Below are 56019 nucleotides of genomic sequence, written 5' to 3' on the forward strand. Positions count from 1 at the left end.
TCAAACCTTCCTCAATTACTTCTGTGTGAGACTCGATTACTTTCGCTATTCCGGCAGTTCGAAAACCACCGTGCGTCGCCATCGAGCACCCACACTTATCGGCTGTTGATTTTTAAAGAACATTCGCGGGAAGCGCCTTGCTTTCACCACGTTGCTGCGTCAGCAGCAGAGAAACGAGATTATGAAGAACCTTTTTCGTTTCGTCAACCGGTTTTTTTAACTTCCTAACCTGCCGACTGAACGGGAAAGCCTGTCAATACTGGCTTTCCGGCCTCCCTCGTTTCTTTCGCACCGCGTTGGCCGCAGCGCGAAAGAGCGGAATTCTAGCTACATGCAGCACCGCATGCAAGCACATTTTGAACAATATCGTTAGCGGTGTTTGAAGGCGGGTTTGCGCTTCTCGACGAACGCGGCCATCCCTTCCTTCTGGTCTTCCGTCGCGAACAACGAATGGAACAATCGCCGCTCGAAATGCACGCCTTCGGCCAACGTGGTCTCGTACGCGCGATTGACCGACTCCTTCACCATCATCACAGCCGGCAACGGAAATTCGGCGATGGTCGCAGCCGCGGCGATTGCCTCATCGATCAGATTGGCGGCCGGAATCACGCGCGACACCAATCCGGACCGTTCCGCCTCAACTGCGTCCATGAATCGTCCTGTCAAACACATGTCCATCGCCTTGGCCTTCGAGACCGCACGCGGCAACCGCTGCGTGCCGCCAGCGCCAGGCATGATGCCAAGCTTGATTTCCGGCTGACCGAACTTCGCGGTGTCCGCAGCCAGGATGATGTCGCACATCATCGCAAGTTCACAGCCGCCGCCCAACGCAAAGCCCGCAACGGCCGCAATGATTGGCTTACGAATTGATCGGACAGCTTCCCAATTCCGGGTGATGTAGTCGCCCTTATAGACGTCCATATAGGAATACGTCGCCATCATTCCGATGTCCGCGCCGGCCGCAAACGCTTTTTCACTCCCGGTAATAACGATGGCACCGATGCCTTCGTCCGAATCGAAAGCACGCAATGCTTCGCCCAGTTCGTCCATTAGCACGTCGTTCAGTGCGTTAAGCGCCTTCGGGCGATTCAACGTAATCAGACCGACGCGGCCCCGCGTCTCGACCAGAATGTTCTCGAAAGCCATCCACTCCTCCTAAGTGTTTACCAGCAGGCGCAAAGGACTCGCGCCGCATCCCAACAATGCTAACATTCACCAACCAACCGGTCGGTCAATAAATCGACAAGGTTTCCTCTAACGTTCAGTCAGCATCTTGCCCGCCATGACCCACCCACTCTTTACGAAGCACGAAGACACGCTGCAGAAAGCTCTTACCGCCATCGAAACCCGTGGCTACTGGAGCCCGTTCTCCGAAATGCCGAGTCCCAAAGTGTACGGGGAAACCGCGAACGCGGACGGCGAATCGGCTTTCAAAGCTCTTCTGAACAATCAGTTCGAACTCGACCAGCCGAGCACAGGCGAAACCGTCGGCACGGAACATTCGCCCTTCGGTTTTCCGCTTGGCGTCCGCTATCCCAAATCCAATCCGGACGCACTGATTGCGGCGGCAGTGCTGGCCCAACGCGAATGGCGCGAAGCCGGTCCCAAAGCCTGGATCGGCGTAAGCCTCGAAATTCTTGCCCGTCTTAACCGTCTGAGCTTCGAAATCGCCTACAGCGTGATGCATACCACCGGTCAGGCGTTCATGATGGCCTTCCAGGCGGGCGGTCCGCACGCCCAGGATCGCGCACTTGAAGCCGTCGCCTACGCATGGGACCAACTGCGACGAATTCCCGCCGACGCCCACTGGGAGAAGCCGCAGGGTAAGAATCCTCCGCTGGCGATGCAGAAACGCTTTAACATCGTGCCGCGCGGAACAGGGCTCGTGCTTGGTTGCTGCACGTTCCCGACGTGGAATGGCTACCCTGGCCTCTTCGCCGATCTGGCCACCGGCAACACGGTCATCGTCAAACCCCATCCGGGCGCGATCCTGCCCCTCGCGATCACCGTCCGCGTCGCCCGTGAGGTACTGCGCGAAGCCGGTTTCGACCCGAACGTCGTGACCTTGCTCGCGACCGAACCGAACGACGGCGAACTCGTTCAGAACCTCGCACAACGACCGGAAATCAAACTCATCGATTTCACGGGCAGCACGCAGAACGGCACCTGGCTTGAACGCAACGCGCATCAGGCGCAAGTGTTCACCGAGAAAGCCGGCGTGAACCAGATCGTGATCGATTCGGTCGACGACATTAAAGCTGCCGCGCGCAATATTGCTTTCTCGCTGGCCCTGTACTCGGGCCAGATGTGCACGGCGCCGCAAAACATTTACGTGCCGCGCGACGGCATTCGCACCGCCGAAGGCACGATCCCGTTCCAGGCGGTCGCCGACGCGATTGCCAGCTCCGTCCAGAAACTTGGCTCAGACGCCGCCCGCGCCGTTGAACTGCTAGGCGCGATCCAGAATCAAGGTGTCGAGCAACGTATCGACGAAGCCCGCAAGCTCGGACGCGTGCTCGCGGACAGCCAGTCGCTCGAACATCCCGCGTTCGCAGGCGCCCGCGTGCGCACCCCGCTCGTGCTGCAACTCGATGCCGCGACGGATGAGGCAAAGTTCACGAAGGAGTGGTTCGGCCCGATCTCCTTCGTGATCGCAACGGACTCGACCGAACAGTCGCTCGACCTTGCCGGCCGCATCGCCGCAGAACATGGCGCGCTGACCTTTTCCGTCTATAGCACCGACGACAAGGTCATCGACGCGGCCACCGAAGCCTCGATTCGTGGCGGCGTTGCACTCTCCATCAATTTGACGGGCGCCGTTTTCGTCAATCAGTCGGCTGCGTTCTCGGACTTCCACGGAACAGGTGCCAACCCGGCGGCGAATGCTGCGCTCGCCGATGCAGCCTTCGTCGCGAACCGCTTCCGCGTTGTTCAAAGCCGGGTCCATGTTGAACCGAAGGCCGTTACTGCGTAAGTCGGCCAACCGGTATAGGACGTTCGACCGACGTTTTGGCCTATAACTTCTGGCCGACTCAATATGCGCCGGACGTCGAACTAACATGCAGTCCAAGGGCCGGCACGCTTGCCGGTCCCTCTTCGCAGGAACATCGACATGACCGACGCTTTTATCTGTGACGCAATCCGCACCCCCTTTGGCCGCTACGGCGGCGCATTGAAAGACGTCCGCGCCGACGACCTCGGCGCCGTCCCCATCAAGGCGTTGATCGAACGCAATCCCGGTGTGGACTGGCGCACACTCGATGACGTGATCTACGGCTGCGCCAACCAGGCAGGCGAAGACAACCGCAACGTTGCGCGCATGTCCGCCCTGCTCGCCGGCCTGCCGACCGATGCGCCCGGCGCGACCATCAATCGGCTGTGTGGATCAGGCATGGATGCGGTCGGCACCGCAGCCCGCGCGATCAAGGCGGGCGAGGCGAACCTGATGATCGCGGGTGGCGTGGAAAGCATGACGCGAGCGCCCTTCGTGATGGGCAAAGCGACTTCGGCCTTTTCCCGCCAGTCTGACATCTACGACACGACCATCGGCTGGCGCTTCGTCAACGCGCAGATGAAGCACCTGTATGGCGTCGATTCGATGCCAGAAACAGCAGAGAACGTCGCAGTCGACTTCAACATCAGCCGCGCCGACCAGGACGCGTTCGCAATGCGCAGCCAGGAGAAGGCCGCTCGCGCACAACGCGACGGTACGCTCGCCCAAGAAATCGTGGCCGTCGAAATCCCACAGAAAAAGGGCGCACCGGTCAGCGTGACGCTAGACGAGCATCCGCGCGAAACATCGCTCGAAGCGCTCGGCAAACTGAAGGGCGTCGTGCGTCCCGACGGTTCGGTGACGGCAGGCAACGCGTCCGGCGTGAACGACGGCGCGTGCGCGCTTCTCATCGCCAGTCGTGAAGCTGCGGAGCAATACGGCCTGAAGCGCCGCGCGCGCGTGATCGGCATGGCGACGGCAGGGGTTGAGCCGCGCATCATGGGCATTGGACCGGCGCCCGCCACGCAGAAGCTGCTGAAGCAACTCAATATGTCGCTCGACCAGTTCGACGTGATCGAACTCAATGAAGCGTTCGCGTCGCAGGGCCTCGCCGTTCTGCGTCAACTCGGTTTGCGCGATGACGACCCGCGCGTCAATCCCAACGGCGGCGCAATTGCGCTCGGTCACCCGCTCGGCGCGTCCGGTGCCCGCCTGATTACGACGGCGCTATATCAGCTCGAACGCACGAATGGCCGGTACGCGCTGTGCACGATGTGCATCGGCGTCGGACAAGGCATCGCGCTCGCCATCGAGCGCGTCTGATCGACCCGATTTCGGAAACCGTAGGAGACGAGGAGACAATCGATGCCCTATGAAGCAATCCGCGTAGACATCGACGCCGCGACGCGCGTCGCCACCGTGACGCTAAACCGCCCCGACAAGCTGAACAGCTTCACGCGCGCCATGCATCAGGAACTGGGCGCGGCGCTCGACGAAGTTGAAGCTGCCGGCGCGCGCGCGCTCGTGCTCACTGGCGCTGGCCGCGGTTTCTGCGCGGGCCAGGATCTGGCCGACCTGGATTTCACGCCGGGCGCCATGACGGATCTCGGCGATCTGATCGATCAGTACTTCAATCCGCTGATCCGTCGTTTGCAAGCCCTCAAGTTGCCCGTCATCGCTGCTGTGAACGGCACGGCGGCTGGCGCCGGCGCGAACCTGGCGCTGGCCTGCGACCTCGTGCTGGCCGCGCGTTCGGCAAGTTTCATTCAGGCTTTCGTGAAGATTGGCCTGGTGCCGGATTCGGGCGGCACGTGGCTCCTGCCGCAACGCGTCGGCATGGCTCGCGCATTGGGACTGGCGATCACGGGCGACAAACTCAGCGCGGAAAAAGCGGAAAGCTGGGGCCTCATCTGGCAAGCCGTCGACGACACCGAGTTGCAAGGCACAGCAGCCCAGCTCGCCGCGCAACTTGCGCAGCAGCCCACGCGTGCGATCGCGGCCATCAAGCAGGCAATGCGCTTAAGCGCCACGCAAACACTCGACCAGCAACTCGACCTCGAACGTGATCTGCAGCGCGAACTCGGCGCATCGCACGACTACGCGGAAGGTGTTCGTGCATTCATCGAAAAGCGCGCCCCGCGCTTCGAGGGCCGTTGATATGTCCACGCAACCCAACCTGACCGACGCGATGACACCCGACGAACTCGCCCGAGCCACCGCTGAAGCCATGTACGCGAACGACGCCTGCAGCAAGGCCCTTGGCATCGAAGTGGTCGAAGTGCGCGCAGGCTACGCGCGCCTTCGCATGAACGTGCGGCCCGATTTCCTGAATGGCCATCAGATCTGTCACGGTGGACTGATGTTCACGCTGGCCGATTCGGCATTCGCATTTGCCTGCAACTCATACAACATCAACACCGTCGCAGCGGGCTGCTCGATTGAGTTCCTGCGCCCCGTGCAAGGCGGTGACGTGCTGACTGCGGAAGCGGTCGAGCAGACTTTGAGCGGTCGCAACGGCATCTACGACATTCGCGTCACGAACCGCGCGAACGAAACCGTTGCAATGTTTCGCGGCAAGTCCGCGCAGATCAAAGGCACGGTGATCCCCGTCAATAGCTGACAGGGAATCTCACCACATCAAGTAATTGCGTCGCCTTTCGCGCGGCATCCTATTCTGAAAGCAAGGAGACATCCGATGACAACCCCGCTTCCGCTCGATCCTATTGAAAAAGCGAGCCGCGACGAGCTCGCTGCGTTGCAGCTTGAACGGCTGAAATGGTCGCTGACTCACGCGTATGAAAACTCGCCCGTCTATCGACGCAAGTTCGACGAAGCGGGTGTGCATCCGTCCGAGTTGAAGACGCTTTCGGACCTGTCGCGCTTCCCGTTCACCACGAAGAAGGATTTGCGCGACAACTATCCGTTCGGCCTGTTCGCTGTGCCGCAGGACCAGATTTCGCGGATTCATGCGTCATCGGGCACGACGGGCAAACCGACCGTCGTCGGCTATACGGCACGCGACATCGACAACTGGGCGAATCTCGTCGCGCGGTCGATCCGTGCGGCAGGCGCGCGGCGCGGCGACAAGGTGCACATCAGCTATGGCTATGGCCTCTTTACGGGCGGCCTCGGCGCGCACTATGGCGCGGAACGCGCGGGTCTCACGGTAATTCCGTTCGGTGGCGGCCAGACTGAGAAGCAGGTTCAGCTGATCCAGGACTTCCGTCCAGACATCATCATGGTGACGCCGAGCTACATGCTGTCGATCGCCGACGAACTTGAGCGTCAAGGTGTCGACCCGAAGACATGCTCGCTGCGCATCGGCATCTTTGGCGCGGAACCCTGGACCAACGACATGCGCCGTGCGATCGAAGAACGCATGGGCATCGACGCCGTCGACATTTACGGCTTGTCCGAAGTCATGGGTCCGGGCGTCGCGTCGGAATGCGTCGAGACCAAAGACGGCCCGACAATCTGGGAGGATCACTTCTATCCCGAGATCATCGATCCCGAAACGGGCGAAGTACTCCCCGACGGCGAACTCGGCGAACTCGTGTTCACGTCGCTGACGAAAGAAGCGCTGCCCATCATCCGCTATCGCACGCGCGATCTGACGCGTCTGTTGCCCGGCACGGCGCGCACGATGCGCCGGATGGAAAAGATCACCGGCCGCTCGGACGACATGATGATCATCCGCGGCGTCAACGTCTTTCCGACGCAGATTGAGGAGCTGCTGCTGAAGCAGCGCGCGCTCGCGCCGCACTATCAGATCGTGCTGACCAAGGAAGGTCCGCTCGACGTGATGACGCTGAATGTCGAACCGTGCCCGGAGACGGCGCCTGACAAAACCGCGCTCGACGCTGCAAAACAGGCGCTCGCCTACGACATCAAGGCGTTGATCGGTGTCACGGCGAACGTGGTGCTGCAGGGCGTGAATGGCATCGAGCGCTCGGTGGGCAAGGCGCGACGTGTGATCGACAAGCGTAAAGCTGGCGCGTAAAAGCAAACAGCCCGACGGCTGTCATATAAACCGTCGGGCTGTTCAGCTAACGCTGCCCGTTCGAGGCAGCGCTGAAAATCAGGAATTAGGCAGCAGCAGCCACATCCGTCCGCCCTGCTTCATCTTGCCGGCCAGGTCACCTGCCTCGTCGCCGAGTCCCCAGAAATAGTCGGCGCGCACACCACCCTTGATCGCCGAACCCGTGTCCTGAGCAAACACGAGGCGATTCATCGGGGAATTGGTCAACGGGCGCGTCGTCTGCAGGAAAACCGGCGTGCCAAGCGGAATTGACGACGGATCGACCGCAATCGACCGTTCCGGCGTGAGCGGCACACCCAGTGCACCGATCGGGCCATCGGCACCGCCCGACGGCGCTGCCTCGTTCGAGGGCATCTCGCGGAAAAATACGAAGCGCGGATTCGTGTCCAGCAGCCCATCGACACGCGTCGGATTCGCGCGCGCCCACGCCTTGATGCCTTGCATCGTCGCCTGAGCGGGCGTCAGTTCGCCGCGATCGAGCAGCCATCGGCCGATCGATTTATACGGCTGGTTGTTCGTCCCGCCGAAGCCGACGCGCATCACGCTGCCGTCTTCCATCACGATGCGTCCCGAGCCTTGCACCTGCAGAAAGAAAGCCTCGATAGGATCGTCGACCCAGACAAGCTCATTGCCGGTCAAAGCGCCCGAGCGCTCCAGCTGCGCGCGCGCCGGCAACGCAGAACCGGGACGGTATGACGAAGGCCAACGGTACAAAGCTGTCTGATACACGCCATGACGCACGCGCGAACCCCTCAGCAGCGGCTCGTAGTAGCCTGTCACGAGTCCGTCGAGCGTACCGTCGGTGTTCGCGAACTGGAACGGTGTGAAGTAGGTTTCGAAGAAGGTGCGCGCGCTCGACACGTCCAGGTCATCGAGCATCAACGCAGCCGCGCACGCGCGCCGCCACGTCGGTTGAGCCGCGAGACGCACGCAGTTCTGGCGCAGCGCTGCCGCCGCTCCGATCAGCGAATCGTCCTGCCAGCCCGGCACCTGTTGCCACGCCACGGCGGTCAGCCGCTGTGCAGCTATCTGACCGGGGATGATCGCTGCGCCCGTCGGCGGCGAAACGGACGGCCGCACAACGCCGCCACCGCCGCACGACGCAAGCAGTACAGCAATCGACAGGGCTCCCGCCCAGGCCGCGGCCCGGCGGGCAAAACGCATACAATGATTGTTCTCGATGGAAACTGCCATGTCTGATCTGTTCGACGAATACCCGATGCTCATCTTCGCGCTCGAATCGCTCGTAGCGCTTTTCCTGCTGATTTTCATCGTTGTGTGGACAGCGTCCGGCAAGAAAAAGAATGCCGCACGCCAGAAGCAGGACGCAAAACAGGTCCCGCCGCAGCAGCAACCGCGCCGCTAACTGACCGCCTGCGGTGCGTCGAGTTCAACGCGTGTTCAGTGCAGCGTACGCGGCATGCGTAAAACGAACTCCGGCACGGGCGCGTCCCAGCGCTCGCCGTCCTCCGCCACGCAGAAATATTCGCCGCGCATTGTGCCGACGGGCGTCGCGATCACCGCATAGCTGGTGTACTCGAACTGTTCGCCCGGCTTCAGCAACGGCTGATGCCCGACCACGCCGAGCCCTTTCACTTCCTGAACGCGATTTTCGCTATCCGTAATCACCCAGTGCCGTGCGATCAGCTGCGCGGTGACCTGGCCGGTATTGCGGATGGTGAGCGTGTAGGCGAAAGCGTATTTCCGATGCTCCGGGTCCGACTCTTCGGCGATGTAGCGAACCTGGGAAGACACGCTGAATTCGTACTGACTCATGCTGATTCCGATGGTGAGCGAAGCGCGTGACCGATTGGCGCGAGGCCGCATGGAGGCGGTTCGGCGCGAATGGCTGCACGCCGCGGCACAAGCGTTGACATGGTTTGGCATTCTGCTTGATGCAGCGCGCCCCCGCAACCGCATTGGCCTGCCGGACGAGGCCCGCGAATCTCGCGCGGACCTGGCAACGCGGACGCGGCGCCAAAGGCCGCGCCCCGTCCACCAGCGCTAAAATAGCGCTTTTCTGTCTCCTGCCCCACCCCACGCCATGACTCAATTCCGCATCGCTCCCAGCATCCTGTCCGCCGACTTCGCGCGGCTCGGCGAAGAAGTCCGCAACGTCGTCGCCGCGGGTGCCGACTGGATCCACTTCGACGTGATGGACAACCACTACGTGCCGAACCTGACGATCGGCCCGCTCGTGTGCGAAGCGATTCGCCCGCACGTGCAGGTGCCCATCGACGTGCATCTGATGGTGCGCCCGGTCGACCGCATCGTCCCCGACTTTGCGAAGGCCGGCGCGAACCTGATCAGCTTCCATCCGGAAGGCTCGGATCACATCGACCGCACGCTGTCGCTGATCCGCGATCACGGCTGCAAGGCAGGCCTCGTGTTCAACCCCGCCACGCCGCTGAACTACCTCGATCACGTGATGGACAAGGTGGATCTGGTGCTGATCATGTCGGTGAATCCGGGTTTCGGCGGCCAGTCGTTCATTCCTGAAGCGCTGAACAAGCTGCGCGAAGCTCGCGCGAAGATCGACGCCTACAAGGAAAAGACCGGACGCGAGATTCATCTCGAAGTGGACGGCGGCGTGAAAGTCGACAACATCGCGGAAATCGCGGCGGCTGGCGCGGATACCTTCGTAGCCGGCTCGGCGATCTTCGGCCACCCGGACTACAAGACGATCATCGATCAGATGCGTGACAAGCTGGCATCGGTTGGGCGTTGAGATGGAAACGACGCCTCGTTACCCCGCTCCCGCGTTCACGGCCGGGAAGATTCGCGCGGCCATCGTCGATCTCGACGGCACGATGGTCGATACCGCCGACGACTTCACCGCATCGCTGAACGGCATGCTCGCGCAGCTCGACGCGGACGAAACCACGCGCGAAGAAGTGATGGACTACGTCGGCAAAGGCTCCGAGCATCTGATCCGCAGCGTGCTCGCGCCGCGTTTCGAGGCGCAGCTCGCGCAGTCGCGCTTCGACGAGGCGCTCGCGATCTATCAGGAGGAATACTCGAAGATCAACGGTCTGCACACGCGGCTCTATCCCGATGTGGAAGCAGGCCTGATCGCGTTGCGCGACGCCGGATTGAAACTCGCGTGCGTGACCAACAAGCCGCATCGATTCGCGACGCAACTGCTCAAGCATCACGGGCTGCTGCAGTACTTCGGCGTCGTGCTCGGCGGCGACAGCGTCGCGGCGAAAAAGCCCGATCCGCTGCCGATGCTCACCGCGTGCGAAGCGCTCGGCGTGTCGCCGCAGGAAGCTGTCGCGATCGGCGATTCGCAGAACGATGCGTTCGCGGGCCGCGCGGCCGGCATGGCGACGCTGACCGTCCCGTATGGCTACAATCACGGCGAATCTGTGCAAACCATAAAATCGGATGGTATAGTTGTGTCGCTGTTGGGCGCCGCCAAGGCGATCGCAGCGCACAATGCACTGCAATGAGCAGTAGAATGAGCGCCGACCCAAGCAGCAACCAATCAACGACTTAACAAAGTCTTCTCTCATGTTTCTGAATAAAAAACGGAGTCTGAGCACGATCGACCGGGGAGCCTGGCCCTGGCGTCGCTGGTCGCGCTGATACCTCGCCCGAGGTACGCTGAAGCTCGTCTTTGGCACCCGTTTTTTACTTCGCTGCGCTCACGCGCTTTTCCGAAACGCCGGTTTGACCGGCACGCTAACGCTGCACTCAGTTTCAGCTAGCCGTCGTGTACCTTGCGTACTATCGTCGTGCTGTGAAGCCGTGCATGCGTTCGGGAAAGCGCGCGCCGGTCTCCCAACCTGTGACGAGCACATTCGACCGGTAACGCAGCCCCCGCTTTGTCCGGCGCACCACGGCGCCAGGACGCACGAACAGGATCGGAACATGACCGAACTCGAATTTCAGTCCCTCGCGAACGAGGGCTTCAATCGCATCCCGCTGATCGCCGAAGCGCTGGCCGACCTCGAAACGCCGCTGTCGCTGTACCTGAAGCTCGCGCAAACCGAGCGCAACGGCGCGAACTCGTTTCTGCTCGAATCGGTGGTGGGCGGCGAACGCTTTGGCCGCTACTCGTTCATCGGCCTGCCGGCGCGCACGCTGATCCGCACGAGCAACGGCGTGACGGAAGTCGTCAAGGACGGCAAGGTCACGGAAACGCACGAAGGCGATCCGCTCGAATTCATCCAGCAATACCAGAACCGCTTCAAGGTCGCGCTGCGTCCGGGACTGCCGCGTTTCGCGGGCGGTCTGGCCGGCTACTTCGGCTATGACGCGGTGCGCTACATCGAGAAGAAGCTCGCGCATACCGCTCCGCCGGACGATCTGAACCTGCCCGACATCCAGCTTCTGCTGACGGAAGAAGTCGCCGTCATCGACAATCTCGCGGGCAAGCTGTACCTCGTGATCTACGCCGATCCGACGGCGCCCGAAGCGTACACGCGCGCCAAGCAGCGTCTGCGCGAACTGAAGCAGCGTCTGCGCACCACCGTTCAGCCGCCCGTCACGTCGGCGAGCGTGCGCACGGAAATCTTCCGCGAGTTCAAGAAAGACGATTACCTCGCCGCCGTGCGCAAGGCGAAGGAATACATCGCTGCCGGCGAACTGATGCAGGTGCAGGTCGGCCAACGTCTGACCAAACCGTATCGCGACAATCCGCTGTCGCTGTATCGCGCGCTGCGCTCGCTGAATCCATCGCCGTATATGTATTACTACAACTTCGGCGATTTCCATGTGGTGGGCGCGTCGCCGGAAATTCTGGTGCGTCAGGAAAAGCGCAACGAAGACCGCATCGTCACGATCCGTCCGCTCGCCGGTACGCGTCCGCGCGGCAACACGCCCGAGCGCGACACCGAACTCGCGACCGAACTGCTGAACGATCCGAAGGAAATCGCCGAACACGTGATGCTGATCGACCTCGCGCGCAACGACGTGGGCCGCATCGCGCAGATCGGTTCGGTGTCCGTGACCGACAAGATGGTGATCGAGAAGTACTCGCACGTGCAGCACATCGTCAGCTCCGTCGAAGGCACGCTGAAGCCGGACATGACCAACTTCGACGTGCTGCGCGCAACGTTCCCGGCGGGCACGCTGTCGGGCGCACCGAAAGTCCGGGCGATGGAACTGATCGACGAACTCGAACCGGTGAAGCGCGGCCTGTACGGCGGCGCCGTCGGCTATCTGTCGTTCACGGGTGAAATGGACCTCGCGATCACGATCCGCACGGGCGTGATCTGCAACGGCAATCTGTATGTGCAGGCGGCAGCGGGCGTGGTCGCCGACTCGGTGCCCGAATCCGAATGGCAAGAGACCGAGAACAAGGCGCGCGCCGTGATGCGCGCCGCAGAGCAAGTGCAAGACGGCCTCGATAGCGACTTCTGACGGGAGACTGACCATGCTGCTGATGATCGACAACTACGACTCGTTCACCTATAACCTGGTCCAGTACTTCGGCGAACTCGGCGAAGACGTGCGGACCTATCGCAACGACGAAATCACCCTCGACGAGATCGCGAAGCTCAACCCTGAGCGCATTTGCCTCTCGCCGGGACCGAGCAATCCGCAACACGCGGGAATCACGCTCGACGTGCTGCGCGAGTTTTCCGGCAAGTATCCGATTCTCGGCGTGTGCCTCGGCCATCAGGCAATCGGCGAAGCATTCGGCGGCCGTGTGGTGCGCGCGCAGACCATCATGCACGGCAAGGTGAGCCAGATCGAAACCGACTGCAAAGGCGTATTCGCCGACCTGCCGAAGCACTTCACCGTCACGCGCTATCACTCGCTGGCCATCGAGCGCGAGTCGCTGCCCGATTGCCTCGAAGTGTCCGCATGGACCGATGACGGCGAAATCATGGGCGTGCGTCACAAGACGCTGCCCGTGGAAGGCGTGCAGTTCCACCCGGAATCGATCCTGTCGGAACACGGCCACGCATTGCTCGAAAACTTCGTGAAGCAGTCGAAGGCTGCCGCACGCAGCGCTTAACAAGGAGACGTGACCATGATTACGCCGCAAGAAGCGCTGCAACGCACGATCGAGCATCGCGAAATTTTCCACGACGAAATGCTGCACCTGATGCGCCTCATCATGCGCGGCGACATGTCGCCCGTGATGGCGGCCGCGATCATCACAGGCTTGCGCGTCAAAAAAGAGACCATCGGCGAAATCACTGCGGCGGCCACGGTGATGCGCGAGTTCGCACGTCACGTTGAAGTGCAGGACAACTCGAACTTCGTCGATATCGTCGGCACGGGTGGTGATGGATCGCACACGTTCAACATCTCCACAGCGACGATGTTCGTGACGGCAGCAGCCGGCGCGAAAGTCGCGAAGCACGGCAATCGCGGCGTGTCGAGCAAGTCAGGCAGCGCGGACGTGCTCGAAGCGCTTGGCGTGAATATCGACTTGCAGCCGGAACAGGTGGCGGCATCGATCGCCGAAACGGGCATGGGTTTCATGTTCGCGCCGAACCATCACCCGGCGATGAAGAACATTGCGCCCGTGCGTCGCGAACTCGGCGTGCGGACCATCTTCAACATTCTCGGCCCGCTGACGAATCCGGCCGGTGCGCCGAATCAGTTGCAAGGCGTGTTTCACCCTGACCTCGTCGGCATTCAGGTTCGCGTGATGCAGCGTCTCGGCGCCAAGCACGTGCTGGTCGTGTATGGTATGGACGGCATGGATGAAGTGTCGCTCGGCGCGGCCACGCAAGTCGGCGAACTGCGCGACGGCGAAGTGCGCGAGTACGAGATTCATCCTGAAGACTTCGGCATGCAGATGGTGTCGAACCGGACGCTGAAAGTGGCGGACGCGTCGGAATCGAAAGTGCTGCTGCTCGAAGCGCTCGACAACAAACCGGGTGTCGCGCGTGAAATCGTCACGCTGAACGCGGGCACGGCGCTGTACGCGGCGAACGTCGTGGATTCGATCGCGAACGGCATTGAACTCGCGCGCGAAGCCATCGCGAGCGGCAAGGCGCGCGCGAAGGTCGACGAACTCGTCCGCTTCACGCAGCAATTCAAGAAATAACGGAACTCCCATGAGCGATATTCTCGACCGCATCATCGACGTCAAGCGCGAAGAAGTGCGCGTCGCGCAGCAAAGCGCGCCGCTCGAAGAACTGCGCCTGCAGGCGTCGACGCGCGATCTGCGCGATTTCGTCGGCGCGATTCGCGCGAAACACGAGGCGGGCCTCGCCGCCGTGATCGCCGAAGTCAAGAAAGCGAGCCCGTCGAAAGGCGTGCTGCGCGAAAACTTCGTCCCGGCGGAAATCGCGCGTTCGTACGCGAAGCACGGCGCGGCGTGCCTGTCCGTGCTGACCGACGTGCAGTTCTTCAAGGGCAGCGCGGCCTATCTGGAAGAAGCGCGCGCCGCGTGCGAACTGCCCGTTCTGCGCAAGGATTTCATCGTCGATCCGTATCAGATTCTCGAAGCGCGCGCGATGGGCGCCGACGCGATCCTGCTGATCGTCGCGGCACTCGAAACCTCGCAGATGCAGGATCTCGAAGCGTACGCGCACTCGCTGGGCCTCGCGGTGCTCGTCGAAGTGCACGACAAGAACGAACTGGTCGAAGCACTGACGCTGAAAACGCCGCTGATCGGCGTGAACAACCGCAATCTGCGCACGTTCGAAACGTCGATCGATACGACGCTCGGCCTGCTGGACATGATGCCGGACGACCGCATCGTCGTGACGGAATCGGGCATTCTGTCGCGCGTCGACGTCGAGCGGATGCGCGCGATGGACGTGAACACGTTCCTGGTGGGCGAAGCGTTCATGCGCGCGGAAGAGCCGGGTGCAGAACTCGCGCGCATGTTCTTCTGATCCTTTCGACGAAAGCAAGCGAGCAGCACGATGGGCATGGAGCAGGAAATCAAGCTGGCGTTGCCGCCCGGTCAGGTCGGCGCGGCGACGCAATGGTTCATCCAGCGCGCGGGCAGCGCCGGCCGCACGATCACGCTGGAGAACAGCTATTACGACACGCCGTCGCTGACGCTCGCGCGCGCGAAAAGCGCGGTGCGCGTGCGCCGTACGCCGGATGGCTGGCTGCAGACCTACAAGACGGTCGGCACGTCGACGGGCGGCTTGCACAGCCGGCACGAGTGGGAAATGCCCGTCAAAGGTAACGCGCTCGAAATCGACGCGCTGCTTGAAGCGTGCGACGACGAGCCGTCAAAAGCGGCGCTCAGCAGCGCGCGTGACGAACTGATTCCGCTCTTCAGTACGAATTTTTCGCGGACGATCTGGCATGTGAGTATCGACGGCGCCGACGTTGAAGCGGCCATCGATCAGGGCGGAATTCTCGCGGTCGTGAACGGCGAAACGCGACGCGCGCCGATCTGCGAAGTCGAACTGGAACTGAAGCATGGCGACGCGGGCGCGCTGCACGCGTTGTCGGCGGAACTGGCGCAAGCGGTGCACGGCTTGCGTCCCGACGACATCAGCAAGGCGCAGCGCGGTTATCGTCTGCGCGAAGGCAGCTCGCACTAGGCGATGTTGGCGGCGAACGGCGAGCGAAAGCGCATCTTGAGCGCGCCCGCGTTTGCTGCCACACTAGCCCGCCATGAATTCCGCAAAACGCTCCCACACTCCGCCGACGCAAACTTCGCTCTTCGCCGAAGAGCAAGCAGCGCCCTCTCCCACCGCCAGCGTCCAGACGCTCGAATCGCAATTCGAAGCGTTGCCGACCACATGGCGCACGCACCTCAAACCGTTCACCGATAGCGACGCGTACGCGCCGCTGTGTCGTTTCGTCGATGGCGAACGCGCGGCGGGCAAAACCGTGTATCCCGCCGATGTCTTCCGCGCGCTGCGGCTCACCAGTCCTGACGACGTCAAGGTCGTGATTCTCGGCCAGGATCCGTATCACGGCGAAGACCGCGGCACGCCCCAGGCGCACGGTCTGGCGTTTTCGGTACCACCTTCGGTGCGTCCGCCGCCGTCGCTGCGCAACATCTTCAAGGAAATCGCGGCGAGCTTGGGCCATGAAGCGCCGCAGCACGGCTGTCTCGACGCGTGGGCGCGACAAGGCGTGTTGCTGCTGAATACGGTGCTGACGGTCGAACGCGACCACGCCGCGAGCCACGCCAAGCGCGGCTGGGAAAAATGCACCGACACGCTGATCCACGAACTCGCGAAGCGTCACGACGGCCTGGTCTTCATGCTGTGGGGCGCGCACGCGCAGGCCAAACGTGCGCTGCTCGAAGGCAAGTCGCATTACGTGCTGGAAGCGCCGCATCCTTCGCCGCTGTCCGCGCATCGCGGCTTTCTCGGTTGCGGGCATTTCGCGCTCGCCAACGAATTTCTCGACAAGCAGGGCCGTCCGACCATCGACTGGCGTTTGCCGGAAACGGGCGAAGTGTTCGCCTGAAGCTCCTCTAGCAACACCGCGCCGCCTGAAAAAGAAAACGCCACGGAATTGTGTTCCGTGGCGTTATGTTTTGCCGTCGCGACACGGCTGATCACCGTATCGGACGCGCGAGCGGTCCGCCGGATGGCGAGCCGCAAAACCGCAAAACAATTCAGAAAACTTACGCTGCCGCGATCGCTTCGCGTGCGCCGGCCAATGCTGCCGTCGCTGCGTCCGGGCCCATGTTCAGGCCTTCCGCGTAGATGAAGTTCACGTCCGTCATGCCGAGGAAGCCGAGGAACGTCTTCAGGTACGGCGTCTGCGAGTCACCCGGCGTGCCGAGGTACACGCCACCGCGTGCCGACACCACGAACACCTTCTTGCCCGTCACCAGACCTTCAGGGCCGTTCGCGCCGTACTTGAACGTGATGCCAGCGCGTGCGATGAAGTCGAAATACGTCTTCAGGTGTGACGAGATGCCGAAGTTGTACAGCGGCGCGCCGATCACGACGATGTCGGCGGCTTGCAGTTCGGCGATCAGCGCTTCGCTGCGCGCTGCTATCGCTTGCTGCTCGGCCGTGCGTTGTTCAGCCGGCGTGAAGAATGCGCCGAGAATCGCGTCGTCGAGGTGCGGCAGTGCGTCTTCGTGCAGATTGCGGACGACGACTTGCGCGCCCGGATTCGATTGTTGCAGCTTTGCCGTCAGTTCGTTGGCCAGCAGCGTCGATTGAGCGCCTTGCGAGCGAGCCGACGAATTGATTTGCAGGATCGTGGTCATTCTGTGACTCCAGTGAGGGGCGCGCTGTGTTGCGCGAGTGGAGCCATTGTGTTTTTTTACCCGGCCGGGAAAAAGTAGCGCGGCGGCGACGGATTGTTGCACCGATAGAACAATCCGCCGCCGGGTTTGGCCGGACAAAAGGTCGCGAAAGCGGTTACTTGCCGCCCAGCCAGCGCTTGCGTGCCGTCACCGCCGATGCGCGCCTGTCGTTCGCGGTGAGCTTGTAGCGCGAGACTTCCGGGCCATCCAGCTTGACCTGCGCGACGCGCAGCTCGTCGCGCCGGAATGCGTGCACTTCGACCTTCGCGCCGGGCTGATAGCGCGACAACAGCGTGTCGAGATTCGAGCCCGTTACGCGCAAACCATCGACGGCGATCAGCACGTCGCCCGCCGAGAGGCCCGCTTTCTGCGCCGCGCTGCCGTCGTGCACAGCCGCCAGCGTGCAGTCCGCGCCGCCGCGCACGCGCGCGCCGAGCGACGGCTTGGCCTTCGGATCGACGTCCGGCTCGAGCGACACGGCAAACGATGCCAGCATCGATTCGAGCGGCAGATCGCGCGTGCCGCGCACGCCTTCCGCGAAAATTTCCGACAGATCCGCGCCGGTGGCTTCGGCAAACAGCGCCTCGACTTCGTCTTCGGCGATGCCCTGCCCCTTGTCCTTGTAGAAATCGCGTCCGTAGCGCTGCCACAGCAGACGCATCACGTCGTCGAGCGATTTGCGGTTCTGCGTTTGCGCGCGAATCGTCAGATCGAATGCGAGCGCGACCAGCGAACCCTTCGTGTAGTAGCTGACGATCGAGTTCGGCGCATTCTCGTCCTGACGGTAATACTTGACCCACGTGTCGAACGAGCTTTCGGCGACCGTCTGTTTCAATCGACCGCTGCCGCGCAGCACGCCGCCAATCGTCTTGCCGAGCAGCGTGAAATACTCGGCTTCCTTGATCAGCCCGCTGCGCACGAGCATCAGATCGTCGTAGTACGACGTGAAGCCCTCGAACAGCCACAGCAGCGTCGTGTAGTTTTCCTGGTTGAGGTCGTATGGGGCGAACACGGCCGGCTTGATGCGCTTCACATTCCACGTGTGGAAATACTCGTGGCTGCACAGGCCGAGATACGTGCGATAGCCGTCCGTCGTCTCGTCGCGGCCCGTGACGGGTAAGTCCGAGCGGTTGCAGATTAGCGCAGTCGACGCGCGGTGCTCCAGCCCGCCGTAGCCATCGGTGACGGCTTGCGCCATGAACACGTAGCGGTCCATCGGCGCTTTCTTCGAGCGCGGCTCGAACAGCGCGATCTGCGCTTCGCACACGCGCTTCAGATCCGCGGACAAACGCTCCATGTCCAGCCCGACCACGCGCCCCGCGATCACGACATCGTGCGGCACACCGTGCGCCTTGAACGTGCCGAGCGAGAATTCACCGAGCGTCACGGGATGATCGATCAGCTCGTCATAGTTCTGCGCGCTGTACTCGCCGAAACCGTAGCGCTTCGTGCCGCGCGCTTCCGTCAGCGACGTGGCGACGCGCCAGTCGCGAAACTGCGGACCGGCCGGCTTCTGGATATCGACAACGCACGGCGCGTCCTCGAAACCGTGCGGCGACAGGAACACGCTCGTGCCGTTGAAGAAACCCGTCGTATCGTCGAGATGCGCGGCGCGCACCGACATGTCCCACGCGTACACCTCGTAGCGCAACGTCAGCGCGCCCTTGACGGGCGCCGCCTGCCACGCGTGCTTGTCGGTCTTTTCGACGCGCACCTTGCGGCCTGCGTCGTTGAACGCGCGCAGCGTGACGATGTTGCGCGCGAACTCGCGGACCATGTAGCTGCCGGGAATCCACACGGGCAGCATGAAGCGCTGGCCGGACGGATCGGGCTCGGCGACGGTCACGGTGACTTCGAAAATATGGGCGGCGGGTTGCTTCGGAACGATGGTGTAGCGGATCGGCTTCATCGGCGCTCGTGTGTGGAATCTCATGAAGAAAAGACAAGAGGCGCCAGGCGCCTCCTTTCAAACAGCTTCAAATAAGGTACGCAGTTCAGCGCACCGAGGACAACGCCTTGTCCAGTTCGTCCGCCGGCACGGCGCCCGGCAGGCGGCGGCCATCGGCGAGGAACACGGTCGGCGTGCCGCTGACGTTCATCGACTGGCCGAGTGCCAGGTTCTTGTCGAGCGCTGCCGTGTCGCAGGTGCCCGGCGCGGTCGGCGCGCGGTGATCCTGCATCCACGCTTCCCACGCCTTCGCGCGGTCGGCGGAACACCAGATCGACTTCGACTTCACCGTCGAATCCGGCGACAGCACCGGGTACAGGAACGTGTAGATGGTGATGTTATCCATCGACTTCAGCGTCGTTTCGAGCTGCTTGCAGTACGGGCAGTTCGGATCGGAGAACACGGCGATCTTGCGGCTGCCGTTGCCCTTCACCACTTTGACCGCGTTCGCGAACGGCAGGCTCGCGAAATCGATGCGGTTGGTTTCGGACAGGCGCGCTTCCGTCAGATTCTTGCGCGTCTTCGCGTCGACCATGTCGCCGAGAATCAGATGGTCGCCCGTTGCATCGCTGTAGATGATCTGCGAGCCGAGGTTCACTTCGTAAAGCCCGTCGATCGGCGACTTCGACACGCTCTTGATCGACGCTTCGCTCAGACGCGATTGCAGCGTGGACTTGAGCTTGTCGGTGGTCTGGTCGGCCTGCGCCGAACAGCCGAGGCCGATGGTCGCGACGGCCAGCGCCAGCGCGGCGATACGGATATGTTTCTTCATGCTGCTGCTCCTGATTCGATTTGGCGCGCGGCGAGCTTGCCGCTCATTTGCGCCGGTGTTCATGTTCCGCGCGGGTTTCCGGGTGCACCGGAATGTTCCCTGTTGCAACGTTCGTGTCGGGCACTGTTGCGACGATGGTATGCCTTGCGTTCAATCCTGTCAGGCGTAGACGCGACGGCCGATTCTTCAGCCCAGCGCCGCCGACACCAGCCAGCGCTTGACCAGCGGCTGCGCGCCGACGAACGCCATGCCCGTATTGCGCACCGCGCGCGCGACATTGCCCGGCAGCGCGAACAGCTTTTGCAGGCCGTCCGTGGCGATGGTCAGCGCACGGATGTCTTCGCTGCGCGAGCGCTCGTAGCGGCGCAACAGCACCGTGTCGCCGATATCGCGAAACGCCTCTTTCTTCGCGATCACGTCCACCAGCGACGCGACGTCGCGCAAGCCGAGATTCATGCCCTGCCCGGCAAGCGGATGAATCAGATGCGCGGCATCGCCAACCAGCGCGACACGCGGCGCGACCAGCTTGTCGACCGTTTGCAGCGCGAGCGGGAAACCTTGCGCGGGCGTCACGCATTCGAGCGTGCCGAGCGCGCCCATCGTCGCGCGTTCGACTTCCGCTGCCAGCTGCGCCGGGTCGAGCTTGATGAGCGTGGTTGCGTGTTCCGTCTTCGCCGACCAGACCAGCGACACGTGACCGTCAGGCAGCGGCAGCAACGCGATGATCTCGCCGTCGCGGAACCACTGGTAGGCCGTCTCGCCGTGCGGACGCTCGGCCTTGAAATTCGCAACGACGCCCGTCTGACGATAATCGCGCCGGTTCACCTTCGAGCCGATCTGCGCGCGAACCCACGAATGCGCGCCATCCGCGCCGACCACGAGATCCGCTTCGAGCACGTTGCCATTCGCAAGACCGATCGTCGCGCCGCCCGGCTTGACGTCGAGCCCCTGCGCGCGCGTGTCGAGCCACGTGAGATTGGGCTGGAAACGCAGCGCGGCGTCGAGCGCCTGCTCGATCAGCGACGATTCCGCGATCCACGCCAGTTGCGGCACGGAAGCCTGAAAAGCCGAGAAATGCAGTTCGGCGTGTGCGTCGCCGTAGACACGCATGTCATAGACGGGCGCAAGCCGCGATGGTTGCAGCGCCTGCCACACGCGCAGACGCTCGAGCAGCGCCTGCGAACTCGCGGACAGCGCATAGACGCGCGAGTCGAACACGGCGTCGGCGGGCAGCGGCTGGCAATGCTGCGCGAGCAACGCGACGCGCAGCCCGCTTTGCGTCAGCGCAAGCGCGGCCGTCTTGCCGACGAGCCCGCCGCCGATCACGGCGACATCGAAGGACTGATGGTGAGCATTCATCCGGCCATTATAGCCGCGAGGGGTGCCGGGGACGGATCGACACGGCCGGGCTTGCGGCGCGGTTTGGGCGTTGTTTGAGCAGAGATTGATGCAGGTCGCGCACAAGTCACGCGGATTGTCGCCCGGCCGCGAAGGCAGTCTGGTGGCAACCGGCGCGCGCCGCTGTTCTTCCATTGCCGCGAGCGCGCCGCCGGACAGGGTTACAATTACGGTTTTCGGTTATCCGGCATCCCCGGCTCGCATCTGCGACGCGGCGGGTGCTTTGCGACAGTCCGCCTGTGCCGCTTGCTTCTGACACGTGCATGGCGCCAGCGGACTTGCGGGCCGCGGCCAGTCTCGCGCCGCGCCATATGCAGCCCGGTAGCCCGCGCTCCGTGCGCCGAAGCCTGTCACCACCTGATTTGTAGAGAACCTCATGAGCCTCAAATGCGGCATCGTCGGCCTGCCTAACGTCGGCAAGTCCACCCTGTTCAACGCGCTGACCAAGGCGGGCATCGCCGCCGAAAATTATCCGTTCTGCACGATCGAGCCGAACGTCGGCGTGGTCGAAGTGCCGGATGCACGTCTGACGGCGCTCGCCGGAATCGTCAAGCCGGAGCGCATCGTGCCCGCCGTCGTCGAATTCGTCGATATCGCGGGTCTGGTCGCCGGCGCGAGCAAGGGCGAAGGTCTCGGCAACCAGTTCCTCGCGAACATCCGCGAAACGGATGCGATCACGCACGTCGTGCGCTGCTTCGAGGACGAGAACGTGATTCACGTCGCGGGCAAGGTCGATCCGGTGTCGGACATCGAGGTGATCAACACGGAACTGGCGCTCGCCGATCTCGCGACGGTCGAAAAGGCGCTCACGCGCTATGCGAAAGCCGCGAAGTCGGGCAACGACAAGGAAGCGGTCAAGCTTGCAGCCGTGCTGGAAAAGGTTCGCGTGCAGCTGGATCAGGCCAAGCCGGTTCGCGGTCTGGGTCTGACGGAAGAAGAAGCGCTGCTGATCAAGCCGTTCTGCCTGATCACGGCCAAACCGGCCATGTACGTGGCGAACGTCAAGGAAGACGGCTTCGAGAACAACCCGCACCTCGACGCGGTGCGCAAGTACGCTGAATCGGAAAATGCGCCGGTAGTCGCCGTGTGCGCAGCAATCGAAGCAGAAATCGCCGATCTCGCCGATGAAGACAAGGAAGTGTTCCTCGCCGACATGGGCATGGACGAGCCAGGCCTGAACCGCGTGATCCGCGCGGGCTTCAAGCTGCTCGGTCTGCAGACGTATTTCACGGCAGGCGTGAAGGAAGTGCGTGCATGGACGATTCATATCGGCGATACGGCGCCGCAGGCAGCGGGCGCGATCCACACGGACTTCGAACGCGGCTTCATTCGTGCGCAGACGATCGGTTTCGACGATTACATCGCGTTCAAGGGTGAACAAGGCGCGAAGGAAGCCGGCAAGATGCGCGCGGAAGGCAAGGAGTACATCGTGCACGATGGCGACGTGATGAACTTTTTGTTCAACGTCTGACGCGAAGGTTTGGTTTTGTAGGGGCATCCGCGGTTTGCTCTTTCGCTGGCATTCGCGTGATGTTTTGCCTGGTTCAGGCGTTGCCCCTGTGCGGGGCGGCACTTACTTTCTTTGCCGCGGCAAAGAAAGTAAGCAAAGAAAGCCGCTCACACCGCAAGCTCTTGACCTTTACCCACGGGCCCCCAACCGCCCCGTCCCGTCCACGGCATCGATCCTCTCGATGCCCGCTGCCAGCGCTTCGAACTGACTCATCACCCGCTTCACTCCCCCGCGTCGCCACTCGCGCGATCAGATTTCCCACGTTCTATAGCGGCAAACTCTGTGTAGGCTGTCGCGGCTTACGCGCATCACTTCGAACTGGAATGCTGACGTGGTCACGGAGCACGATCGGTGTCGTAGGAGCGCTACCGCGTGAGGCACTACGACCTACACACAGTTTGCCACCTGGGCGGCATAAACCATTCGCTATCAATGGATGCGCTACGGGTGCTTGAAGTGGGTGAGGCGCACGGCCGAAGCGCGGGCAACGGGCGGCGACTGAGAAGTTGCCGAGTGAAGGATAAGAACCTGTGGGGGCCCTCAGGCAAAAACTAGAATTTGCGGTGTGAGCCGCTTTCTTTGCTTACTTTCTTTGCGGCGGCAAAGAAAGTAAGTGCCGCCCCGCACAGGGGCAACGCTAGCAAACCGGAAGCGAAACGCGGATGCCAGCGAAGCAAATGCAAAAGCAAAAGCAAAACCAAAAGCGAAACCAAAACCAAACCACTAGTTGCCCCCACATCCATCTTCATCCGGGTAATCGCCCTTTTTCCAGATACCCTCCAGATGTTAAATTGCCCGTTTGGCACAAACTTACACAAAGAAAACTCGCCGACGCTTTCCTGTCATCGATCACAACTAGAATCGCGCGACCATTAATCGCGCATTCCTCAAAGAGGAGACTCTCGATGCATTGCAAGCCGCTGTTCCGTTCGCTGTCCGTCGCTGCCGTTCTGGCCTTCGGCGTCCATCAAAGCGCGCACGCCGCCACTGAAATCCAGTTCTGGCACGCGATGGAAGCCGCCCTCGGCGAACGCCTGAACACAATCGCCAACGACTTCAACGCATCGCAGAGCGACTACAAGATCGTCCCCGTCTTCAAAGGCACCTACGACCAGACGCTCGCAGCCGGCATCGCCGCATACCGCAGCGGCAACGCGCCTGCCATCCTGCAGGTCTACGAAGTCGGCACGGCAACGATGATGCGGGCGAAGAAAGCCGTGATCCCCGTCTCCGACGTGTTCAAGCAAGCCGGCATGACGCTCGATGAAAAGGCCTTCGTGCCGACCATCGCCAGTTATTACAGCGACTCGAAGACGGGCCATCTGATCTCGATGCCGTTCAACAGCTCGACGCCTGTCCTCTACTACAACAAGGAAGCCTTCAAGAAAGCCGGCCTCGATCCGAACTCGCCTCCCAAAACGTGGGCCGAGCTCGAGCAGGACGCACAGAAGCTGAAGGCAGCGGGCATGTCGTGCGGCTACTCGTCGGGCTGGCAAAGCTGGATTCAGCTCGAGAACTACAGCGCGTGGCACGGCGCGCCGTTCGCGACGAAGAACAACGGTTTCGACGGCGCCGACGCACAACTCGAATTCAACAAGCCGCTGCAGATCGCGCACATCACGTTCCTGCAGAAGATGGCGAAGGAAGGCACCTTCACCTATGCGGGCCGCAAGGACGAACCGGTGTCGAAGTTCTATAGCGGCGACTGCGGGATCATTACGAACTCGTCCGGATCGCTCGCGACCATCCGCAAGTATGCGAAGTTCGACTTCGGCACGGGCATGATGCCGTACGACGCAAACGTCAAGGGCGCGCCGCAGAACGCGATCATCGGTGGCGCGAGCCTGTGGGTACTGTCAGGGAAGGACCCGGCCGTTTATAAGGGTGTCGCGAAGTTCCTCGCGTATCTCAGCTCGGCGCCCGTCGCCGCTAAGTGGCATCAGGACACCGGCTATCTGCCCGTTACCACGGCTGCTTACCAGTTGACGCAGCAGCAAGGCTTCTACGAGAAGAACCCCGGCAGCGACACGGCTATCAAGCAGATGCTCAACAAACCGCCTCTTCCGTATACGAAGGGCCTGCGTCTGGGCAACATGCCGCAGATCCGCACGATCATCGATGAAGAACTCGAACAGGTCTGGGCCGAGAAGAAGACACCGAAGGATGCGCTCGATTCGTCGGTGACGCGTGGCGACGAACTGCTGCGCCGCTTCGAGAAAGCCGGTAGCTGATCCACAGGACAGGCGCGCTTTTCACGTCCAGGCGTAAAGCGCGCCCCGCTCCGCTCACTGTTGGTAAGGACGTCGATGGACAAGCGTTCCCGCTTCGGCACCAGCCTCCTGCCGTATCTGCTCGTCGCGCCTCAGCTCGCGATCACGCTGCTGTTCTTTCTGCTGCCCGCGGGCGAAGCCCTCTGGCAATCGACGCAGACACAGGACGCGTTCGGCACGTCGAGCGAATTCGTCGGTCTCGGCAACTTCAAGCAGCTATTCGGCGATCCGCTGTATCTCGCATCGTTCGAAACGACGTTGCTCTTTTGCGCGCTCGTCACCGTGTCGGGCCTCGTGATCTCGCTGCTGTTCGCGGCCTGCGCGGACCGCGTGACGCGTGGCGCAAAGGCATATCAGACGCTGTTGATCTGGCCGTACGCCGTCGCGCCCGCCATCGCTGCCGTGCTGTGGTCGTTCCTCTTCAACCCTAGCATTGGTCTGGTGACCTATTCGCTCGGCAAAGCGGGAATCGTCTGGAATCACGCGCTCAATCCGGGACAGGCGATGTTTCTCGTCGTGCTCGCGTCCGTCTGGAAGCAGGTCAGCTACAACTTTCTGTTCTTCTACGCGGGCTTGCAGGCCATTCCGCGCTCGCTGATCGAAGCGGCCGCGATCGACGGCGCCGGTCCCGTACGCCGCTTCTTCGGCATCGCGCTGCCGCTGCTGTCGCCGACCACGTTCTTTCTGCTCGTCGTCAATCTCGTCTACGCGTTCTTCGATACCTTCCCGATCATCGACGCCGCGACAGGCGGCGGCCCCGGCCAGTCGACGCGCACGCTGATCTACAAGATCTTCGCCGAAGGCTTCCAGGGACTCGATATTGGCAGTTCGGGCGCGCAGTCGGTGGTGCTGATGCTGATCGTCGTCGGGTTGACGGTCGTTCAGTTCCGTTTCATCGAGCGGAGGGTTCAATACTCATGATCGAGAATCGCCGCGGCTTCGATATTTTCTGTCACGTCGTGTTGATTGTCGGCGTGCTGCTGGTCGTGTTTCCCGTCTACGTCGCGTTTTGCGCGGCGACGATGAACGAGCATGAAGTTTTCAACGTGCCGCTGTCGCTCGTGCCGAGCACGCATCTGTTCGAGAACATCGCCAACATCTGGACGCACGGCACGGGCAACGCCGCCAGCCCGTTCGGCACGATGCTGATCAACAGCCTCGTGATGGCGCTGGTGATCGCAATCGGCAAGATTGCCGTGTCGATCATCTCGGCCTTCGCGATCGTGTTCTTCCGCTTTCCGGGCCGCAACGTCGCGTTCTGGCTGATCTTCATCACGCTGATGCTGCCTGTCGAAGTGCGCATCTTTCCGACTGTGCAGGTCGTGTCGTCGATGCATCTGAGCAACACGTATGCGGGGCTCACGTTGCCGCTGATCGCGTCCGCGACTGCGACATTCCTGTTCCGCCAGTTCTTCCTCACGCTGCCTGACGAACTGATGGAAGCGGCGCGCATCGACGGCGCGGGGCCGCTGCGTTTTTTCTGGGATGTCGTGCTGCCGCTATCGAAGACGAATCTTGCGGCGCTGTTCGTGATTACGTTTATCTACGGCTGGAATCAGTATCTGTGGCCGATCCTGATCACGAACGAGCAGTCGCTGACGACGGCCGTGGTCGGCATCAAGAGCATGATCGCTTCGGGCGACACCGCCACCGAATGGCATCTCGTGATGGCGGCGACGCTGCTGGCGATGCTGCCGCCGCTCGTCGTCGTGCTGGCGATGCAGCGCTGGTTCGTGCGCGGTCTGGTGGATGCTGAAAAATAAGGATAAAGAGTCATGTCTGCACTGACCCTCAAGGGTGTGAAGAAATCGTACGACGGCAAGCAGAACGTCTTGCACGGCATCAACGCGGACGTCGTGGATGGCGAATTCGTCGTGATGGTCGGGCCGTCGGGCTGCGGCAAGTCGACGTTGCTGCGGATGGTTGCGGGACTGGAAGCGATCACGGAAGGCGAGATTGCGATCGATGGCAAGGTGGTGAACAACCTGGAGCCGAAGGATCGCAACATCGCGATGGTGTTCCAGAACTACGCGCTGTATCCGCACATGACGGTTGCGGAAAACATGGGTTACGCGTTGAAGATCGCGGGCCTGCCGAAATCGAAGATCGAATCGCGCGTGCTGACGGCGGCGAAGATTCTCGAACTGGAGCCGTTGCTGTCGAGAAAGCCGCGCGAGCTATCGGGTGGCCAGCGACAGCGCGTCGCGATGGGCCGCGCGATCGTGCGTGAGCCGGCTGTGTTTCTGTTCGACGAGCCGCTGTCGAATCTCGATGCGCGATTGCGGGTGCAGATGCGGCTGGAAATCCAGCGGCTGCATGGGCGGCTCAAGACGACGAGTCTTTACGTGACGCACGATCAGATCGAAGCGATGACGCTGGCGCAACGCGTGATCGTGATGAATCGCGGGCACGCGGAGCAGATCGGGCCGCCCACCGAGGTTTATGAGCGTCCGGCGACGACATTTGTGGCGGGATTTATCGGCTCGCCGGGGATGAATCTGCTGAGCGGCTGGGTGACTGAGGATGGTGCTTTTTTTGAAGTCGCCGGAGAGGGGCCGAAGTTGCCGCTAGCGGGTGTGGCTGCTGTCGGCCGCGAAGTGGCGGCTGGGCGTGCGTGTGTGCTTGGAATTCGGCCCGAGCATGTGACGCCCTCTTCTGATGCGGGTGTGGCGACGGCCACGCTTGCCGTCGATTCCTGCGAATTACTCGGTGCGGATAATCTCGCGCATGGGCGCTGGGGTCGACATGATGTCACTGTGAGGTTGCCGCATGGGTATCGGCCGCTGGCCGGCGATCGGATCGAGGTTGCATTGCCTGCGCAGCATTTGCATTTTTTTGACGAGGAAGATGGTCGGAGATTGAACTGAGCGTTTGGTTTTTGTCTGCGACGCTGGGTTGGTTTTTTGGGCTTTTCGCTAGCATCCGCGCTTTGCCTTCGTGCTTCATGCGTTGCCCCTGTGCGGGGCGGCATTTGCTTTGGTTTGTCTTGCGACGCTGGTTTGGTTTTTTGGGCTTTTCGCTGGCATCCGCGCTTTGCCTTCGTGCTTCATGCGTTGCCCCTGTGCGGGGCGGCACTTACTTTCTTTGCCGCCGCAAAGAAAGTAAGCAAAGAAAGCGGGCTAACACCGCCCGTTCTTGACCTCCGCCTGAGGGCCCCCAACGGGTCCTCTCCTTCACACGGCAACTTCTCAGTCCTCTCCCATTGCCAGCGCCCTTAATGGGCGCCTCACCCACTTCAAACACCCGTACAACTGCCAGCGGCAGCGAACGGTCACTGCCGCCCAGGTGGCAAACTGTGTGTCGGTCGTAGTCCTTCACCACGTCAGCGCTCCTACGACACCGATCCCGCTTTTCAGTCCGGAGTGAAGCGCATAAGCCGCAAAAGCCTACACACAGTTTGCCGCTTTAGAACGCGAGCGATTTGATCGCGCATGCGTCAACGCGGGAGCGTGAAGCGGGTGATGCGCCTGGCAAGAGAGTTGGCAGCGGGCATCGAGAAGAGCGCTGCCGCGAACAGGACGGGGCCGTTGGGGGCCCGTGGGCAGGAAGAAGAGTTGGCGGTGTTCAGCGGCTTTCTTTTGCCTACTTTTCTTTGCCGCGGCAAAGAAAAGTAGGTGCCGCCCCGCACAGGGGCGACGCTTGAAGCAGGCAAGACAAAACGCGGATGCCAGCGAAAACAAAAACCACACCACCCCAGCACCACAAGACAAACCAAAGCGACCAAAAGCCCGCGGAACACCAAACAAAAAGCGTCGCAGACACAAGAAGTACAATAGCGTTTCTCGCCCGCGGCGCGCGCCAACAAGTAACCCGCAGCGCCCGGCAACCGCTCAGCAACACACCAAACCCAAACCCATTCACCCGAAGCCGATCGCCATCACGCGGTCCGCGACGAAAACCAAAGCGCAAGCAAATGGCCCAATACGTCTTCACCATGAACCGGGTCGGCAAGATCGTGCCGCCCAAGCGTCAAATCCTGAAAGACATCTCGCTGTCGTTCTTCCCCGGCGCCAAAATCGGCCTGCTCGGCCTGAACGGCTCGGGCAAGTCCACGCTGATCCGCATCATGGCCGGCGTCGACAAGGACATCGAAGGCGAAGCCACGCCGATGCCGAACCTCAACATCGGCTATCTGCCGCAGGAACCGCAGCTCGATCCGCAAAAGACCGTGCGCGAAGCCGTCGAAGAAGGTCTCGGCGACGTGTTCCAGGCGCAAAAGAAGCTCGATGAAATCTACGCCGCCTACGCCGAGCCGGACGCCGACTTCGACGCGCTGGCCGCCGAACAGGCCAAGTACGAAGCCATTCTCGCCACCAGCGATGGCGGCAGCCCCGAGCAGCAGCTCGAAGTCGCCGCCGACGCGCTGCGCCTGCCGCCGTGGGACGCGAAGATCGAACACCTGTCGGGCGGTGAAAAGCGCCGCGTCGCACTGTGCAAGCTGCTGCTCCAGAAACCCGACATGCTGCTGCTCGACGAACCGACCAACCACCTCGACGCTGAATCCGTCGAATGGCTCGAGCAGTTCCTCACACGCTTCCCCGGCACCGTCGTCGCCGTCACCCACGACCGCTACTTCCTCGACAACGCCGCTGAGTGGATTCTCGAACTCGACCGCGGACACGGTATTCCCTGGAAGGGCAACTACAGCAGCTGGCTCGACCAGAAGGAAGACCGCCTGAAGCAGGAAGAAGCGTCGGAATCCGCGCGTCAGAAGGCGATCAAGAAGGAACTGGAGTGGGTGCGCCAGAATCCGAAGGGCCGTCAGGCTAAGTCGAAGGCGCGTATCGCCCGCTTCGAGGAACTGAACAGCCAGGAATACCAGAAGCGCAACGAAACGCAGGAAATCTTCATCCCCGTCGGCGACCGCCTCGGCAATGAAGTGATCGAGTTCAAGAACGTCAGCAAGTCGTATGGCGACCGTCTGCTGATCGACGATCTGAGCTTCAAGATTCCGGCAGGCGCGATCGTCGGCATCATCGGGCCGAACGGCGCCGGTAAGTCGACGCTGTTCCGCATGCTGACGGGCAAGGAGCAGCCGGATTCGGGAGAAATCGTGCAAGGCCCGACCGTCAAGCTCGCGTATGTCGACCAGAGCCGCGACGCGCTCGAAGGCGACAAGACCGTGTTCGAGGCGATCTCCGGCGGTGCGGACGTGCTAACGGTCGGCAAGTACGAAACGCCGTCGCGCGCATACATCGGCCGCTTCAATTTCAAGGGCGGCGACCAGCAGAAGATCGTCGGCAATCTGTCGGGCGGTGAACGCGGCCGTCTGCATCTGGCCAAGACGCTGATCGCCGGCGGCAACATGCTGCTGCTCGACGAACCGTCGAACGACCTCGACGTCGAAACGCTGCGCGCACTCGAAGACGCACTGCTCGAATTCGCCGGCTCGGTGATGGTGATCTCGCACGATCGCTGGTTCCTCGACCGTATCGCGACGCACATCCTCGCGTTCGAAGGCGATTCGCAAGTGACGTTCTTCAACGGCAACTACCAGGAATACGAAGCGGACAAGCGCGCGCGTCTGGGCGAAGAAGCAGCCCGTCCGAAGCGTCTGCGTTACAAGCCGATCAGCCGTTAAATCTCCGTTGTACTGCCGTCCGAATCAGGGCCGCCTCGTGCGGCCGGATGCGGACGGCATAAGAGTTGCTCCCCTCCGTCGCAAGGCTCGCTTGCGTTTCCCCGCAGTTTCCAGCCTCAGGCGCTTGCTGCCTGCGCTGCGCATTTGGTGCATCCCGTGCATCATGCGTGGCAATCCGCAATTCACAAACCGAACCACGGCCATTGCACGGACGAGGAGGTCGCATGGCGATGTCGATGGGCAAGCGCGTCATGTTGACGGTCGCGGGCGCGATCGTGCTGCTCGTCGTGATTGCGATCGGCGGATTGTATTTCGTGCAACACGAAGTGAAAGAGCGCATCGTCGTCGCGCTCGCGCCGCTTGGCACGGCGGAGAGCATCGACGTCGGCTTTTCGGCGATCACGCTGCGCCGCGTTCGGCTCACGGCGCCCAAAGACTGGCCGACACCCGACGCCCTCACCGCCGACGAAATCACCATCACGCCCGACATCCGCGATCTGCTGGCGCAACGCGTGCATCTGCAGAGCGTCGTGATTCGCGGCTTCGATCTCGCGCTGGTGCGAACCGCGAGCGGCCGCCTGGAAATTCTGCCGAAGCTGCGTCAATCGATGAGCAAGCCTGGCCAGCCCGCGAGCGACGCGAGCAGCGCAACGTCGGACCGGCCGCCCCTGCCCGCCGAAAAGCTCATCGACCACGTCGCGTTCGCGGACGGCCAGTTCGTCTTCTACGACGAAATGGTCCGCAAGCCGGCTTACAAGGTGATCGTCAGCAACGCGAGCGCGAGCGTCGACCACATCCATCTGCCCGATCTAACCGAGCCGACCAGCCTGTCCATGCGCGGTTCGATCAAGGGGCCGGCGCACACAGGCACCGTGACTTTCGACGGCTGGATGAAAATCGCCAGCAAGGATTCGCAGACGACCACGACACTGCGCGGCATCGACGTCCTGACGCTCGATCCGTATCTGCTGAAAAAGGCTGGCGCCAAAGCGCAGGTGACGGGCGGCACGCTCGATCTCAACCTGCAGTCGACGGTGACGAACTATCACATTCACGCGCCAGGCACGGTCACGCTGCATCATCTGCAACTGGCCGAAACGGACGATCCGCTCGATACGTTCATGCAGATTCCCACGCGCGCCGCCGTTGCTGCGCTGAAGAAACATGGCGACGACATCACGCTGCACTTCGTGATCGACGGGAATCTGCGCGATCCGAAGTTCAAGCTGAATGAAAGCGTGATGACGGAATTGCGCGCGAACTTCGCGAAGGCGCTGGGTGTCAGCGCCGAAGGCGTCGCGAAGGGAGCGGGGGAAACGGTGAAGGGGCTGGGGAACGCGCTAAAAAACCTGCTGGGCCAATAGCGCGCTTAGACAGGCAAGCCCAGTTCGCGGAGTTTCGCTTCCGTCTTCGTCGCATCCGTGTGATGCACGCCATGCCAGCCAAGCTCGGTCGCAGCGGTCGCGTTCTTCAGGTTGTCGTCGATGAAAACGAGTTCGTGCGGCTGGATATCCGGCATTTGCGCGCGGATCCGACCCAGCATTTCCGCGAAGATCGCCGGATCGGGCTTCACCATTTTCACGCGTCCCGACACGACGATATCCCGGAACCGCCGCAGCACGGGATAACGCTCCCACGCATACGGAAACGTCTCGTCCGACCAGTTCGTCAGGCCGAACAGCGGCACTTCCGCCGCTTCCAGTTTCTCGACGGTCGCGACGCCATCGTCGAGCACGCCTGCCACCATCTCATGCCAGCGCTCGTAGAACGCGCGAATCAGCGCTTCGTGCTCGGGAAACTTCTCGACCAGTTCCGCCGTGCCTTCCGCAATCGACTGGCCGCCGTCCTGACGGATCACCCAGTCCATCGTGCAGACGTTCGACAGAAACCACGCGCGCTCGGCTTCATCGGGAATCAGTTCGCGGTACAGATACTGCGGGCTCCAGTCGATCAGCACGCCGCCGAAATCGAAAACGACCGCCTTGATGGTCATGCGAACTCCGTTTGCAGAATGTCGGTGAGTGGACGCACCTTGACGCGCCGGCCCGTCATCGACGAATTCGCCCAGACGAAGTTCTGGTGCTCGACGATCTTGTCGGCGCTGAGGTGCGGCTTGTCTTGCGTGGTATGCAGATCGGCGACGATCGTTGTGCGCAGGCCGAGCAGTTCGGCGCGGCGGGCCGTTGCGTTCACACAGAACTCGGTTGCAAAACCGCATATCAGCACGCTGTCGATGTCCTTTTGACGAAGCTGATCGGCAAGCGGCGTCTCGTGAAACGAATCGCCGACGGTCTTGTAGATCGACGCGTCCGTTTGCTCGCGGACGAGCGCGGCTGGCAATTGCCAGCCATCGCTGCCGCGTGCGAGCGGGCCGTTCGCGTCGCTTTCATGCTGCACGAAGAACACAGGCGCGTTCGCGTTGCGCGCCGCCGCTGTGAGCCGGTTGATGCCGCCAATCACCTCTTCGCCGCGATACGCGGGCGAAGGTCCGCTGAAGAACATCTGCTGAACGTCGATGACGATGACGGCAACACCGGACATGCGAGCCTCGCTATGTGTTGGGGATGGATTCAGCGAATGGAGCGGCGTTGGATGCAGCAACCGCCCGCTTGAAGCGAGTCGTCAGCATAGCTGCAAAGCACGCGCTATGTGTGACGACGGGTGAAACGCGCTGCGCGATTCGCGTCGAAGCGAATCGCGCAGCGGTATGAAGTGCGTCAGACAGGCTGCGTGCGCGTTTCGAGCCACGCCTTCGCGTCGCCCGACACATGCGGCGACACGCGCGTGCGCACCATCTCGTGATACGCGTTGAGCCACGCGCGCTCGTCGTCGCGCAGCAGGTTCAGCGCGACGCAGCGCGTGTCGATCGGGCACAGCGTCAGCGTTTCGAACTCGAGGAAATCACCGAACTCGGTCTTTTCAGCCGAGCGATTCAGCACCAGATTTTCGATGCGAATGCCCCACTTGCCCGGACGATAAATGCCCGGCTCGATCGACGTGATCATGCCCTCTTCCATCGCCGTCCATGCTTCGGCCGGCGCGTAGTGCGAGATCACCTGCGGGCCTTCGTGCACGTTCAGGAAGTAGCCGACACCGTGGCCCGTGCCGTGGCCGTAATCCGCGCCCGCTTCCCAGATGGGTGCGCGCGCAATCGAATCGAGCATCGGCGAACGGATGCCGCGCGGAAACTTCGCGCGCGACAGCGCCATCGTGCCCTTCAGCACAGTCGTGAAATCGCGACGATGCTCGTCGTTGATCGTGCCGATGGGAATGACGCGCGTGATGTCCGTCGTGCCGCTGAGGTACTGGCCGCCGGAATCGATCAGCAGCAGGCCGTTGCCTTCGATGGTCGAATGCGATGCGGGCGTTGCGCGGTAGTGCGGCATCGCGCCGTTCGCGTTGAAACCTGCGATGGTCGCGAAGCTCAGCGTGACGAAGCCCGGCTGGCGCGCACGCGCCGCCGTCAGCTTTTCGTCGATGGTCATCTCGGAGATCTTCTCGCGGCCGAGCGCGCCTTCGAACCACGCGAAGAATTCGGCGAGCGCCGCGCCGTCCTGCTCCATCGTCGCGCGCACGTGTTCCGCTTCGGCTTCCGTCTTGCGCGACTTGAAGAAGGTCGACGGATTGACGGACTCGACGATCGCCACAGCAGCCGGCACCGATTGCAGCAGACCAAACGTGATGCGGCGCGGGTCGATCAGCAGCGTCTGGCCGTGCGGCAACGCGGCGAGTGCGTCAGCTGCTGTTGCATACGGTTCGACGCGAATGCCGTCGCGTGCAAGCGATTCCGCCAGTTCCGCCGGCACCTTGCCGTCGACCACGAACAGCGACGCGCGCTCCAGACCGATCAGCGCATGCGCGACGAACACCGGGTTGTAGTTCACGTCCGCGCCGCGCAGGTTCAGCAGCCAGGCGAGATCGTCGAGTGTCGAAATGAAGTGCCACTGCGCGCCCTTCTCCTGCATCGCGCGGCGGATCTGGTCGAGCTTTTCCGCGCGCGAGACGCTCGCGTGCGGCGCGACGTGCTCGTAGACAGCGGCTGTCGGCAGCGACGGACGCTGCGGCCAGATGGTGTCGAGCAGATCGAGATCGGTGCGCAGGTTGACGCCGCGTGCTTTCAGCGCATCGCCCAGCGCGCGCGCCGCCGCGAGACCGAGCACCGCGCCGTCGACGCCGACCGTCGCGCCCGCCGGCACGTTCTGCGCAAGCCAGTCGATATGCGGCGCCGTCTGCTGACCGCCGAACATTTTCATCAGCTGAATGCCCGTGCCCGCCAGTTGAGCCTCGGCTTGCACCCAGTAGCGGCTGTCGACCCATAGCCCGGCGAAATCAGCCGTCACGACCAGTGTGCCGACCGAGCCGGTGAAGCCCGACAGCCATTCGCGCCCTTGCCAGCGGCCGGGCAGATATTCGGAAAGATGCGGATCCGCCGATGGCACGAGCCAGGCGGCAAGCCCTGCCTGCGTCATGGCGCTGCGCAACTGCGCGATGCGCTCGGGGATCGAGGCGGTTTCGGGGAGTCGTACGTTCATCGGTTTCACCTGCAAGAATTCATCGACGGGAGAACAGGCCGACCGTCACGGCAACTGCAACGAGAGCAATAGCGGTGCAGACGGGCCACTCGAGCGTGTCACCGTCATGGAAGAGTTGAATGACGTTGCCGGCCATGTGCGCGACCACCGCGCCCACTACGCCGATCAGCATCGCCGCCCACAGCGCGACGCGGCTCGCGCGCCGCAACGGATGCAGCCACCAGCTGGCCGCGCCAACCACGGCGCCAAGCGCGATGAGTCCCGGCCAGCCCATCAGCGCGCTCCGTCCATCGAATTAAGACTGTTCTGATAGGCGACTGTTTTATCGATGGCTAGCATTTTTGCTCTTTCACTAGAAGGTCTGCACGGCTTTCTGCGTAGCGGTTGAGTTTAGGGGCCGGGGTTAGGTTAAGCAAGCTGTAAGCCTTCCGTGCCAGATCGCTGCGTCCCATCCCACTTCCATGCGAATCGCCCTTATTGAGCCGGATCTCCGGCACGCGGAAATCGTCGGCCGGCTGATGCTTGCCGGGGGACATGCCTGTCACCATTTTCCCTCCAGCGCGCCCTTTCTCGCGGGCGCCGAAGACGAGTTCTTCGATCTTCTCGTCACCGACTCATTTTGCGGCGACGCCGCCGCGGAAGACGTGATCGCCAGTGTGCGCCGGGTTTTGCCCGGTCTGCCCGTCGTCGCGATGATGACGACACCGCGCGAAAGCGAAGTGGTCGCGATGCTGCAAGCTGGCGCGGACGACTGCCTGTCAAAGCCCGTGCGAGGCCCTGAAATGCTGGCTCGCATCGAAGCGCTGATGCGCCGTGCCGGCATTCGCCGTCCGCGCAACCGCGCTCGCGAAATGTTCGGCGAGTACGCATTCGACGCCGGTCGGTCGATTGTCACATTCCGGGGCCAGAGCATGACGCTGACGCCCAAGGAGTTGCAGTTCGCACTGCTGTTGTTTACCAATATGGGCAGGCCGGTGTCGCGCGCGCACATCCTCGAAACCGTCTGGTCGCGCCGCCGCGACGTAAAGTCGCGCACGCTGGATACCCACGCGTCGCGCATCCGCACCAAGCTCGAATTGCGCCCGGAAACCGGCTACACCCTTACGCCGCTGTACGGCTATGGCTATCGTCTGGACCAGATTCCAGTTGAAAAACCGGATAGCACGGATAAACCCACGCCGACTGAAAGAATCGCGGAAACGCTATAATATTGGGCCTAACCATAGCCCACATACGTCGCGCCAAAATCGCCGTAGCGTCCCCAGTGCAACTGCTAACGATCGGAATCAACCACCACACCGCGCCTGTCGCCCTGCGCGAGCGCGTGGCGTTTCCGCTCGAACAGATCAAGCCGGCGCTGTCGACGTTCAAGGACATCTTCCTTGGCCGCACCGCCCGTACGGCGCCGGAAGCAGCGATTCTGTCCACCTGCAACCGCACCGAACTCTACTGCGCGACGGACGATCAGGCCGCCCGCGAAGCCGCGATCCACTGGCTGTCCAGATACCACCACATCGCCGTCGACGAACTCGCGCCGCACGTGTACGCGCTGCCGCAGTCGGAAGCCGTGCGCCACGCGTTCCGCGTCGCGTCCGGGCTGGATTCGATGGTGCTGGGCGAGACGCAGATCGTCGGCCAGATGAAGGATGCGGTGCGCACGGCCTCGGAAGCCGGCGCGCTCGGCACGTATCTGAACCAGTTGTTCCAGCGCACCTTCGCCGTCGCGAAGGAAGTCCGCACGACGACTGAAATCGGGGCGCAATCGGTTTCAATGGCCGCCGCTGCCGTGCGCCTCGCGCAGCGTATTTTCGACAAGGTGTCGAATCAGCGCGTGCTGTTCATCGGCGCGGGCGAAATGATCGAACTGTGCGCGACGCACTTTGCCGCGCAACAGCCGCGTGAACTGGTCGTCGCGAACCGTACGGCCGAGCGCGGCCAGCGTCTGGCCGAAAGCTTCAACGGCCGCGCGATCCCGTTGTCCGAACTGCCCACGCGCATGCACGAGTTCGACATCATCGTGTCGTGCACGGCGTCGACGCTGCCTATCATCGGTCTTGGTGCGGTCGAGCGCGCGGTGAAGGCACGTCGTCACCGCCCCATTTTCATGGTCGATCTCGCGGTGCCGCGCGACATCGAACCGGAAGTCGGCCAGCTCGAAGACGTATTTCTTTACACCGTCGACGACCTCGGCGCGATCGTCCGCGAAGGCAATGCGTCGCGGCAAGCCGCTGTCGCGCAGGCCGAAACGATCATCGAAACGCGCGTGCAGAATTTCATGCAGTGGCTCGACGCGCGCAGCATCGTGCCCGTCATCCGCCACATGCATACGCAGGCCGACGCGCTGCGCCGCGCCGAAGTCGAAAAGGCGCAAAAGATGCTCGCGCGCGGCGACGATCCCGCCGCCGTGCTCGAAGCGCTGTCGCAGGCGCTCACCAACAAGCTGATCCACGGTCCGACGCACGCGCTCAATCGCGCCAGCAGCGACGAACGCGATTCGCTCATCGAACTGATGAGCGGTTTCTACAAGCACGCACACTCTTCTTCCGAGCGTTAGCGGCGCTTCATGCCGTAGCGTCGCGCGGGCCACCGACCAGGCCCGCCCGGTGCTTCATCTCATTGTCCGGGGCGTTCGTCCCGGGTTATCGTCCCGATTCCCCGAATCCAGCCGTTTTTTCCGGACCCCGCTCCGACCGACCGCCCCAATGAAAACGAGCATGCAAGCCAAGCTCGACCAGCTCACTACCCGGCTGGCCGAACTGAATGACCTGTTGAGCCGCCAGGACATCACGTCGAACATCGAGCAATACCGCAAGCTCACGCGCGAACACGCGGAATTGCAGCCGGTTGTCGAGCATTACGGCCTGTGGCGTCAGTCGATGAACGACGCGGCGACCGCGCAGGAACTGCTGTCGGATGCGTCGATGAAGGATTTCGCCGAAGAGGAAATCCGCGCGTCGCGCGACCGGATGGAAACGCTCGAAGGCGAGCTGCAAAAAATGCTGCTGCCGAAAGACCCGAACGACGACCGCAACATCTTCCTGGAAATCCGTGCAGGCACGGGCGGCGACGAATCGGCGCTGTTCGCGGGCGATCTGCTGCGCATGTATCTGCGCTACGCGGAGCGCAACCGCTGGCAGGTCGAAATGATGTCGGCGAGCGAATCGGATCTGGGCGGCTACAAGGAAGTGATCGTGCGGATCGCGGGCGATGCGGCGTATTCGAAGCTGAAGTTCGAGTCGGGCGGACACCGCGTGCAGCGCGTGCCGGCGACGGAAACGCAGGGCCGCATCCACACGTCGGCGTGCACGGTGGCGGTGATGCCGGAAGCGGATGAAATCGGCGAAGTCGAAATCAATCCCGCCGATCTGCGCATCGACACGTTTCGCGCGTCCGGCGCGGGCGGTCAGCACATCAACAAGACGGATTCCGCCGTGCGCGTGACGCACTTGCCGACGGGTATCGTCGTTGAGTGCCAGGACGACCGTTCGCAGCACAAGAACAAGGATCGCGCGCTGAAAGTGCTCGCCGCGCGCATCAAGGACAAGCAGTATCACGAGCAGCACGCGAAGGAAGCCGCGACGCGCAAGAGCCTGATCGGCTCGGGCGACCGCTCGGAGCGCATCCGCACGTACAACTTTCCGCAAGGCCGTCTCACCGATCACCGGATCAACCTGACGCTGTATCGCCTCGAATCGATTATGGAAGGCGATCTCGACGAGCTGATCGCGGCGCTCGTGTCGGAGCATCAGGCTGAATTGCTCGCGTCGCTCGGCGACGCGGACTGAGCGGCGCGTATGGATACCGTCGCCACTTTGTTGCGTGCGTCGCCGCTGCCCGCGCTCGAAGCGCGCATTTTGCTCGGACACGCGCTGGGCTGGCGTCGTACCGAGCTGATCACCCGCGCCGATAATCCGCTCGATCCCGTCCAGGCGTCAGCCTTTCGCGATCTGGAAGCGCGGCGCCTAGCGGGCGAGCCGGTCGCGCAACTGATCGGATCGCGTGAATTCTTCGGGCTCGAATTCGAAGTCACGCGCGATGTGCTGATTCCGCGCCCCGAAACCGAATTGCTGGTCGAAACAGCGGTGCAGGCGCTCGAAGGCCGCGCGATGCGCCCGCGCGTGCTCGATCTCGGCACGGGGACGGGCGCGATTGCGGTATCGATCGCGTGGTCGCGGCCGGACGCGCGCGTCTGGGCCGTCGACCGTTCGACCGAAGCACTGGCCGTCGCTCAACGCAATGCCGTGAAGCTGCTCGAACCGAAGCGTCCCGGCGGCGAGCTGCAATTCGCGCAAAGCGACTGGTACGCCGCGCTCGACGCATCGCTCACGTTCGACGTGATCGTCAGCAATCCGCCGTACATCGCGAATGGCGATCCGCATCTGTCGCAAGGCGATCTGCGCTTCGAGCCGCGCGGCGCGCTCACCGACGAAGCCGACGGGCTCTCGGCGATCCGCGCGATCGTCGCGGGCGCGCCGTCGCGGCTCGTGCCGAACGGCGTGCTGTGGATGGAACACGGTTACGATCAGGCCGAAGCCGTCCGCGAAATCCTGACAGCGCAAGGTTTCGCCGATGTCCGTTCCGAGTGCGATCTGGCCGATATCGAGCGCATCAGCGGCGGGCGCTGGCCTGGCTGACACCCTGCGATAGCGCACGCGGCGCGCAAAGCCAGCCGCCGGTCGGTATCAGAGAAATCCGCTATCATTTCACTCTATCCCTTACACACACCGGAACCGCAAGGTCAGTCATGGACACGCAACAACGCATCAAGCAAATCGTCGACGAAAATCCCGTCGTGCTCTTCATGAAAGGCAACGCGCAATTCCCGATGTGCGGCTTCTCGGGCCGCGCAGTGCAGATCCTGAAGGCATGTGGCGTCGACCAGTTCAAGACGGTCAACGTCCTCGAAGACGACGCCGTGCGCCAGGGCATCAAGGAATTCTCGAACTGGCCGACCATTCCGCAGCTGTACGTGAACGGTGAGTTCGTCGGCGGCTCGGACATCATGATGGAGATGTATCAGTCGGGCGAACTGCAGCAGCTCTTCGCTGCTGCCTGAGGCACGTAACGGAGCCGCGCAACACGGCGCCGCACGTCATGGAAACACGCGCTGCGGCGCCTCGCCGTCTCATCATCGCCATCACCGGAGCAACGGGCGCCATCTACGGCGTGCGGTTGCTCCAGACGCTGCGCAAACTCGGCGGCGTCGAAAGCCATCTGCTGATTTCCAGCGCAGGGTGGCTCAATATCCAGCACGAACTCCAATTGTCGCGTGAAGACGTTCATCCGCTCGCGGATGTCGTTCATTCCGTGCGCGACGTCGGCGCGAGCATCGCGTCCGGATCGTTCGCGACGGACGGCATGATCATCGCGCCCTGCTCCATGAAAACGCTCGCGAGCGTCGCACACGGTCTCTCCGATAACCTCATCACGCGCGCCGCCGATGTCACGCTGAAAGAGCGCCGGCGCCTCGTGCTGATGGTTCGCGAAACGCCGTTCAACCTCGCACATCTGCGCAACATGACGGCCGTGACCGAAATGGGCGGTGTGATTTTTCCGCCGCTGCCGGCTTTCTACAACCGGCCGGAAACAATCGATCAGCTAGTCGACGATACCGTCGCGCGCATGCTGGATCTGTTTGCGCTTGGGCCAGCGCTGGCGCCAGCGTGGCAAGGGTTGAACAGTCCGTCGAAGTAAATCGCGCCACTGATTCACAACTGGTGCGAGGCAATCAAATCCCAGTTACGCCGTTTATCAAATGGCAGTGTGGCCTTATATTGGCATCAACGAAACCCTTACGGCCCGCACCGCCATGACCCGCTTGCCCTCCCTCTTCCTGTCGCACGGCGCTCCGACGCTGCCTATCGATCCGTCGATGCCGCGCGCCGAATTCGCTTCGCTGTCGGCTGAAGTGCCGCGTCCGAAGGCGATTCTGATGCTGTCCGCGCACTGGATGACGCTGCAACCCGCCGCCAGCACATCGGAAGCGCCCGAGACGATCCACGACTTTTACGGCTTTCCGCGTCAGTTGTACGAAATCCAGTATCCGGCGCCGGGTGCGCCCGATGTCGCGCGCCGCGCTGCCGCGCTGCTTGGTGAGCACGGCATTCCCACGGCGACGCAACCGCACGGTCTCGACCACGGCGCGTGGGTGCCGATGCTGCTGATGTTCCCGCACGCCGACGTGCCGGTCGCGCAACTGTCGATCCAGCCGAAGCTCGATCCTGCGCATCATTTCCGCGTAGGCCGCGCACTGCGTCCGCTGCAGGACGAAGGCGTGATGATCGTCGGTTCGGGACAGATCACGCACAACCTGCGCGAAGCGGATTTCTCGGCACGGCCGGAAGACGCCGATCCGCGCGTGACCGAATTCACCGACTGGTTCGAGGCGCGTCTCGCGGACCACGATATCGATGCGCTGCTCGATTACCGGCGTCAGGCGCCGCACGCCGCGTTCATGCATCCGACCGACGAACATCTGTTGCCCGTATTCGCCGCGCTCGGCGCTGCGCCGGATAACTACAAGCTCGGCATTCAGTCGCTCGGAACGTTCCAGCGCTCTCTGGCGATGACGAACTACGTGTTCGGCAACGCGTAAGCGCGCTCGGCGCGACGGACGAAAAAAAAGCCCGCCAGAATCTGGCGGGCTTTTTTGTTGATCAAGCGTCGATCGATCAGGCGCCGATACCTTCGAGAATCTCGTCGTGCGATTCACGCTCGTTCAGATACTCGGTGCGATAGCCCGTATGCACGCCCCAGTAATAGAAGATCAGCGAGAACACGATCACGACCACCATGTCCCAGCCATACGGCAACACGCCAAGGCCGCCGAACTGCTTGCTGCCGATCAGCGACAGAATCGCCATGACAGGCAGATACGCAACCAGCCACCACGCCGCCTTCAGATCCTGGTTGAATCCCGCGAAACCCGACTTCGCCTGGAAGTAGAAGAACACCGGCAGCGCCACGATCATCAGCAGGATGATCTCGCCCGTCAGCGGCCATTTCGCCCAGTACAGGATCAGCGACGCGCACACGAACGCGAACGGCGCGATCACGCTCATGCCGCCAATGCGCAGCGGACGCTCGATATCGGTCGCCGCGCGACGCAGCGCCATCAGGCTGATCGGGCCCGTCAGATACGAGATCACCGTCGCCACCGAAATCACCGCCGCCAGCGAACTCCAGCCACGGAAGAAGAACAGGAAGATGAACGACACGAACAGGTTGAACCACATCGCCGGACGCGGCACGCCGTACAGCGGATGCACGCTGCCGAACATCTTCGGCATCGTGTTGTTGCGCTCCATCGCGTAGATCATGCGCGTCGTGGTCGCCATATAAGTCGTGCCCGTGCCGCTCGGGCTCACGAACGCATCGACGTATAGCAGGATCGCCAGCCAGTTCAGGTTCAGCGCGATCGCCAGCTCCGCGAACGGCGACTTGAAGTTGAACTGGCTCCAGCCCTTGACCACATCCGCCGGGTTCACTGCGCCGATGTACGCGATCTGCAGCAGCACGTAGATCACCAGCGCCAGCAGGATCGAACCGATCACCGCAAACGGCACGCTCTTCGCCGGATTGCGCGCTTCACCCGCGAGGTTGATCGGACTCTGGAAGCCGTTGAACGCAAACACGATGCCGCTCGTCGCCACCGCCGTCAGCACCGCCGACCAGCCATACGGCGCGAACACGCCCGTCCCGCCAAAGCTGTCGCCGAGGTTTTCCTTGTGGAAGCCGCTCATCATCAGGCCGAGAATCGTCAGGCCGGGGATGATGAACTTGAAGATCGTGATGGCCGTGTTGGCGCGCGCGAACACCTTCACGCCCCAGTAGTTCAACAGGAAGTAGATCACCACGAGCACCGCGGAGAGCAGCAAGCCGGGTGTGGTCAACTCGCTGTTGATGAACAGGTTATGCGCCCATTCATACGGCCATGTGCTCATGTACTGGATCGACGCTTCGGCCTCGATCGGAATCACCGATACGATCGCAATCCAGTTCGCCCACGCGCTGATGAAGCCCACCAGCGCGCCGTGCGAGTAGCGTGCGTAGCGCACCATGCCGCCCGACTCCGGGAACATCGCGCCGAGTTCGGCATAGGTCAGCGCGATCGCAAGAATCACCACTGCGCCGATCACCCACGCGCACAGCGCCGCAGGACCCGCGATCTTGGCCGCCTTCCAGGCGCCGAACAGCCAGCCCGACCCGATGATCGAGCCGAGGCCCGTCAGCATCAGCGCGAATGGGCCGATATGCCGTTGAATAGAACTTTTCACGTCTTCTCCTATATCTGAAAGCACGCCGCTGCCGCGGCCATGAGACATGGCGGAAGTCATAGGAAAGACTAGGGCATACGGCGGGCGGTCGCGAGCGCGATTGCGGGTTTCCCCAGGTGCAACCGGTCGCGCGCGGGGCGTAGTTTAACGGTTGCACCGACCGATTGCAGTCAAAATACACTTGCGCCCTACAAAAAAATCGAACAAATAGCAAGCTTTGTAAGCCGTTTCACGCATAAATATCCCCCGTCTATATGAGGATTTAAAGATTACGGTTGACCTTCTCTCGAAATCCCCGTATAAAGATCGGGCAGGATTTCAAGCGGCGAGTGAATTGGTCTTTCGTAGTTCGCCCATCAACGGTACTCCGGTTGGTCCCATTACCCTTCCTTGATTTTCATGCACACTCGGGCTTCGGCCTTATTCACCATTTTTAGGAAAAAGTAATATGGAAACCGGTACCGTCAAGTGGTTCAATGACGCAAAGGGCTTTGGCTTCATCACCCCGGACGCTGGCGGCGAAGATCTGTTCGCGCATTTCTCGGAAATCCGCGTTGAAGGCTTCAAGACGCTCCAAGAAAACCAAAAGGTTAGCTACGACGTCAAGACGGGTCCGAAGGGCAAGCAAGCGGCTAACATCAAGCCGGTCTAAGCTTCGCTTCCTCTGGAACGCAAAAACCCCGCTTCGGCGGGGTTTTTTGTTTTTGCGCCAAACGATTTGTCGGCGCGAAATCTGAATTCTTTACCGGAATACGCGTTGCGCGTGAATGCCCAACCCGGTTGCAACGCTTGCGAGCCGGTCGCCGAATACGGGACGCGCATCGGGAAACGCCGCCGCCAGCGCGCCTGACAGGAATGCCAAACCCGTCGACCCGCCCGTGAAGTACAGCGCATCCACCTCGCGCGGCGCGACGCCCGCGCGTTGCACGGTATCGCGTGCGGCCTGAACGATGCGTTGCGTCTCGTCCTTGCCGGCTGCGACCAGTTGCGCCTCATCGAACGCAAGGCGCAAATCTTCCTCGATAAGTTCCAGATCGATCAGCGTCTCGCCGCCTGCCGCCACGCCGATCTTCGCTTCTTCCGCGTGCGCCGCGAGCGCATGGCCAAAACGCTGCTCGACGACGCGCATCAGCCGGTCGTGATGTCGCGTGTCCGAATAGAGGTGCCGCATCAAGCCGAGTTCGGAAACGCGCTTCGGCGTGTAGATCGTGTTGATCAGGTGCCAGGTGGCGAGATCGAAGTAAATACGGTTCGGCACCTCGCGCCCTTCCGGATCGAGCGACTGATAGCCGAGTTCGCGCAGAATCGTCGCAAGTTCGACGCGCCGGTCGAAATCCGTTCCGGCAACGTGCACGCCGTGGTGCGCGAGCACGTCTTCCTTGCGCTCGATGCGCTTCATCCGCTCCGGGCCGACGCGCACCAGCGAGAAGTCCGACGTACCGCCGCCGATGTCCGCCACCAGCACCAGCCCTTCCTGCGTGAGATGCGCTTCGTAATCGAACGCGGCTGCGATCGGCTCGTACTGGAAGTGGATTTCGTTCAGTCCGACCGAGCGCGCCGCCGCTTCGAGCTGGTTCTGAGCCAGTTGATCGGCGCGCGGATCGTCGTCGACGAAAAACACCGGGCGCCCGAGCACCGCGCGATTGATCGCTGTGCCCGCCGTCTGCTCGGCGCAGCGCTTCAGATGCGTGACGAAGATTGCGATCACGTCGGTGTACTTGATCGCCGAGCCGTCGCCGAGATCGGTCGTGTTGTCCGCGAGCGCCGAGCCGAGAATGCTCTTCATCGAGCGCATCAGCCGGCCGTCGAAGCCGTCGACATACGACTCGAGCGCCGCACGCCCGTAGGCGCGCGTGTTTTCGTCGGTGTTGAAGAAGACGGCCGTGGGCAGCGTCGTGTAGGCGCCTTCGACGGGCGCCAGTTTCAGCTGCGCCTGACCGCCCGGCGAGCCGCCGACAGGAACGGCAACCGCCGAATTAGACGTGCCGAAATCGATCGCGCAATAGGTCATGGCAGGTTTCGCCGTTCGCGCTGGCGCGCACAGAAAGAGGACGGGCTTTGTAACATGAAAGCAGTGACACCATCAACCGGCAGCATCCCGCACGCCGCAGCGTCGGGGAATGTAGCTTGCTTTGTCGGAAGATCGCGCCGGATTCGAAATAATCCGACAGGATACGCTGTTCGACGTCCGGCTTACAAAGGCCTCCAAAAACTCGTCCATTCACGGGTTCGTTCGCCTGGGAGACTCGATGCAGGAACCTTCCGCCGCCTCGGTTCGCGCTGAACCGGTTGCCATTGTCGAAACCGATTTGCCGTCGCGGCTCGACCGCTTGCCGTGGGGTCGCTTCCATACGCTGATTGTCGTCGCGCTCGGCGTCACGTGGCTGCTCGACGGGCTGGAGGTGACGCTCGCGGGATCGGTGGCGAGCGCGCTGAAGTCGAGCGGCGTGCTGCGCTTCTCTAATGCGGACGTCGGGCTGGCGGGCAGCGCGTATATCGCCGGCGCGGTGCTGGGTGCGCTCGGTTTCGGCTGGCTCACAGACCGTCTCGGCCGACGCAAGCTGTTCTTCATCACCCTCGCGCTCTATCTCGCCGCGACGGCGGCGACGGCGTTCTCGTGGAATCTCGCGAGCTTTCTGGTGTTCCGCTTCCTGACGGGCGCGGGCATCGGCGGCGAGTACACCGCGATCAACTCGACTATCCAGGAATTCACGCCCGCCCGCGTGCGCGGCCACACCGATCTCGCGATCAACGGCACGTTCTGGGTCGGCGCGGCGCTCGGCGCGATCGGCTCGCTGGTACTGCTCGAACCGCATCTGCTGCCCGGCGACTGGGGCTGGCGCGCGTGCTTCTTCATCGGCGCGGTGCTCGCGCTGGGAATCCTGCCGATGCGCGTCTGGATACCCGAAAGTCCGCGCTGGCTGCTCACGCATGGCGAAGAAAAGGAGGCGCGCGAGATCGTCGAAGGTATCGAGGCACGCTTTCGCGCGGAAAACTATACGCTTCCCGATGACGCACTCAAAGTTCTGCGCCTGCGCGCCCGCGAGCGCACGACCCTGCGCGAGGTCTTCCATACGCTCTTCACGCTGCATCGGCGCCGCGCGCTCGTCGGGCTGTCGCTGATGACCGCGCAGGCGTTCTTCTACAACGCGATTTTCTTCACCTACGCGCTTGTCCTGACCGACTTCTATCACGTGCCGGGCGACCACGTCGGCTGGTACATCCTGCCGTTTGCGCTCGGCAATTTCGCGGGGCCGCTGCTGATCGGCAGACTGTTCGACGTGATCGGCCGGCGCAAGATGATCGCCTCGACCTACGCGATATCCGCGCTTCTGCTGACGGTGAGCGGTTATCTGTTCGAGCAGCAGTTGCTCACCGTGACGACGCAGACGATTGCCTGGATGGTCATTTTCTTCTTTGCGTCAGCGGCGGCGAGTTCGGCCTATCTGACTGTCAGCGAATCGTTCCCGCTCGAAATCCGCGCGCTCGCGATAGCGGTGTTTTACGCGTTCGGGACAGCGCTGGGCGGTATTGCGGGACCGGCGTTCTTCGGCCGGTTGATCGACACGCAGCAGCGCAGCGAAGTGTTTTCCGGCTATCTGGTCGGCTCGGCGCTGATGCTGGCCGCGGCGGTGATCGCGGCGATCTGGGGTGTGGACGCGGAGCGGCGCTCGCTGGAAAGTGTCGCCGCGCCGCTTTCCGCCATCGACGAAGAGTGATCATGCAATGAAAAACGCGGCCCATTGGGCCGCGTCGTCATTTCGTCAATTCAGGCGCTGACGGAACTTCAGAATGCCTTTTTCCACGCGCCCGCGAATGCGATATCGCCGAGCGGCACGCGTGTGCGGACTGCCTTCTCGCGTTCGCGCAGCACCGGGTCGAGCTTGTCGATATCGCCATAGTGGCCGAGCGAAATCATCGCGATCACTTCGACGTCGTCGGGCACTGCGAATGCCTTGCGGAACGCGTTGACGTCGAAACCGCTCATCTGATGCGCGGCGAGTCCAAGCGCATGCGCCTGCAACACCAGCGACAGCGCCGCTGCGCCCGCATCGTACGGTGCGCAACGATTGATTTCGCCCTTCGAGGTCAGCGTATGCGCCGTCACGCAGATCAGCACCGGCGAATTCACATTCCAGCCCTGGTTGAACGGCACGAGCGTGTCGAACGCTTTCTTGAACGAAACTTCGTCCGTCGTGCGGTCGAACACCATGAAGCGCCACGGCTGCAGGTTGTACGACGAAGGTGCCCAGCGCGCCGCCTCGAGCACCGCGTGCAGCTGCTCGCGGCTCACGGGCTGGTTCGAGTACGCACGCGGGCTCCAGCGGCCGGCAATCAGGTCATGAACGGGAACGTCGGTGGGTGCGGGTTTGGTGGTCATGCGCATCTCTCGGTCGAAATCCATGATCGGCGGGCAGTAGAGCCCGAGGGGTGACTAGCATAACCCGAGCCGGTCACATCGCGCGTTGCAGGTCGCGCAGATGTGAATCGGAAAGGCGCATAACAAAAGCGCGTCGGGGCTTTTCAGCCGCGACGCGCTCAGCGTAAGTTGGAACGTTGACGGAATTCAGACGGCTTGCGCCGCGACGCTCCGCTCGCCGCGATTGATCCGCAGCACGATGATCGACGCGATGATGCACAGCCCGCCCGAAATCATCGATGCGATCGTGTAAGTACCGAGGCTCGCGCGCAACATGCCCGCGCCGAGCGCTGCAAACGCGGCGCCAAGCTGGTGGCCCGCCACGACCCAGCCGAACACCACGGGCGCCTTATCCTTGCCATACACATCGGTAGCGAGGCGTACGGTCGGCGGCACCGTCGCGATCCAGTCGAGGCCGTAGAACACGGCAAACAGCGGCAAACCGAAGAAGTCGATGCCGAACGCGTGCGGCAGATACATCAGCGACAGACCGCGCAGCCCGTAGTACCAGAACAGCAGCACCCGCGCGTTGAACCGGTCCGAGAGCCAGCCCGACAGCGTCGTACCGAACAGATCGAAAATACCCATCGCCGCGAGCAGCGACGCGCCCTGCACTTCCGTCATGCCATAGTCGCCGCACATCGCGATCAGGTGCGTGCCGACGTAGCCATTCGTACTCGCGCCGCAGATGAAGAAGCTGAAGAACAGCAGCCAGAAGTCGCGTGTCTTGCTCGCCATCGCCAGCGTGCCGAATGCGATCGCGAGCGGATTCTGCTTGCTCATGTCGGATTTGACGGGTGCGTCGGCAGGTTCGCCGAACGGGCGCAGCGCCATGTCGGCGGGACGCTCCGGCAGCAGGAACGCAACCAGCGGCAGCACGACAGCGGCCGCGACCGCGACCGTCCAGACAACAGGCCGCCAGCCGTGATGCTGCGCGATCGCCGCGAGCAGCGGCAGGAACACCAGTTGGCCCGTCGCCGAACTGGCGGTCAGAATGCCCATCACGAGGCCACGGTGCGTCGTGAACCAGCGGTTCACGACCGTTGCCGACAGCGTCAGCGCCGCCACGCCCGTCGCACCGCCGACCACCACGCCCCACACGAGAATCATCTGCCACGGATGCGTCATCAGCGACGACAGCGCGACGCCCGCCGCCATCGCGCCAAGCGCCGTCAGGATGGTCGGACGCACACCGAAACGCTGCATCGCCGCCGCCGCGAACGGCCCCATCAACCCGTACAGCGCGATGTTCACCGAAATAGCCAGCGAAATCGTCGCGCGGCTCCAGCCGAAGTCGTGCTCGAGCGGCACCATCATCACGCTCGGCGTCGCGCGCGTGCCGGCCGCCGCGAGCAACACCAGAAACACCACCGCCACGGCCAGCCAGCCGTAGTGGAAGCGCCCACCAATCATTCTTGCTGCCCAGTTCATCGGTTCTCCAAGGGGTTGCGTGACGGCTGCCGGGTGTCGCGATGCCAGCCGCATCTGATTTTTACCAACTTCGTAAAGGTGTTGTGACTGACCTGTCACAATCGGTGTTGCGATGTTAGTTACCGATCGGTAACATGTCAAGGCGTCGACTCAAGGACCACACGACCATCATGGCTACTTCCGATACCGCCAAACGCGCGTCGAATCGCCGTTCGCAAACGGCTGGCTCCGACGCGCAGCAGCACCTTTTGCGCGCCGCCGCCGATCTCTTCTACAAGGAAGGGGTGCGAGCGGTGGGCGTGGATGCCGTCGTCGAGCGGGCGGGCGTCAACAAGATGAGCCTGTACCGCCAGTTCTCTTCGAAAGACGATCTGGTCGTTGCGTACCTGGAACAGTCCGACGAGCAGTTCTTCAGGCGCCTCAACGAAAGCCTCGCGAAGCATCCGGGCGACGCGCGCAAGCAGATCGGCCAGTATTTCGAGGACCTGGCCGGGCGGGCGTCGAAGGACGACTATCGCGGCTGCCCGTTCGTCAATGTATCGGCGGAGTTTCCCGACCCGGCGCATCCGGCGCGGGTTTGCGTGCTGAACAACAAGACAAAGCTCATGCAGCGGCTCAACGAGCTCTGCACGGCAGCGGGCGCGCGCGATCCGGGCGAGCTGGCGAACGCGCTCGCGTTGCTGATCGAAGGCATCTATGCGTCGAGCCAGACCTACGGTCCGGGTTGCGGGCCGATCAGGATCGCACCGCGCATCGCGGAACAACTCGTTGCGCAGGCGTGTGGAGATGCGCCGGTAAAATAGCGGTTTTGCTTTCTGCTTCACGCACCGCCATGTCTTCGACGCCTTCCGAATCTCACGATGCCATTCTCGACGCCACGCGCCACTGGCTGACGCGCGCCGTGATCGGGCTGAATCTGTGCCCGTTTGCGAAGGCCGTGCATGTGAAGAACCAGATTCGCTACGTGATCAGCGAAGCAACCGGTATGGAAGGCGTGCTGACCGCTCTGGAAGCCGAACTGCGCACGCTGATGGACGCCGATCCCGCCACGATCGACACGACGCTGTTGATCATCCCCCACGCGCTGGGCGAATTTCTCGACTACAACGACTGCCTGTTCTTCGCGGACCGGATGCTCAAGCAGATGCGTCTGGAAGGCACGCTGCAGATCGCGAGCTTTCACCCGCAGTATCAGTTCGAAGGCAGCGACCCGGACGATATCGAGAACTACACGAACCGCGCGCCCTACCCGATTCTCCATTTGCTGCGCGAAGCGAGTATCGAGCGTGCGGTTGACGCCTTTCCGGACGCCGCCGACATCTACGAGCGCAACGAGGAAACGATGCGCCGTCTCGGCCCGGAAGGCTGGCGCAAATGGATGAGCGAGCCGGCCAAAGACTGACCGGCGCGCTCACCGGCGCTTACGCGTCGGACGCCTCGACGTAAAAACGCTCGCGCAATTCCGCGATACCGAGCGTATCCATCACTTCATTGAGCCGCTCGGCCGGGCGCCGGCGCGGCAAATCCTTAAAGGTCGCGATGATGAGCTCGTTCTTCATCGAATGCTCCCAGCCGACCAGTTCCGTCACGTTCACCTGATAGCCGTGCGCCTCCAGTTGCAGGCAGCGCAGCACATTGGTGATCTGGCTGCCGAATTCGCGCGTATGCAGCGGATGCCGCCAGATCTCCGTCAGCGCGTTGGCCAGCGACTTGCCCTTGTTCCGGCGCAGCACGCCGGCCACTTCCGCCTGACAGCACGGCACGACCACGATGTATTTCGCATGTTTTTCGAGCGCGAAGCGGATCGCGTCGTCGGTGGCCGTGTCGCACGCGTGCAAAGCGGTGACGATGTCCACTTGCGGCGGCAGTTTGTCCGATGTAATCGATTCCGCTACGGAAAGATTAAGAAAAGACATACCCTTGAAGCCGAGGCGCGTGGCGAGCTCCTCAGACTTCGAGACCAGTTCCTCGCGTGTCTCAATGCCGTAGATATGCGAGTTATCGCGCAGTTCCTTGACGAACAGGTCATAGAGAATGAACCCGAGGTAGGACTTGCCGGCGCCATGATCGACGAGGGACAGTTCACCTTTCGTCTCTTTTACGTCTTTGAGCAGCGGCTCGATGAACTGGAACAGGTGGTACACCTGCTTAAGTTTGCGGCGGCTGTCCTGGTTCATCTTGCCGTCGCGCGTCAGGATATGGAGCTCCTGTAGCAGTTCGACGGACTGGTTAGGACGGACTTCGTAGGATTTGCTGGACATCGAATGAGCGTGCCACCGATTGCATCGCGAACGTGCGTCAGGTGACGGAAAAAGGAAAAAGTGTCTGTCAGTTTACCCAAAGCGCGAAGAACGGTCCCGGTTCTTGCGCGTCGACGGCGACACTGCACCCGACTTGGAACGTTTCGTGCAGCAACGAGCGCATGTCGCATGGCAGTCATCCGTGGCGGGTTCGTTAGAGCGTGACGGACTTGCAGGATGCATAAAGAAAGACAAGCTACCGGTCGCTGCGAAGTCGAGAAAGTGCCGGTAAGCGTGGGGGAGGTCGGGCCGGAACAATGGTTCGAACGTTACGTAACCTGAAGCGCGACGGGACTGCAACGGAGCGTGCTCAGATCTGATGAGGCGGCAAATGGATACGACACCCAACGGAAACGCCGAGCAGAAGTTTCAGGAGCTCATGGCGAAGCTGCTGGCCACACCCGAGTGGACGGAAAAGCAGCAACTGGAACTCGAGATGGCACGCGATATTTCGGTCGAGATGCTGCGTTTGGCGGAAGCCATGCGCGACGGCAGCGTCGATATGGAGACGTGCCTGACCCTGCTCAAATACGCGAAAGTGCTGGACTTTGTGATGACTACGCTTGCGTCGCGGCGTGATATTAAGCCTCAAACGCTGCGCGTGATTTTTAAATTAGCTGGGCTTAAGGTTGATGAGGCTTATCCTGGATGAGGTGTGTTGCTGGCGGCGCCTCGTTTGGATTGGTTTGGTTTGGTTTGGTTTGCTTTGGTTTGGTTTGCTTTGGTTTGGTTTGCTTAGGTCTCCCGCTGGCATCCGCGATGTGACTTACCACTTCACGCGTTGCCCCTGTGCGGGGCGGCACCTACTTTTCTTTGCCGCGGCAAAGAAAAGTAGGCAAAAGAAAGCCGCTGAACACCGCCAGCACTTGTTCCTGCCTGAGGGCCCCCAACGGGTCCTCAGCTTCACACGGCAACCTGCTTTTCACTGCCCGTTGCCAACGCTCCTATTGAGCGCCTAACCCGCTCCACACTCCCGCGTCGCCACACGCGCGATCGCATCTCCCACGTTCTATAGCGGCAAACTGTGTGTAGGCTTTCAAGACGTACGCACATCACTCCGGACTGAAAAGCACGATCGGTGTCGTAAGTGCGCTGAGGTGTGGAGTACTACGACCTACACACAGTTTGCCACCTGGGCGGCCGTAACCATTCGCTGCCGGTTGCTGCGCTACGGGTGATTGAAGTGGGTGAGGCGCCAATTCGAAGCGTTGGCAACGGCGCGGTGACTGAGAGATTGCCGTGCGAAGTGGAGGACCCGTTGGGGGCCCTCAGGCAGGAACAAGAACGGGCGGTGTTAGCCCGCTTTCTTTGCTTACTTTCTTTGCGGCGGCAAAGAAAGTAAGTGCCGCCCCGCACAGGGGCAACGCTTGCGCCGCGTAGGCGCTAACGCGGATGCCAGCAACAACACAAGAAAACCAAACAAAGCGTCGCAAGACAAAACCAAACCCTATCTCTTAACTCTAGTCATCAACCGCTCAAACGACTGCCTCAAATGCCGCTGCATCGCCGCATGCGCCTGCACTGAATCACGCGCCTCGAGCGCTTCAAGCACCGCGCGGTGTTCTTCCAGCGCAACAGCCCATGTGTCCTCGGCTTCGAAATGCCCTCGCATCGTGCTCGACAGTGGACTATGCCGTTCGTCGAACAATTCAGCCACCGTGCGCACAAGCACGCTATTACCCGACATCTGCGCGATGCACACATGAAACTCACGATCAGCGGCGGTAGGAATCTGCCCGTTGGCAACCTCATCAGCCATGCGCTCATATAGCGCGCGCAGCGCCTTGAGCGCCTTGGGTTTGGCGAACGGCGCAACACTCGCCGCCAGCGCTCCTTCGATCAACGACCGCGCCTCCATGATCTCGCGCGGGCTTTCGCCGAGTTTGTCGGGATCCGGCGCGGCCACGACGGGCGATACGTTCGTCACGTAGACACCCGAGCCCATCCGGATCTCCACGCGCCCTTCCAGTTCCAGCGCGACCAGCGCCTCGCGCACCGTCGGACGCGACACGCCAAGCGTCTGCGCCAGATCCCGCTCAGGCGGCAAGCGTCCGTTCGATACGAAGCCCGGTTGCGCGATCAGTTCGCGCAGCCGGTCGGCGATCTGCTGATAAAGACGGCGTGTTTCGACGGTTCTGACGGCCACAAAGACTCCTGCATCGACGTCGCGCGAAACCGGCGGGAACCGCTCTGCGCGAGAAAACGAGCATTGTAATCAGCCGGGCGCCGCATCGGCCGACAGGTTCGGACTAAGGGTAAATAGCCAGACAATTGGCTTGACCACTTGCGCTTAGCGCTTCTATTATCGCCAACTGGTCAGGCCGAAATTCAATAAGCGCATAAGACGCAACCGGCCTGTCCGCCCCGACAATGCAGCACCGCAGCCCGCCGCCAGAGCGGGACGCACACATGCAGCATCCGCCACACGCACGCAGCACGACGTAGGAAAGCGGCCACCGGTCCGGCATCGCCGACGGGCGCAAACCATACGACAGATGCCGCCAATGGAGGAGACAACGTCATGAGGAAAATGCGGTGGGTGGTGATCTTGCTCTGCTTTCTCGCTATCGCGGTCAATTACATCGACCGCGCGAATCTCGCCGTCGCCGCGCCTGAAATCCAGAAGGCGCTCGGCATCGGCCCCGCGCAGATGGGCTTCATCCTGAGCGGCTTTTTCTGGACCTATGCGCTGATGCAGATGCCGTTCGGCTGGTTCGTCGATCGCGTCGGCGCGCGCATCGCGCTGCCGCTCGCGGTCGGCTGGTGGTCGCTGTTCACGGCAGCGACGGCGGGCGCGAGCAGCGTCGCCGGCATGTTCGGCTGCCGGCTGATGCTCGGCGTCGGTGAAGCGGGCGCGTATCCGTCGTGCGCAAAGCTCGTCAGCCAATGGTTCAAGCCGTCGCAGCGCGCACTCGCGACCAGCATCTTCGACAGCGGCTCGCGCGTCGGCTCGGCGCTGTCGATTCCCGTCGTCGCGCTGATCATCGGCACGCTCGGCTGGAAGGCGTCGTTCATCATCACGGGTGTGGTGGGCGCTGTGTGGATTCTTGGCTGGCTCGTCATCTATCGCAGCCCCGCGCACGGCGACATGACCGGTGAAACAGACGTCGTGCCCGACACCCGCGCCGCGCGCGCCGCCGACAAGGTCACGTGGGGCTCGCTGTTCCGCCACCGCACGCTGTGGGGCATGATGCTCGGCTTCTTCTGCCTGAACTTCGTGATCTACTTCTTCATCACGTGGTTTCCGAGCTATCTCGTCCAGACGCGCGGCTTTTCGCTGAAATCGCTCGGCACGCTCGGCATGATTCCCGCGCTGATGTCGATTCCCGGCGGCTGGATCGGCGGGCTGGTATCGGACTCGCTGTTCCGGCGCGGCTGGAGTCTGACCGCCGCGCGCAAGACCTGCATGGTCGGCGGGATGCTGCTGTCGTCGACGATCACGCTGTCGGCGTTCACGTCGAACACCTATCTGATGCTCGCGTTCTTCGGCATTTCTTATGGCAGCCTCGCGTTCGCCGCCGCCAGCATCTGGTCGCTGCCCGCCGACGTCGCGCCCACGCCGCGCCACGTCGCGTCGATCAGCGGCATCCAGAACTTCGCGTCGAACCTCGCGGGCATCGTCATCACGACGTTCACGGGCGTCATGCTCGCGCTTTCAAAAGGCTCGTTCACGATTCCGCTCGTCGTCGCGGGCGGCTTCTGCTTTCTCGGCGCATTCAGCTATCTTGTGATCGTCGGCCGCATCGAGCCGCTGCCCACCAATTCCGAGCAGCCGTATCTGCCCGAAGGCGCGCAGCGCTCGCACGTCTGATGATCTAACCCGTCAGCTTTCAGCTTTCAAAAAAGGCCCCGCATCATGTCGACAGCCACCTTGCCCGCGACGCACGCCGCCATCCGTCTGCATCCGAACGACGACGTGATCATCGCGACGCGTCAGCTCGTATCGGGAACGCGCATCGAAGCAGAAGACCTCGTCGTCACGGGGCTAATTCCGCCCGGCCACAAAATCGCGACGCGTGCGATCGCAAAAGGTGAACCGGTGAAGCGCTACAACCAGATCATCGGCGTGGCGCGCGAATCGATTGCGCGCGGACAGCACGTGCACACGCACAATCTCGCGATGGCCGAATTCGCGCGCGAGCATGAATTCGGCGTCGATACGCATCCGACCGCCGCGGCCCGCGATCCGGCGCATTTCATGGGCATCCGCCGCGCGGATGGCCGCGTCGCGACGCGCAACTACATCGGCATTCTGACGAGCGTGAACTGCTCGGCAACCGTCGCACGCGCGATCGCCGATCATTTCCGGCGCGACGTGCATCCCGAAGAACTCGCGGCGTATCCGAACGTCGACGGCGTGATCGCGTTGACGCACGGACTCGGCTGCGGTGTCGATCTGC

Annotated in this window: 54 protein-coding genes (1 of these 54 only partly in view); 36 read left to right on the forward strand and 18 right to left on the reverse strand. The window is 62.3% G+C overall.

The window, feature by feature from the left end; genetic code table 11:
• Positions 1–228: hypothetical protein (locus G3O01_RS26955; protein WP_205809686.1), on the forward strand; the 228-nt coding region annotated here is incomplete at its 5' end.
• A gap of 141 nt (positions 229–369) precedes the next feature.
• On the opposite strand, the gene G3O01_RS26960 is transcribed toward G3O01_RS26955, so the two are convergent.
• Positions 370–1146, reverse strand: a complete 777-nt coding sequence (locus tag G3O01_RS26960) for an enoyl-CoA hydratase (RefSeq protein ID WP_205809687.1) — start codon at positions 1144–1146, stop codon at positions 370–372.
• Between the two features lie 136 nt (positions 1147–1282).
• On the opposite strand from G3O01_RS26960, the gene paaN reads away from it, so the two are divergent.
• The 5 genes from paaN (at position 1283) to paaK (ending at position 6992) form a co-directional block, all read left to right on the forward strand.
• On the forward strand, positions 1283–2974 hold the full coding sequence (gene paaN, locus G3O01_RS26965) for a phenylacetic acid degradation protein PaaN (protein WP_205809688.1): 1692 nt from the start codon (positions 1283–1285) through the stop codon (positions 2972–2974).
• 138 nt (positions 2975–3112) lie between these two features.
• Positions 3113–4315 (forward strand): 3-oxoadipyl-CoA thiolase, encoded by a 1203-nt coding sequence (gene pcaF / locus G3O01_RS26970; protein ID WP_205809689.1) that lies wholly within the window; start codon positions 3113–3115, stop codon positions 4313–4315.
• Positions 4316–4357: 42 nt separating this feature from the next.
• Positions 4358–5149, forward strand: a complete 792-nt coding sequence (paaG, locus tag G3O01_RS26975) for a 2-(1,2-epoxy-1,2-dihydrophenyl)acetyl-CoA isomerase PaaG (RefSeq protein WP_205809690.1) — start codon at positions 4358–4360, stop codon at positions 5147–5149.
• Position 5150: 1 nt separating this feature from the next.
• Positions 5151–5612, forward strand: a complete 462-nt coding sequence (gene paaI, locus G3O01_RS26980; protein WP_205809691.1) for a hydroxyphenylacetyl-CoA thioesterase PaaI — start codon at positions 5151–5153, stop codon at positions 5610–5612.
• A 75-nt stretch (positions 5613–5687) separates the two neighbouring features.
• Positions 5688–6992 carry a phenylacetate--CoA ligase PaaK gene (paaK, locus tag G3O01_RS26985; protein ID WP_205809692.1) on the forward strand — a complete coding sequence of 435 codons (1305 nt, stop codon included), beginning with the start codon at positions 5688–5690 and terminating at the stop codon, positions 6990–6992.
• Between the two features lie 78 nt (positions 6993–7070).
• Here paaK and G3O01_RS26990 read toward each other — a convergent pair whose 3' ends face one another.
• Positions 7071–8303, reverse strand: a complete 1233-nt coding sequence (locus G3O01_RS26990; protein ID WP_205809693.1) for an MltA domain-containing protein — start codon at positions 8301–8303, stop codon at positions 7071–7073.
• Between G3O01_RS26990 and G3O01_RS26995 the strand changes: the two genes are divergently transcribed.
• The gene (locus G3O01_RS26995) at positions 8224–8397 is read left to right on the forward strand and encodes a hypothetical protein (RefSeq protein ID WP_205809694.1); all 174 of its coding nucleotides are present in this window, start codon (positions 8224–8226) and stop codon (positions 8395–8397) included. The two genes, G3O01_RS26990 and G3O01_RS26995, sit on opposite strands and share 80 nt — an antisense overlap.
• Positions 8398–8432: 35 nt before the next feature.
• On the opposite strand, the gene apaG is transcribed toward G3O01_RS26995, so the two are convergent.
• Positions 8433–8807 carry a Co2+/Mg2+ efflux protein ApaG gene (gene apaG / locus G3O01_RS27000; RefSeq protein WP_109481538.1) on the reverse strand — a complete coding sequence of 125 codons (375 nt, stop codon included), beginning with the start codon at positions 8805–8807 and terminating at the stop codon, positions 8433–8435.
• Between the two features lie 268 nt (positions 8808–9075).
• Between apaG and rpe the strand changes: the two genes are divergently transcribed.
• From rpe to G3O01_RS27040, 8 genes are all read left to right on the forward strand, one after another.
• Positions 9076–9759 carry a ribulose-phosphate 3-epimerase gene (rpe, locus tag G3O01_RS27005; RefSeq protein ID WP_205809695.1) on the forward strand — a complete coding sequence of 228 codons (684 nt, stop codon included), beginning with the start codon at positions 9076–9078 and terminating at the stop codon, positions 9757–9759.
• Between the two features lies 1 nt (position 9760).
• The gene (locus G3O01_RS27010) at positions 9761–10483 is read left to right on the forward strand and encodes a phosphoglycolate phosphatase (protein ID WP_205809696.1); all 723 of its coding nucleotides are present in this window, start codon (positions 9761–9763) and stop codon (positions 10481–10483) included.
• Between the two features lie 421 nt (positions 10484–10904).
• Positions 10905–12398: an anthranilate synthase component I gene (trpE, locus tag G3O01_RS27015; protein ID WP_205809697.1), complete on the forward strand. Its 1494-nt coding sequence runs from the start codon at positions 10905–10907 to the stop codon at positions 12396–12398.
• A 13-nt stretch (positions 12399–12411) separates the two neighbouring features.
• Positions 12412–12999, forward strand: a complete 588-nt coding sequence (locus G3O01_RS27020; protein ID WP_054929067.1) for an aminodeoxychorismate/anthranilate synthase component II — start codon at positions 12412–12414, stop codon at positions 12997–12999.
• Positions 13000–13014: 15 nt separating this feature from the next.
• Positions 13015–14043 carry an anthranilate phosphoribosyltransferase gene (gene trpD / locus G3O01_RS27025; RefSeq protein ID WP_205809698.1) on the forward strand — a complete coding sequence of 343 codons (1029 nt, stop codon included), beginning with the start codon at positions 13015–13017 and terminating at the stop codon, positions 14041–14043.
• A 10-nt stretch (positions 14044–14053) separates the two neighbouring features.
• Positions 14054–14839, forward strand: coding sequence for an indole-3-glycerol phosphate synthase TrpC (gene trpC, locus G3O01_RS27030; protein WP_205809699.1), 786 nt, complete (start codon positions 14054–14056; stop codon positions 14837–14839).
• Positions 14840–14869: 30 nt separating this feature from the next.
• Entirely contained in the window at positions 14870–15505 is a 636-nt protein-coding gene (locus G3O01_RS27035; protein ID WP_205809700.1) for a CYTH domain-containing protein, read from the forward strand.
• Between the two features lie 73 nt (positions 15506–15578).
• A complete protein-coding gene (locus G3O01_RS27040) occupies positions 15579–16385 on the forward strand; it encodes a uracil-DNA glycosylase (RefSeq protein WP_205809701.1) in 807 nt (268 codons plus the stop codon).
• A gap of 160 nt (positions 16386–16545) precedes the next feature.
• On the opposite strand, the gene G3O01_RS27045 is transcribed toward G3O01_RS27040, so the two are convergent.
• From G3O01_RS27045 to G3O01_RS27060, 4 genes are all read right to left on the reverse strand, one after another.
• Positions 16546–17142 (reverse strand): NAD(P)H-dependent oxidoreductase, encoded by a 597-nt coding sequence (locus G3O01_RS27045; RefSeq protein ID WP_205809702.1) that lies wholly within the window; start codon positions 17140–17142, stop codon positions 16546–16548.
• Between the two features lie 154 nt (positions 17143–17296).
• Entirely contained in the window at positions 17297–19090 is a 1794-nt protein-coding gene (locus tag G3O01_RS27050; protein WP_205809703.1) for a PDZ domain-containing protein, read from the reverse strand.
• A gap of 85 nt (positions 19091–19175) precedes the next feature.
• Entirely contained in the window at positions 19176–19901 is a 726-nt protein-coding gene (locus G3O01_RS27055; RefSeq protein WP_205809704.1) for a DsbC family protein, read from the reverse strand.
• Between the two features lie 186 nt (positions 19902–20087).
• Complete coding sequence (locus G3O01_RS27060; protein WP_205809705.1) at positions 20088–21260, reverse strand: UbiH/UbiF family hydroxylase; 1173 nt, start codon at positions 21258–21260, stop codon at positions 20088–20090.
• 415 nt (positions 21261–21675) lie between these two features.
• On the opposite strand from G3O01_RS27060, the gene ychF reads away from it, so the two are divergent.
• Positions 21676–22770 (forward strand): redox-regulated ATPase YchF, encoded by a 1095-nt coding sequence (gene ychF / locus G3O01_RS27065; protein WP_205809706.1) that lies wholly within the window; start codon positions 21676–21678, stop codon positions 22768–22770.
• A gap of 590 nt (positions 22771–23360) precedes the next feature.
• On the opposite strand, the gene G3O01_RS27070 is transcribed toward ychF, so the two are convergent.
• On the reverse strand, positions 23361–23558 hold the full coding sequence (locus G3O01_RS27070) for a hypothetical protein (RefSeq protein ID WP_205809707.1): 198 nt from the start codon (positions 23556–23558) through the stop codon (positions 23361–23363).
• Positions 23559–23714: 156 nt separating this feature from the next.
• On the opposite strand from G3O01_RS27070, the gene ugpB reads away from it, so the two are divergent.
• The 6 genes from ugpB to G3O01_RS27100 all read left to right on the forward strand — a co-directional run bounded on the left by ugpB (position 23715) and on the right by G3O01_RS27100 (position 32024).
• Positions 23715–25040: a sn-glycerol-3-phosphate ABC transporter substrate-binding protein UgpB gene (ugpB, locus tag G3O01_RS27075; RefSeq protein WP_205809708.1), complete on the forward strand. Its 1326-nt coding sequence runs from the start codon at positions 23715–23717 to the stop codon at positions 25038–25040.
• A gap of 75 nt (positions 25041–25115) precedes the next feature.
• Entirely contained in the window at positions 25116–26000 is an 885-nt protein-coding gene (ugpA, locus tag G3O01_RS27080) for a sn-glycerol-3-phosphate ABC transporter permease UgpA (protein WP_205809709.1), read from the forward strand.
• Entirely contained in the window at positions 25997–26842 is an 846-nt protein-coding gene (ugpE, locus tag G3O01_RS27085) for a sn-glycerol-3-phosphate ABC transporter permease UgpE (RefSeq protein ID WP_205809710.1), read from the forward strand. Before ugpA ends, ugpE begins: the two co-directional genes overlap by 4 nt.
• Before the next feature lie 12 nt (positions 26843–26854).
• A complete protein-coding gene (locus tag G3O01_RS27090; RefSeq protein WP_205809711.1) occupies positions 26855–27946 on the forward strand; it encodes a sn-glycerol-3-phosphate import ATP-binding protein UgpC in 1092 nt (363 codons plus the stop codon).
• A gap of 1046 nt (positions 27947–28992) precedes the next feature.
• Positions 28993–30660: an energy-dependent translational throttle protein EttA gene (gene ettA / locus G3O01_RS27095; RefSeq protein ID WP_205809712.1), complete on the forward strand. Its 1668-nt coding sequence runs from the start codon at positions 28993–28995 to the stop codon at positions 30658–30660.
• Positions 30661–30884: 224 nt separating this feature from the next.
• Positions 30885–32024 (forward strand): DUF748 domain-containing protein, encoded by a 1140-nt coding sequence (locus G3O01_RS27100; RefSeq protein WP_205809713.1) that lies wholly within the window; start codon positions 30885–30887, stop codon positions 32022–32024.
• A 5-nt stretch (positions 32025–32029) separates the two neighbouring features.
• Here the strand turns inward: G3O01_RS27100 and G3O01_RS27105 are convergent, their stop codons facing one another.
• The 4 genes from G3O01_RS27105 to G3O01_RS27120 form a co-directional block, all read right to left on the reverse strand.
• Positions 32030–32653 (reverse strand): HAD family phosphatase, encoded by a 624-nt coding sequence (locus G3O01_RS27105; protein WP_205809714.1) that lies wholly within the window; start codon positions 32651–32653, stop codon positions 32030–32032.
• Positions 32650–33201, reverse strand: coding sequence for a cysteine hydrolase family protein (locus G3O01_RS27110; protein WP_205809715.1), 552 nt, complete (start codon positions 33199–33201; stop codon positions 32650–32652). Before G3O01_RS27110 ends, G3O01_RS27105 begins: the two co-directional genes overlap by 4 nt.
• Before the next feature lie 176 nt (positions 33202–33377).
• Positions 33378–35192 carry an aminopeptidase P family protein gene (locus G3O01_RS27115; protein ID WP_205809716.1) on the reverse strand — a complete coding sequence of 605 codons (1815 nt, stop codon included), beginning with the start codon at positions 35190–35192 and terminating at the stop codon, positions 33378–33380.
• Positions 35193–35211: 19 nt separating this feature from the next.
• On the reverse strand, positions 35212–35466 hold the full coding sequence (locus G3O01_RS27120; protein ID WP_205809717.1) for a hypothetical protein: 255 nt from the start codon (positions 35464–35466) through the stop codon (positions 35212–35214).
• Between the two features lie 187 nt (positions 35467–35653).
• Here G3O01_RS27120 and G3O01_RS27125 point away from each other — a divergent pair, with 187 nt between their 5' ends.
• The 7 genes from G3O01_RS27125 to G3O01_RS27155 all read left to right on the forward strand — a co-directional run bounded on the left by G3O01_RS27125 (position 35654) and on the right by G3O01_RS27155 (position 41787).
• The gene (locus G3O01_RS27125; protein WP_205809718.1) at positions 35654–36400 is read left to right on the forward strand and encodes a response regulator transcription factor; all 747 of its coding nucleotides are present in this window, start codon (positions 35654–35656) and stop codon (positions 36398–36400) included.
• A 56-nt stretch (positions 36401–36456) separates the two neighbouring features.
• Entirely contained in the window at positions 36457–37746 is a 1290-nt protein-coding gene (gene hemA / locus G3O01_RS27130; RefSeq protein WP_205809719.1) for a glutamyl-tRNA reductase, read from the forward strand.
• A 148-nt stretch (positions 37747–37894) separates the two neighbouring features.
• Positions 37895–38977 carry a peptide chain release factor 1 gene (gene prfA / locus G3O01_RS27135; protein WP_205809720.1) on the forward strand — a complete coding sequence of 361 codons (1083 nt, stop codon included), beginning with the start codon at positions 37895–37897 and terminating at the stop codon, positions 38975–38977.
• A 9-nt stretch (positions 38978–38986) separates the two neighbouring features.
• A complete protein-coding gene (gene prmC / locus G3O01_RS27140) occupies positions 38987–39826 on the forward strand; it encodes a peptide chain release factor N(5)-glutamine methyltransferase (protein ID WP_205809721.1) in 840 nt (279 codons plus the stop codon).
• Between the two features lie 110 nt (positions 39827–39936).
• Positions 39937–40248 (forward strand): Grx4 family monothiol glutaredoxin, encoded by a 312-nt coding sequence (grxD, locus tag G3O01_RS27145; RefSeq protein ID WP_054918684.1) that lies wholly within the window; start codon positions 39937–39939, stop codon positions 40246–40248.
• A gap of 38 nt (positions 40249–40286) precedes the next feature.
• Positions 40287–40886 (forward strand): UbiX family flavin prenyltransferase, encoded by a 600-nt coding sequence (locus G3O01_RS27150; protein WP_205809722.1) that lies wholly within the window; start codon positions 40287–40289, stop codon positions 40884–40886.
• A gap of 115 nt (positions 40887–41001) precedes the next feature.
• Entirely contained in the window at positions 41002–41787 is a 786-nt protein-coding gene (locus tag G3O01_RS27155; protein WP_205809723.1) for a class III extradiol ring-cleavage dioxygenase, read from the forward strand.
• Between the two features lie 76 nt (positions 41788–41863).
• On the opposite strand, the gene G3O01_RS27160 is transcribed toward G3O01_RS27155, so the two are convergent.
• Positions 41864–43468 carry an APC family permease gene (locus tag G3O01_RS27160; protein WP_205809724.1) on the reverse strand — a complete coding sequence of 535 codons (1605 nt, stop codon included), beginning with the start codon at positions 43466–43468 and terminating at the stop codon, positions 41864–41866.
• A gap of 448 nt (positions 43469–43916) precedes the next feature.
• On the opposite strand from G3O01_RS27160, the gene G3O01_RS27165 reads away from it, so the two are divergent.
• Positions 43917–44120 (forward strand): cold-shock protein, encoded by a 204-nt coding sequence (locus G3O01_RS27165; RefSeq protein WP_109478255.1) that lies wholly within the window; start codon positions 43917–43919, stop codon positions 44118–44120.
• Between the two features lie 90 nt (positions 44121–44210).
• Here G3O01_RS27165 and G3O01_RS27170 read toward each other — a convergent pair whose 3' ends face one another.
• Positions 44211–45479, reverse strand: a complete 1269-nt coding sequence (locus G3O01_RS27170; RefSeq protein WP_205809725.1) for an Hsp70 family protein — start codon at positions 45477–45479, stop codon at positions 44211–44213.
• A 238-nt stretch (positions 45480–45717) separates the two neighbouring features.
• Between G3O01_RS27170 and G3O01_RS27175 the strand changes: the two genes are divergently transcribed.
• On the forward strand, positions 45718–47187 hold the full coding sequence (locus tag G3O01_RS27175; protein ID WP_205809726.1) for an MFS transporter: 1470 nt from the start codon (positions 45718–45720) through the stop codon (positions 47185–47187).
• 68 nt (positions 47188–47255) lie between these two features.
• Here the strand turns inward: G3O01_RS27175 and G3O01_RS27180 are convergent, their stop codons facing one another.
• Together G3O01_RS27180 and G3O01_RS27185 are read right to left on the reverse strand one after the other, a co-directional pair.
• Entirely contained in the window at positions 47256–47849 is a 594-nt protein-coding gene (locus G3O01_RS27180) for a nitroreductase family protein (protein ID WP_205809727.1), read from the reverse strand.
• Positions 47850–48035: 186 nt separating this feature from the next.
• A complete protein-coding gene (locus tag G3O01_RS27185) occupies positions 48036–49319 on the reverse strand; it encodes an MFS transporter (RefSeq protein ID WP_205809728.1) in 1284 nt (427 codons plus the stop codon).
• 170 nt (positions 49320–49489) lie between these two features.
• On the opposite strand from G3O01_RS27185, the gene G3O01_RS27190 reads away from it, so the two are divergent.
• Positions 49490–50122: a TetR/AcrR family transcriptional regulator gene (locus G3O01_RS27190; protein ID WP_205809729.1), complete on the forward strand. Its 633-nt coding sequence runs from the start codon at positions 49490–49492 to the stop codon at positions 50120–50122.
• A gap of 29 nt (positions 50123–50151) precedes the next feature.
• Positions 50152–50721: a DUF1415 domain-containing protein gene (locus G3O01_RS27195; RefSeq protein ID WP_205809730.1), complete on the forward strand. Its 570-nt coding sequence runs from the start codon at positions 50152–50154 to the stop codon at positions 50719–50721.
• Between the two features lie 19 nt (positions 50722–50740).
• On the opposite strand, the gene G3O01_RS27200 is transcribed toward G3O01_RS27195, so the two are convergent.
• Positions 50741–51580 (reverse strand): SAM-dependent methyltransferase, encoded by an 840-nt coding sequence (locus G3O01_RS27200; protein ID WP_205809731.1) that lies wholly within the window; start codon positions 51578–51580, stop codon positions 50741–50743.
• Between the two features lie 370 nt (positions 51581–51950).
• On the opposite strand from G3O01_RS27200, the gene G3O01_RS27205 reads away from it, so the two are divergent.
• On the forward strand, positions 51951–52271 hold the full coding sequence (locus G3O01_RS27205) for a hypothetical protein (protein ID WP_028367569.1): 321 nt from the start codon (positions 51951–51953) through the stop codon (positions 52269–52271).
• Between the two features lie 795 nt (positions 52272–53066).
• On the opposite strand, the gene G3O01_RS27210 is transcribed toward G3O01_RS27205, so the two are convergent.
• Positions 53067–53765: a FadR/GntR family transcriptional regulator gene (locus G3O01_RS27210; RefSeq protein ID WP_205809732.1), complete on the reverse strand. Its 699-nt coding sequence runs from the start codon at positions 53763–53765 to the stop codon at positions 53067–53069.
• Between the two features lie 375 nt (positions 53766–54140).
• Between G3O01_RS27210 and G3O01_RS27215 the strand changes: the two genes are divergently transcribed.
• Together G3O01_RS27215 and G3O01_RS27220 are read left to right on the forward strand one after the other, a co-directional pair.
• Entirely contained in the window at positions 54141–55430 is a 1290-nt protein-coding gene (locus tag G3O01_RS27215; RefSeq protein ID WP_205809733.1) for an MFS transporter, read from the forward strand.
• A 45-nt stretch (positions 55431–55475) separates the two neighbouring features.
• A protein-coding gene (locus G3O01_RS27220; RefSeq protein ID WP_205809734.1) for an altronate dehydratase family protein crosses the window boundary here: on the forward strand, positions 55476–56019 show its beginning. The gene runs 1007 nt beyond the window's last position; 544 of the gene's 1551 nt are visible here — the first part of the coding sequence; its start codon is at positions 55476–55478; its stop codon lies off the right edge, out of view.

The sequence above is a fragment of the Burkholderia sp. Ac-20365 genome (assembly GCF_017104715.1).
Classification (GTDB): Bacteria; Pseudomonadota; Gammaproteobacteria; order Burkholderiales; family Burkholderiaceae; genus Paraburkholderia.

What these genes read in the sequence shown, in the direction of transcription:
- G3O01_RS26960 (WP_205809687.1), bottom strand. Translation starts at nt 1,146, where the DNA reads ATGGCTTTCGAGAACATTCTGGTCGAGACGCGGGGCCGCGTCGGTCTG.
- paaN (WP_205809688.1), top strand. Translation starts at nt 1,283, where the DNA reads ATGACCCACCCACTCTTTACGAAGCACGAAGACACGCTGCAGAAAGCT.
- pcaF (WP_205809689.1), top strand. Translation starts at nt 3,113, where the DNA reads ATGACCGACGCTTTTATCTGTGACGCAATCCGCACCCCCTTTGGCCGC.
- paaG (WP_205809690.1), top strand. Translation starts at nt 4,358, where the DNA reads ATGCCCTATGAAGCAATCCGCGTAGACATCGACGCCGCGACGCGCGTC.
- paaI (WP_205809691.1), top strand. Translation starts at nt 5,151, where the DNA reads ATGTCCACGCAACCCAACCTGACCGACGCGATGACACCCGACGAACTC.
- paaK (WP_205809692.1), top strand. Translation starts at nt 5,688, where the DNA reads ATGACAACCCCGCTTCCGCTCGATCCTATTGAAAAAGCGAGCCGCGAC.
- G3O01_RS26995 (WP_205809694.1), top strand. Translation starts at nt 8,224, where the DNA reads ATGTCTGATCTGTTCGACGAATACCCGATGCTCATCTTCGCGCTCGAA.
- G3O01_RS26990 (WP_205809693.1), bottom strand. Translation starts at nt 8,303, where the DNA reads ATGAAAATCAGCAGGAAAAGCGCTACGAGCGATTCGAGCGCGAAGATG.
- apaG (WP_109481538.1), bottom strand. Translation starts at nt 8,807, where the DNA reads ATGAGTCAGTACGAATTCAGCGTGTCTTCCCAGGTTCGCTACATCGCC.
- rpe (WP_205809695.1), top strand. Translation starts at nt 9,076, where the DNA reads ATGACTCAATTCCGCATCGCTCCCAGCATCCTGTCCGCCGACTTCGCG.
- G3O01_RS27010 (WP_205809696.1), top strand. Translation starts at nt 9,761, where the DNA reads ATGGAAACGACGCCTCGTTACCCCGCTCCCGCGTTCACGGCCGGGAAG.
- trpE (WP_205809697.1), top strand. Translation starts at nt 10,905, where the DNA reads ATGACCGAACTCGAATTTCAGTCCCTCGCGAACGAGGGCTTCAATCGC.
- G3O01_RS27020 (WP_054929067.1), top strand. Translation starts at nt 12,412, where the DNA reads ATGCTGCTGATGATCGACAACTACGACTCGTTCACCTATAACCTGGTC.
- trpD (WP_205809698.1), top strand. Translation starts at nt 13,015, where the DNA reads ATGATTACGCCGCAAGAAGCGCTGCAACGCACGATCGAGCATCGCGAA.
- trpC (WP_205809699.1), top strand. Translation starts at nt 14,054, where the DNA reads ATGAGCGATATTCTCGACCGCATCATCGACGTCAAGCGCGAAGAAGTG.
- G3O01_RS27035 (WP_205809700.1), top strand. Translation starts at nt 14,870, where the DNA reads ATGGGCATGGAGCAGGAAATCAAGCTGGCGTTGCCGCCCGGTCAGGTC.
- G3O01_RS27040 (WP_205809701.1), top strand. Translation starts at nt 15,579, where the DNA reads ATGAATTCCGCAAAACGCTCCCACACTCCGCCGACGCAAACTTCGCTC.
- G3O01_RS27045 (WP_205809702.1), bottom strand. Translation starts at nt 17,142, where the DNA reads ATGACCACGATCCTGCAAATCAATTCGTCGGCTCGCTCGCAAGGCGCT.
- G3O01_RS27050 (WP_205809703.1), bottom strand. Translation starts at nt 19,090, where the DNA reads ATGAAGCCGATCCGCTACACCATCGTTCCGAAGCAACCCGCCGCCCAT.
- G3O01_RS27055 (WP_205809704.1), bottom strand. Translation starts at nt 19,901, where the DNA reads ATGAAGAAACATATCCGTATCGCCGCGCTGGCGCTGGCCGTCGCGACC.
- G3O01_RS27060 (WP_205809705.1), bottom strand. Translation starts at nt 21,260, where the DNA reads ATGAATGCTCACCATCAGTCCTTCGATGTCGCCGTGATCGGCGGCGGG.
- ychF (WP_205809706.1), top strand. Translation starts at nt 21,676, where the DNA reads ATGAGCCTCAAATGCGGCATCGTCGGCCTGCCTAACGTCGGCAAGTCC.
- G3O01_RS27070 (WP_205809707.1), bottom strand. Translation starts at nt 23,558, where the DNA reads ATGAAGATGGATGTGGGGGCAACTAGTGGTTTGGTTTTGGTTTCGCTT.
- ugpB (WP_205809708.1), top strand. Translation starts at nt 23,715, where the DNA reads ATGCATTGCAAGCCGCTGTTCCGTTCGCTGTCCGTCGCTGCCGTTCTG.
- ugpA (WP_205809709.1), top strand. Translation starts at nt 25,116, where the DNA reads ATGGACAAGCGTTCCCGCTTCGGCACCAGCCTCCTGCCGTATCTGCTC.
- ugpE (WP_205809710.1), top strand. Translation starts at nt 25,997, where the DNA reads ATGATCGAGAATCGCCGCGGCTTCGATATTTTCTGTCACGTCGTGTTG.
- G3O01_RS27090 (WP_205809711.1), top strand. Translation starts at nt 26,855, where the DNA reads ATGTCTGCACTGACCCTCAAGGGTGTGAAGAAATCGTACGACGGCAAG.
- ettA (WP_205809712.1), top strand. Translation starts at nt 28,993, where the DNA reads ATGGCCCAATACGTCTTCACCATGAACCGGGTCGGCAAGATCGTGCCG.
- G3O01_RS27100 (WP_205809713.1), top strand. Translation starts at nt 30,885, where the DNA reads ATGGCGATGTCGATGGGCAAGCGCGTCATGTTGACGGTCGCGGGCGCG.
- G3O01_RS27105 (WP_205809714.1), bottom strand. Translation starts at nt 32,653, where the DNA reads ATGACCATCAAGGCGGTCGTTTTCGATTTCGGCGGCGTGCTGATCGAC.
- G3O01_RS27110 (WP_205809715.1), bottom strand. Translation starts at nt 33,201, where the DNA reads ATGTCCGGTGTTGCCGTCATCGTCATCGACGTTCAGCAGATGTTCTTC.
- G3O01_RS27115 (WP_205809716.1), bottom strand. Translation starts at nt 35,192, where the DNA reads ATGAACGTACGACTCCCCGAAACCGCCTCGATCCCCGAGCGCATCGCG.
- G3O01_RS27120 (WP_205809717.1), bottom strand. Translation starts at nt 35,466, where the DNA reads ATGGGCTGGCCGGGACTCATCGCGCTTGGCGCCGTGGTTGGCGCGGCC.
- G3O01_RS27125 (WP_205809718.1), top strand. Translation starts at nt 35,654, where the DNA reads ATGCGAATCGCCCTTATTGAGCCGGATCTCCGGCACGCGGAAATCGTC.
- prfA (WP_205809720.1), top strand. Translation starts at nt 37,895, where the DNA reads ATGAAAACGAGCATGCAAGCCAAGCTCGACCAGCTCACTACCCGGCTG.
- prmC (WP_205809721.1), top strand. Translation starts at nt 38,987, where the DNA reads ATGGATACCGTCGCCACTTTGTTGCGTGCGTCGCCGCTGCCCGCGCTC.
- grxD (WP_054918684.1), top strand. Translation starts at nt 39,937, where the DNA reads ATGGACACGCAACAACGCATCAAGCAAATCGTCGACGAAAATCCCGTC.
- G3O01_RS27150 (WP_205809722.1), top strand. Translation starts at nt 40,287, where the DNA reads ATGGAAACACGCGCTGCGGCGCCTCGCCGTCTCATCATCGCCATCACC.
- G3O01_RS27155 (WP_205809723.1), top strand. Translation starts at nt 41,002, where the DNA reads ATGACCCGCTTGCCCTCCCTCTTCCTGTCGCACGGCGCTCCGACGCTG.
- G3O01_RS27165 (WP_109478255.1), top strand. Translation starts at nt 43,917, where the DNA reads ATGGAAACCGGTACCGTCAAGTGGTTCAATGACGCAAAGGGCTTTGGC.
- G3O01_RS27170 (WP_205809725.1), bottom strand. Translation starts at nt 45,479, where the DNA reads ATGACCTATTGCGCGATCGATTTCGGCACGTCTAATTCGGCGGTTGCC.
- G3O01_RS27175 (WP_205809726.1), top strand. Translation starts at nt 45,718, where the DNA reads ATGCAGGAACCTTCCGCCGCCTCGGTTCGCGCTGAACCGGTTGCCATT.
- G3O01_RS27180 (WP_205809727.1), bottom strand. Translation starts at nt 47,849, where the DNA reads ATGACCACCAAACCCGCACCCACCGACGTTCCCGTTCATGACCTGATT.
- G3O01_RS27185 (WP_205809728.1), bottom strand. Translation starts at nt 49,319, where the DNA reads ATGAACTGGGCAGCAAGAATGATTGGTGGGCGCTTCCACTACGGCTGG.
- G3O01_RS27190 (WP_205809729.1), top strand. Translation starts at nt 49,490, where the DNA reads ATGGCTACTTCCGATACCGCCAAACGCGCGTCGAATCGCCGTTCGCAA.
- G3O01_RS27195 (WP_205809730.1), top strand. Translation starts at nt 50,152, where the DNA reads ATGTCTTCGACGCCTTCCGAATCTCACGATGCCATTCTCGACGCCACG.
- G3O01_RS27200 (WP_205809731.1), bottom strand. Translation starts at nt 51,580, where the DNA reads ATGTCCAGCAAATCCTACGAAGTCCGTCCTAACCAGTCCGTCGAACTG.
- G3O01_RS27205 (WP_028367569.1), top strand. Translation starts at nt 51,951, where the DNA reads ATGGATACGACACCCAACGGAAACGCCGAGCAGAAGTTTCAGGAGCTC.
- G3O01_RS27215 (WP_205809733.1), top strand. Translation starts at nt 54,141, where the DNA reads ATGAGGAAAATGCGGTGGGTGGTGATCTTGCTCTGCTTTCTCGCTATC.